The 56,211-nt window shown below is 60.3% G+C and carries 51 protein-coding genes, 2 tRNA genes and 1 riboswitch (2 of these 54 only partly in view); of the genes, 23 read left to right on the top strand and 30 right to left on the bottom strand.

Annotated features, from left to right (window positions below):
* Positions 1-346, top strand: partial view of a DUF3617 domain-containing protein gene (locus FF098_RS03055; RefSeq protein WP_155137194.1) — the 3' portion only. It extends 131 nt beyond the left edge of the window; 346 of the gene's 477 nt are visible here — the last part of the coding sequence; its start codon lies beyond the left edge, outside the window; the stop codon is at positions 344-346.
* A gap of 6 nt (positions 347-352) precedes the next feature.
* Here the strand turns inward: FF098_RS03055 and FF098_RS03050 are convergent, their stop codons facing one another.
* The 4 genes from FF098_RS03050 to FF098_RS03035 all read right to left on the bottom strand — a co-directional run bounded on the left by FF098_RS03050 (position 353) and on the right by FF098_RS03035 (position 3,885).
* Positions 353-943 (bottom strand): hypothetical protein, encoded by a 591-nt coding sequence (locus FF098_RS03050; protein ID WP_155137192.1) that lies wholly within the window; start codon positions 941-943, stop codon positions 353-355.
* 86 nt (positions 944-1,029) lie between these two features.
* Complete coding sequence (locus FF098_RS03045) at positions 1,030-1,581, bottom strand: hypothetical protein (RefSeq protein ID WP_155137189.1); 552 nt, start codon at positions 1,579-1,581, stop codon at positions 1,030-1,032.
* A gap of 510 nt (positions 1,582-2,091) precedes the next feature.
* Complete coding sequence (locus FF098_RS03040) at positions 2,092-2,577, bottom strand: DUF4262 domain-containing protein (RefSeq protein ID WP_155137186.1); 486 nt, start codon at positions 2,575-2,577, stop codon at positions 2,092-2,094.
* Between the two features lie 1,059 nt (positions 2,578-3,636).
* Positions 3,637-3,885, bottom strand: coding sequence for a hypothetical protein (locus FF098_RS03035; RefSeq protein WP_155137183.1), 249 nt, complete (start codon positions 3,883-3,885; stop codon positions 3,637-3,639).
* Positions 3,886-4,249: 364 nt separating this feature from the next.
* Here FF098_RS03035 and FF098_RS03030 point away from each other — a divergent pair, with 364 nt between their 5' ends.
* Positions 4,250-5,749 carry an ApeA N-terminal domain 1-containing protein gene (locus FF098_RS03030; RefSeq protein WP_155137180.1) on the top strand — a complete coding sequence of 500 codons (1,500 nt, stop codon included), beginning with the start codon at positions 4,250-4,252 and terminating at the stop codon, positions 5,747-5,749.
* A 5-nt stretch (positions 5,750-5,754) separates the two neighbouring features.
* Here the strand turns inward: FF098_RS03030 and thiC are convergent, their stop codons facing one another.
* The 3 genes from thiC to FF098_RS03015 form a co-directional block, all read right to left on the bottom strand.
* Positions 5,755-7,659: a phosphomethylpyrimidine synthase ThiC gene (gene thiC, locus FF098_RS03025; RefSeq protein ID WP_155137177.1), complete on the bottom strand. Its 1,905-nt coding sequence runs from the start codon at positions 7,657-7,659 to the stop codon at positions 5,755-5,757.
* A 27-nt stretch (positions 7,660-7,686) separates the two neighbouring features.
* On the bottom strand, positions 7,687-8,097 hold the full coding sequence (locus tag FF098_RS03020) for a DUF2065 domain-containing protein (protein WP_155137174.1): 411 nt from the start codon (positions 8,095-8,097) through the stop codon (positions 7,687-7,689).
* Positions 8,092-8,216: riboswitch (TPP riboswitch) on the bottom strand. Its footprint overlaps the gene before it by 6 nt.
* Positions 8,217-8,286: 70 nt before the next feature.
* Complete coding sequence (locus tag FF098_RS03015) at positions 8,287-9,186, bottom strand: MBL fold metallo-hydrolase (RefSeq protein ID WP_155137172.1); 900 nt, start codon at positions 9,184-9,186, stop codon at positions 8,287-8,289.
* 137 nt (positions 9,187-9,323) lie between these two features.
* Between FF098_RS03015 and FF098_RS03010 the strand changes: the two genes are divergently transcribed.
* From FF098_RS03010 to FF098_RS02990, 5 genes are all read left to right on the top strand, one after another.
* Positions 9,324-10,451: a patatin-like phospholipase family protein gene (locus FF098_RS03010; protein ID WP_166426292.1), complete on the top strand. Its 1,128-nt coding sequence runs from the start codon at positions 9,324-9,326 to the stop codon at positions 10,449-10,451.
* A gap of 85 nt (positions 10,452-10,536) precedes the next feature.
* The gene (locus tag FF098_RS03005; protein ID WP_155137166.1) at positions 10,537-10,809 is read left to right on the top strand and encodes a hypothetical protein; all 273 of its coding nucleotides are present in this window, start codon (positions 10,537-10,539) and stop codon (positions 10,807-10,809) included.
* A gap of 121 nt (positions 10,810-10,930) precedes the next feature.
* The gene (locus FF098_RS03000; protein WP_155137163.1) at positions 10,931-11,881 is read left to right on the top strand and encodes an SMP-30/gluconolactonase/LRE family protein; all 951 of its coding nucleotides are present in this window, start codon (positions 10,931-10,933) and stop codon (positions 11,879-11,881) included.
* 98 nt (positions 11,882-11,979) lie between these two features.
* The gene (locus FF098_RS02995) at positions 11,980-13,236 is read left to right on the top strand and encodes a DUF418 domain-containing protein (protein WP_155137160.1); all 1,257 of its coding nucleotides are present in this window, start codon (positions 11,980-11,982) and stop codon (positions 13,234-13,236) included.
* A gap of 115 nt (positions 13,237-13,351) precedes the next feature.
* A complete protein-coding gene (locus FF098_RS02990; protein ID WP_155137157.1) occupies positions 13,352-13,729 on the top strand; it encodes a hypothetical protein in 378 nt (125 codons plus the stop codon).
* A gap of 83 nt (positions 13,730-13,812) precedes the next feature.
* Here FF098_RS02990 and FF098_RS02985 read toward each other — a convergent pair whose 3' ends face one another.
* Both FF098_RS02985 and FF098_RS02980 read right to left on the bottom strand, forming a co-directional pair.
* Positions 13,813-14,151, bottom strand: a complete 339-nt coding sequence (locus FF098_RS02985; RefSeq protein ID WP_155137154.1) for an ArsC/Spx/MgsR family protein — start codon at positions 14,149-14,151, stop codon at positions 13,813-13,815.
* A 14-nt stretch (positions 14,152-14,165) separates the two neighbouring features.
* Positions 14,166-15,461, bottom strand: coding sequence for an adenylosuccinate synthase (locus FF098_RS02980; protein ID WP_155137151.1), 1,296 nt, complete (start codon positions 15,459-15,461; stop codon positions 14,166-14,168).
* Positions 15,462-15,667: 206 nt separating this feature from the next.
* Here FF098_RS02980 and FF098_RS02975 point away from each other — a divergent pair, with 206 nt between their 5' ends.
* Complete coding sequence (locus tag FF098_RS02975; RefSeq protein ID WP_155137148.1) at positions 15,668-16,237, top strand: hypothetical protein; 570 nt, start codon at positions 15,668-15,670, stop codon at positions 16,235-16,237.
* Between the two features lie 81 nt (positions 16,238-16,318).
* On the opposite strand, the gene serA is transcribed toward FF098_RS02975, so the two are convergent.
* The 3 genes from serA to FF098_RS02960 all read right to left on the bottom strand — a co-directional run bounded on the left by serA (position 16,319) and on the right by FF098_RS02960 (position 19,917).
* The gene (serA, locus tag FF098_RS02970) at positions 16,319-17,899 is read right to left on the bottom strand and encodes a phosphoglycerate dehydrogenase (protein ID WP_155137146.1); all 1,581 of its coding nucleotides are present in this window, start codon (positions 17,897-17,899) and stop codon (positions 16,319-16,321) included.
* Between the two features lie 203 nt (positions 17,900-18,102).
* The gene (locus FF098_RS02965) at positions 18,103-18,678 is read right to left on the bottom strand and encodes an acyloxyacyl hydrolase (protein ID WP_155137143.1); all 576 of its coding nucleotides are present in this window, start codon (positions 18,676-18,678) and stop codon (positions 18,103-18,105) included.
* Positions 18,679-18,756: 78 nt separating this feature from the next.
* A complete protein-coding gene (locus tag FF098_RS02960; protein WP_155137140.1) occupies positions 18,757-19,917 on the bottom strand; it encodes a phosphoserine transaminase in 1,161 nt (386 codons plus the stop codon).
* A 418-nt stretch (positions 19,918-20,335) separates the two neighbouring features.
* Here FF098_RS02960 and FF098_RS02955 point away from each other — a divergent pair, with 418 nt between their 5' ends.
* Positions 20,336-22,348 (top strand): hybrid sensor histidine kinase/response regulator, encoded by a 2,013-nt coding sequence (locus FF098_RS02955; protein ID WP_155137137.1) that lies wholly within the window; start codon positions 20,336-20,338, stop codon positions 22,346-22,348.
* On the opposite strand, the gene FF098_RS02950 is transcribed toward FF098_RS02955, so the two are convergent.
* On the bottom strand, positions 22,345-23,223 hold the full coding sequence (locus tag FF098_RS02950) for a hypothetical protein (protein ID WP_155137134.1): 879 nt from the start codon (positions 23,221-23,223) through the stop codon (positions 22,345-22,347). The two genes, FF098_RS02955 and FF098_RS02950, sit on opposite strands and share 4 nt — an antisense overlap.
* Positions 23,224-23,225: 2 nt before the next feature.
* Positions 23,226-23,762 (bottom strand): PadR family transcriptional regulator, encoded by a 537-nt coding sequence (locus FF098_RS02945; protein WP_166426291.1) that lies wholly within the window; start codon positions 23,760-23,762, stop codon positions 23,226-23,228.
* Positions 23,763-23,872: 110 nt separating this feature from the next.
* Between FF098_RS02945 and FF098_RS02940 the strand changes: the two genes are divergently transcribed.
* A complete protein-coding gene (locus FF098_RS02940; protein ID WP_155137128.1) occupies positions 23,873-24,877 on the top strand; it encodes a DMT family transporter in 1,005 nt (334 codons plus the stop codon).
* Here the strand turns inward: FF098_RS02940 and FF098_RS02935 are convergent.
* Entirely contained in the window at positions 24,850-25,665 is an 816-nt protein-coding gene (locus FF098_RS02935; RefSeq protein WP_155137125.1) for a PhzF family phenazine biosynthesis protein, read from the bottom strand. The genes FF098_RS02940 and FF098_RS02935 overlap by 28 nt on opposite strands.
* A 178-nt stretch (positions 25,666-25,843) precedes the next feature.
* Here FF098_RS02935 and FF098_RS02930 point away from each other — a divergent pair, with 178 nt between their 5' ends.
* The gene (locus tag FF098_RS02930) at positions 25,844-26,578 is read left to right on the top strand and encodes a TVP38/TMEM64 family protein (protein ID WP_155137123.1); all 735 of its coding nucleotides are present in this window, start codon (positions 25,844-25,846) and stop codon (positions 26,576-26,578) included.
* Between the two features lie 181 nt (positions 26,579-26,759).
* The gene (locus tag FF098_RS02925; protein WP_155137120.1) at positions 26,760-27,425 is read left to right on the top strand and encodes a hypothetical protein; all 666 of its coding nucleotides are present in this window, start codon (positions 26,760-26,762) and stop codon (positions 27,423-27,425) included.
* Between the two features lie 33 nt (positions 27,426-27,458).
* On the opposite strand, the gene FF098_RS02920 is transcribed toward FF098_RS02925, so the two are convergent.
* Complete coding sequence (locus FF098_RS02920) at positions 27,459-27,989, bottom strand: hypothetical protein (protein ID WP_155137116.1); 531 nt, start codon at positions 27,987-27,989, stop codon at positions 27,459-27,461.
* Positions 27,990-28,108: 119 nt separating this feature from the next.
* Positions 28,109-28,193, bottom strand: a tRNA-Leu gene (locus FF098_RS02915).
* A 132-nt stretch (positions 28,194-28,325) separates the two neighbouring features.
* On the opposite strand from FF098_RS02915, the gene FF098_RS02910 reads away from it, so the two are divergent.
* The 5 genes from FF098_RS02910 to FF098_RS02890 all read left to right on the top strand — a co-directional run bounded on the left by FF098_RS02910 (position 28,326) and on the right by FF098_RS02890 (position 32,751).
* Positions 28,326-29,045 carry an exopolysaccharide biosynthesis protein gene (locus tag FF098_RS02910; RefSeq protein WP_205967351.1) on the top strand — a complete coding sequence of 240 codons (720 nt, stop codon included), beginning with the start codon at positions 28,326-28,328 and terminating at the stop codon, positions 29,043-29,045.
* 65 nt (positions 29,046-29,110) lie between these two features.
* Positions 29,111-29,668, top strand: a complete 558-nt coding sequence (locus tag FF098_RS02905) for a disulfide bond formation protein B (RefSeq protein WP_155137113.1) — start codon at positions 29,111-29,113, stop codon at positions 29,666-29,668.
* Between the two features lie 5 nt (positions 29,669-29,673).
* Complete coding sequence (locus FF098_RS02900) at positions 29,674-30,264, top strand: demethoxyubiquinone hydroxylase family protein (protein ID WP_155137110.1); 591 nt, start codon at positions 29,674-29,676, stop codon at positions 30,262-30,264.
* Between the two features lie 138 nt (positions 30,265-30,402).
* A complete protein-coding gene (locus FF098_RS02895; protein ID WP_155137107.1) occupies positions 30,403-32,274 on the top strand; it encodes a M2 family metallopeptidase in 1,872 nt (623 codons plus the stop codon).
* A gap of 114 nt (positions 32,275-32,388) precedes the next feature.
* Positions 32,389-32,751 carry a hypothetical protein gene (locus FF098_RS02890; RefSeq protein WP_188544051.1) on the top strand — a complete coding sequence of 121 codons (363 nt, stop codon included), beginning with the start codon at positions 32,389-32,391 and terminating at the stop codon, positions 32,749-32,751.
* On the opposite strand, the gene FF098_RS02885 is transcribed toward FF098_RS02890, so the two are convergent.
* The 6 genes from FF098_RS02885 to FF098_RS02860 all read right to left on the bottom strand — a co-directional run bounded on the left by FF098_RS02885 (position 32,724) and on the right by FF098_RS02860 (position 44,625).
* Complete coding sequence (locus FF098_RS02885; protein WP_155137104.1) at positions 32,724-33,290, bottom strand: HNH endonuclease; 567 nt, start codon at positions 33,288-33,290, stop codon at positions 32,724-32,726. The genes FF098_RS02890 and FF098_RS02885 overlap by 28 nt on opposite strands.
* 349 nt (positions 33,291-33,639) lie before the next feature.
* Entirely contained in the window at positions 33,640-33,843 is a 204-nt protein-coding gene (locus FF098_RS02880; RefSeq protein WP_155137101.1) for a cold-shock protein, read from the bottom strand.
* Positions 33,844-34,067: 224 nt separating this feature from the next.
* On the bottom strand, positions 34,068-36,272 hold the full coding sequence (locus tag FF098_RS02875; RefSeq protein WP_155137098.1) for a hypothetical protein: 2,205 nt from the start codon (positions 36,270-36,272) through the stop codon (positions 34,068-34,070).
* A gap of 81 nt (positions 36,273-36,353) precedes the next feature.
* A complete protein-coding gene (locus FF098_RS02870; protein ID WP_155137095.1) occupies positions 36,354-37,034 on the bottom strand; it encodes a DsbA family oxidoreductase in 681 nt (226 codons plus the stop codon).
* Between the two features lie 267 nt (positions 37,035-37,301).
* Positions 37,302-39,089: a sulfite reductase subunit alpha gene (locus FF098_RS02865; protein ID WP_155137092.1), complete on the bottom strand. Its 1,788-nt coding sequence runs from the start codon at positions 39,087-39,089 to the stop codon at positions 37,302-37,304.
* 10 nt (positions 39,090-39,099) lie between these two features.
* Positions 39,100-44,625: a glutamate synthase-related protein gene (locus FF098_RS02860; RefSeq protein WP_166426289.1), complete on the bottom strand. Its 5,526-nt coding sequence runs from the start codon at positions 44,623-44,625 to the stop codon at positions 39,100-39,102.
* 419 nt (positions 44,626-45,044) lie between these two features.
* Here FF098_RS02860 and FF098_RS02855 point away from each other — a divergent pair, with 419 nt between their 5' ends.
* Positions 45,045-45,467, top strand: a complete 423-nt coding sequence (locus FF098_RS02855; RefSeq protein ID WP_155137089.1) for a Fur family transcriptional regulator — start codon at positions 45,045-45,047, stop codon at positions 45,465-45,467.
* Positions 45,468-45,469: 2 nt separating this feature from the next.
* Here FF098_RS02855 and FF098_RS02850 read toward each other — a convergent pair whose 3' ends face one another.
* A complete protein-coding gene (locus FF098_RS02850; RefSeq protein ID WP_155137086.1) occupies positions 45,470-46,135 on the bottom strand; it encodes a glutathione S-transferase family protein in 666 nt (221 codons plus the stop codon).
* Entirely contained in the window at positions 46,128-46,865 is a 738-nt protein-coding gene (locus FF098_RS02845; protein WP_155137085.1) for a type 1 glutamine amidotransferase, read from the bottom strand. Before FF098_RS02845 ends, FF098_RS02850 begins: the two co-directional genes overlap by 8 nt.
* 117 nt (positions 46,866-46,982) lie before the next feature.
* Here FF098_RS02845 and FF098_RS02840 point away from each other — a divergent pair, with 117 nt between their 5' ends.
* Positions 46,983-47,756 (top strand): enoyl-CoA hydratase, encoded by a 774-nt coding sequence (locus FF098_RS02840; RefSeq protein WP_166426288.1) that lies wholly within the window; start codon positions 46,983-46,985, stop codon positions 47,754-47,756.
* A gap of 174 nt (positions 47,757-47,930) precedes the next feature.
* Entirely contained in the window at positions 47,931-48,590 is a 660-nt protein-coding gene (locus tag FF098_RS02835; RefSeq protein ID WP_155137080.1) for a hypothetical protein, read from the top strand.
* A gap of 69 nt (positions 48,591-48,659) precedes the next feature.
* Here FF098_RS02835 and FF098_RS02830 read toward each other — a convergent pair whose 3' ends face one another.
* Entirely contained in the window at positions 48,660-50,852 is a 2,193-nt protein-coding gene (locus FF098_RS02830) for a 3-hydroxyacyl-CoA dehydrogenase NAD-binding domain-containing protein (RefSeq protein ID WP_155137077.1), read from the bottom strand.
* A gap of 21 nt (positions 50,853-50,873) precedes the next feature.
* Positions 50,874-52,082: an acetyl-CoA C-acetyltransferase gene (locus FF098_RS02825; protein ID WP_155137074.1), complete on the bottom strand. Its 1,209-nt coding sequence runs from the start codon at positions 52,080-52,082 to the stop codon at positions 50,874-50,876.
* 265 nt (positions 52,083-52,347) lie between these two features.
* Between FF098_RS02825 and FF098_RS02820 the strand changes: the two genes are divergently transcribed.
* Both FF098_RS02820 and FF098_RS02815 read left to right on the top strand, forming a co-directional pair.
* Positions 52,348-53,133: a BON domain-containing protein gene (locus tag FF098_RS02820; protein WP_155137071.1), complete on the top strand. Its 786-nt coding sequence runs from the start codon at positions 52,348-52,350 to the stop codon at positions 53,131-53,133.
* Entirely contained in the window at positions 53,130-53,630 is a 501-nt protein-coding gene (locus FF098_RS02815) for a hypothetical protein (RefSeq protein WP_155137068.1), read from the top strand. The genes FF098_RS02820 and FF098_RS02815 overlap by 4 nt, the downstream gene beginning before the upstream one ends.
* Positions 53,631-53,703: 73 nt before the next feature.
* Here the strand turns inward: FF098_RS02815 and FF098_RS02810 are convergent, their stop codons facing one another.
* Together FF098_RS02810 and FF098_RS02805 are read right to left on the bottom strand one after the other, a co-directional pair.
* The gene (locus FF098_RS02810; RefSeq protein ID WP_166426287.1) at positions 53,704-54,921 is read right to left on the bottom strand and encodes an RtcB family protein; all 1,218 of its coding nucleotides are present in this window, start codon (positions 54,919-54,921) and stop codon (positions 53,704-53,706) included.
* 137 nt (positions 54,922-55,058) lie between these two features.
* Entirely contained in the window at positions 55,059-55,217 is a 159-nt protein-coding gene (locus FF098_RS02805) for a hypothetical protein (protein ID WP_155137065.1), read from the bottom strand.
* 346 nt (positions 55,218-55,563) lie between these two features.
* On the opposite strand from FF098_RS02805, the gene FF098_RS02800 reads away from it, so the two are divergent.
* Positions 55,564-55,640, top strand: a tRNA-Ile gene (locus tag FF098_RS02800).
* Positions 55,641-55,809: 169 nt separating this feature from the next.
* Here the strand turns inward: FF098_RS02800 and FF098_RS02795 are convergent.
* Positions 55,810-56,211: the 3' portion of a TetR/AcrR family transcriptional regulator gene (locus FF098_RS02795; RefSeq protein ID WP_166426286.1), read on the bottom strand. It continues 189 nt past the right edge of the window; 402 of the gene's 591 nt are visible here — the last part of the coding sequence; its start codon lies beyond the right edge, outside the window — the gene reads right to left on this strand; its stop codon occupies positions 55,810-55,812.

Raw genomic sequence — 56,211 nt, 5'->3', positions numbered from 1 at the left:
GAGCACCATGACCCAGTCCTCCACCACGGGCCAGACCACCACGAACCTGCCGGAACAGGTCAACACGACGACCCAGTGCGTCAAGAAGGATAACGCCGTGCTCTATCCGGAATTCTTCCTGCCGATGGGCTGTTCCTTCACCGGTGCCACCTATACGGACAATTCCATGAACGTGTCCGCCTCTTGCGGCTCTGCCGGGGTGACGATGACAGGCTCCGTCAGCGCGTCGATCAGGGATGACGGCAATACGATCACATCCTTCACTTTCCTCAGTGGCGCCATCAACGACAATAATGCTGCGTCGATGTCGGTGAGCTCTACGGCGACCTTCAAGGGCAGCTGCTAAGCCCCCCTAATCCGCTGGCAGATAGACGAAGGTGCTATCGCACACAGCGGCGAGGAGCCCGGCTGTGTGGCTACCCTCCTCCGGGGTGGCGAAATCGAACGTGTCGACCGGCACGTTGAAATCCCCCGGCCAGGAATAGACGGCGCGGCCCTCGGTATCGTTGCGGGCAAAGCGGGTCAGCCCGTGCTGGGCAAGCTCGCGCGTGGCGCAGTCGACGAGATAGCCGCCCTGCTGGGAGCGATAGACCGCCTCGCCATCGATATCGTCGGCAAAGCCTGCGGGGGTGGTCTGGTCGCGCAGGAACTCGAGCCGGATCCAGGCGATTTTCACGCTGTCGGGCGCTTCGGTAAAATTGAACGGTTCGTCGACGGAGTCGAGATAGCCGATCACACCGGTGGCGATCTCCTCGGCAAAGCCCGCCTCGCTGACCGTGAGGGCGTAGACGGACTGTTCGCTATCGTCGGCAGAGGCGGTCATGATGGCCTCGAGGGCGGCAAAATCCTGCGGCGTCCAGTCTGCTGCGTCTTCTGCGGCCGCGCCGGTAGTCGCGAGAATGGATGCGGCCAGCCCGGCGAGCGCGGTGCGCGTGTGTGTCATGATTGTCCCCCTGATGATCGTTTTCGACCAGGCGAGACTAGCACGCGCCGGTGCCAGCGCTATCCCCCATTCCGGTGAAGGGCCGCTTACGGCCCGCAGGTCCAGTCGCCGGACCAGGTGCGCTCCGCGCCATCGCCACGCATGGCGGTCAGCGTCGCGTCCTGCAACAGGCCTTCATGATCGGCGCGGTCCTCGCCGGTGGGCGAAATCTCGATCGTCATGCCGCGGCCGGAAAAGCGCCCGCCATCCTCCATGCCGCCGAAGCCATCCGCCGTCTGGCTCGTCACGCGCTCGACCGTGCTGGCGATCTTGATCAGGCCATAGGCGGGCTCGTCGACGCCGGCATAGCCCGCGCCGATGAACAGCGGCGCGTCATCGCCCGCCAGGGTGAAGGCGCAGCCAAGCTCGCCATCGAGCTGGTTGGCCCGCCGGTCCGCCGCCGTGAGGGGCGAGAGCACCAGCGCGGAGCCGTCGCCGCCCTGCGTCTGCGAAGCGGGCGCGGCATCGTCGGCGGCGCGTTCGGAGATTTCCTCCGGGTCGGCCTGCGGGGCGCGTGGATCGGGAGCGTCTTCCGGCTCGCCGGAACAGGCGGCGATAAGGGCGATGGCGGCACTGGCGGCGAGCAATATGCGGGTCATGATGTTTCCTACTGGTGATCAGGCAGGAAACAGGTGGGCGGGACGATGGTTCGGTGCGGGGGTAGCATGCACGAAAAGCGCCGCCGGGTTTCCCCGCGAGCGTATGGGAATGATCCGTCTTCGCCCTTTGGGCTTCGACGCGATAAAGGGGGCTCGTGGAAGCGGGGCAGTGCCCTTCAATGTGTCTAGTGGTATGGGCAAGGCGTTCGACGGGCAAACGATTCACTGGATCGTTTGCTTTTCCGTCTCACTCCCACGGCGGTGATCTGGTGCGGGGCCGATACCCAGCTCTCCCGTCCGCACTGTCAAGGTACGGAACACCGCCCGGATCGACGATGCGAGACTTGCGCACACCCTCTCATGCAATCCGGAACCTGATGCGCCCCGCCCTCGCCCGCAGGTTACGGGAGGATGGAGCACCGCCGCCGGGTCCTCACCCGGCCTGGGGGTGGTTATAGCGGGGGTCGGGGGCGCGGGGATAAGATTGGGTGGGGACACAGGCAGGATCGCTCAATGCAGGTCCTTGTGCGGCAGGTCGAGGCGGGGTTGCGCGGCGATGACATCCTCGTGGCACCCCTCCTCCCATGGCAGCAGCTTCTCGCCGACGCCGGGCCAGAACAGCTGGAACGCGCTATAGGGGTCGGTCCGCTCCAGATAGCGCTCGTGATACCATAATCCGTAGCCGAAATAATCGGAGACCAGATTGGTCCGGTGGACGGCCCGCAGTTCGCACTTATAGCCCTCCAGCGGCTCCGGCCAGACCGACCGGTCTTCAAGGGTGCGGCCTGCCTTGAGGGCGTCGAAGACCTGCCAGAGCATGCCGTGCATGACATTTGTCCGAAGCCCGAAGATGATGACGTTTGGCAGGCCGAGGCTGGTCTCGAAGCCGATGGAATAGCAAAAGGCCGGCCCATCGTCCGGCTCGTCGGCACGGGAAGCCACGGACATGCCTTGCCAGCCATGCTTGTCGATGGCGTCGATCAGCCTCTGGTCCATGTCATCGCGGATTTTCCCCACGGTGGTGCCTTTCGTTGCGGTTATGGTGAGAGTACAGGCACCGGGACGTTGCAGCGAGTCTTTGTTGTCGGGACGCGGCGGAGTGGAAGAGATTCGAACCCGCTGGTCGTGTGGAGGGCTAGAGGAAATTAGTCAGCCGAGGCCTGTAAGGCATGGAATGCCTTTACAGGCACGGCGGCCAATTGTGAGCCGGGTTGGGTTAGTCAAGGACGGCCCGGAGGGCCGCCGGCGGAGCCGGGCATTCGGCAAATCATTGGGGTCCCATCCCCAATAATTTGCCTCATCCTTGACAAACCCGGCCCGGTGAAACACCGCAAAGTATAAAACTAACCTTCGTATTTTGGTTTGAGTCGATGATGAAGATAAGATTCTAAAAGAGATAGGGTAGTATTACAGTAGATATTCTCAAATATGATATTGCATCGAGAAACGTTCTGGAAAATCCACGCGCTGATGTTTTGTTCATGCAAATGTTGGCCTGATACCATTTCCACATCCTTTAACAAGCTTTTGGCCAAATTACTCCGCGCACTATTAGGTTGATAATGTTGAGAGGAATATCGTGGTCCAGAGTTTGGCCCGACCTTGCCTATCTTTAGCCATTCGCTTTTGAAGTTGAAGCCATACACAGCTGAGCTCCCTTTCGATAACCTTGGGCGCTGATGTGGGGCTTCCAATAACTCCAGCTCCCACTTACACGGTTGATAGTCTCCACAAGCAACAAGCACTTTAGGAAAGTCACCCATAGCTGAAATGATCTCTTCGCGCCAACCGCACATAGCCATCCCCATGTAACTTATGATGCAGTGTGAGGAGTCTAGGCCCAAAAAGCTAGTCAGCCGAGGCCTGTAAGGCAGATTTTGCCTTACAGGCACGGCGAGCAATTGTGAGCCGGGCCGGGTTAATCAAGGACGGCCCGAAGGGCCGCCAGCGAAGCTGGGCTACGCTCCTTGACAAACCCGTCCCGGTGAAACACCGCTCATCTCGTTTCAGAAAATCGTAGGGTGCATGAAGCCTAGGTGCAAAGAGCTATTGCGGTTATTCCCTTGGGAGAGATTGATATTGTTCGACGAAAGCAGAAAGTTTCTTAAGTTCGGCAAAGGGCACTTTGATACGCTCCATCAATAATTTCCCATTTGCCTTTTTCCGAATAAAGATTGAGCAGTATCCAGAGACGTCATTCAACTCAATCACATCGTATTGCGGTTCGATTTCCAGAAATACTTCTTCGCCGTCCCCAGTATCCATGTTTTGAGTCCGTCCATCAATTTCGATACGAATTTTCACCGCTGTCCCCTATTCTCAGTAGTCGTGACACTTCAGAGTATAATATAGATTTTTTATAGGTTTTATAAGCGCAAGACGGGCGCGGACAAACTTGGCGCTGACCAACCCGCCCCGGTGAAACACCGCTCATTTCGCTTCAGGAAATTGTAGGGTACATGGAGCCGAAGGCTTAATGCACCAAGCATTGTCAGATCAGAGTGGTGCATTGCGCTATCGCTCCATGCACCCTACGGCGCAATGCGCCATTGCTAAGTTGCAGAGCGCCACAGCAGTAGATTACAAAACTTCGTGAAATAAGATATGCTTAACTCAGAAACGACTACATGCCTGAAACGCTAATGAATTGTGTCCCGAGGGGAATAAAATGGATTTTGACTATCTTAAAAGCGGCGAATTCACCATAAAGGAAAATAAGACAGTCCAAGGCGAACTCATTGTCGACGGAAAAAACACAGAACTTTTCCTTAAAGACAAAGACTTTTTCATGCTAGAGAACGATAATTCGGACTATATCCATGGCATATTAGCAAGCCAAAAGAAAGTATCCTTGTTTCAATGCTTAGCAATAGCTAATGCAGGATCTTTATATAATGGAGACACATCAGTAACATTTGCTAGAATTTTCCCGCATTTCGTTATAACCGGCAATAAACATCTGTATCCAAATGATAAATCAATTAAGTCTATTACATTTCAATTGGACGATTTTCAATCTGTATTTTACGACTTTGACGCATTCGGTACGGCACTCTCTGGAAGAAAGGAAATTCTAGAATTAATAAATAGAAAGGGTTTCTACGTACGGGAATTGGATATTGGCCCCTACCCGGAAATAATGTTTTACACGGGCAAAGAATATATCTTTAAAACCGAGACAAAACTGGGTAATTTGATTATTTTTCATGCTCGAACGAGCCGTCATGGAGGCCCCACTGGTGTTGGCATCACGAGCAAACCTGCAGCGACTCTTGAATTCCACAAAAGAGTCGATTTTGAACACGCATTAAAATCTGTACACGACTTGAAATTATTTTTTGAACTTATCCTTGGGAGAGAACAGAACTTAGAAAAATTGTATATAGACGTATCACCCCCAAAGAAATTGGAGGACCAAGATGATAATTATTCTATTTTAGACGTCAAAATATCATTGCAAAAAGAAGTTTTGCGAGAAAAGGATGAACGGTCGCCCCACCCTACCGACATTTTAATACAAGCTTGCGAATACCCAGATACGTATGAAACAGTGCTGAAAAATTGGATAATGAGACAGGAAGAAAGAAGGCGGGCTAGAGAAGATATTATTTTGTCATTTAACAAAAAAATATATACGAAAGATCGTACGGTCAGTGCAGCAAATATGTTTGACCATCTTCCAGACCAAGATGTCCCAAAGAAAAAGCGACTTAGTCGAGAAGTCTCTAATATAAGAAGCCGATTCAAGGAAGAATTGAAGCAGCTTGAAGAGTCGCCTGAGCGATCCTCATTACTCAACGCCTTGGGACGCTTAGGCGCGCCAAGTCTAAAGGATCGAATATGTCACCGGGCAAATATAGTAACCACAGCGCAACCTAAGCGATTTAAAGACTTAGACGTTGTCTGCAGGCATGCCGCTGATTACAGAAATTACTTGGTTCACAATTCAAAAACGAAATTCGAATACGAACAACACTTTTTTATTCAAGCGTTCCTAACGGATACATTAGAGTTTGTATTCTGTGCATCTGAGTTAATCGAATGCGGTTGGAATTTCGATGAATGGCTGAGTAATGGATCCTCTTTGTCGCATAGATTTGCTACTTATGTGTACAATTACGAAAGCGGACTGGAAGAATTTCATTCATTTTTGAATAAATACAAATAAGTCCCTCACAAGCCCCTGTTCGCCTTTTTCACAGCGTCTTCTTCCAGATACAGCTCGCCGCCCATTTCCTCGTATTTTTTCGACATCTGCTCCATGCCTTCGCGGGCTTCTGCCGTGGCGGCCTCTAAATCCGCTTTCTCGTTGTCGCTGAGGCCGTCGGCGTAGTCGCGGACGTCCTGGGTGATCTTCATGGAGCAGAATTTCGGGCCGCACATACTGCAGAAATGGGCGACCTTGTGGGCTTCCTTGGGCAGGGTCTGGTCGTGGAAGTCGCGCGCCGTTTCCGGGTCCAGCGCCAGGTTGAACTGGTCCTCCCATCGGAACTCGAACCGGGCGCGGGACAGGGCGTCGTCGCGCAAATGCGCTGCCGGGTGGCCCTTGGCGAGGTCCGCCGCATGGGCCGCCAGCTTGTATGTGATGACCCCGACCTTGACGTCGTCGCGGTTGGGCAGGCCCAGATGCTCCTTGGGCGTCACATAGCACAGCATCGCCGTGCCGAACCAGCCGATCATCGCCGCGCCGATGCCGGAAGTGATGTGGTCATAGCCCGGCGCGATATCGGTCGTCAGCGGCCCGAGGGTGTAGAACGGCGCCTCGCCGCATTCGCGCAGCTGCTTGTCCATGTTGATCTTGATCTTGTGCATGGGCACATGGCCCGGCCCCTCGATCATCACCTGGCAGCCATGGCCCCAGGCGACTTTCGTCAGCTCACCGAGGGTTTCAAGCTCAGCGAACTGGGCGCGGTCATTCGCATCCGCCGTCGAGCCGGGGCGCATGCCGTCGCCGAGCGAGAAGGTGACGTCATACTGGCGCATGATCTCGCAGATCTCGGCGAACTTCGTATAGAGGAAACTCTCGCGGTGATGGGCGAGGCACCATTTCGCCATGATCGAGCCGCCGCGCGAGACGATGCCGGTGACCCGATCCGCGGTCAGATGAATGTAGGGCAGGCGCACACCGGCATGGATGGTGAAATAGTCGACCCCCTGCTCGCACTGCTCGATCAGCGTGTCGCGATAGACCTCCCAGGTCAGGTCCTCGGCGACGCCGCCGACCTTTTCCAGCGCCTGATAGATCGGCACGGTGCCGATGGGCACGGGGGAATTGCGGATGATCCATTCGCGGGTGTTGTGGATGTTGCGGCCCGTCGACAGGTCCATGACATTGTCCGCACCCCAGCGGGTCGCCCAGACCATCTTGTCGACCTCTTCCTCTACGCTCGAGGTGACGGCGGAGTTGCCGATATTGGCGTTGATCTTCACGAGGAAGTTGCGGCCGATGATCTGCGGCTCCAGCTCCGGGTGGTTGATGTTGGACGGGATGACGGCGCGGCCGCGGGCGACCTCATCGCGCACGAACTCCGCCGTGATGAAGGGCGGGATGTCGGCGCCGAAGGACTCGCCCTGCGCGATCGTCTTCTCCGCGTCTTCCAGCGCCTGTTTGCGGCCGAGGTTTTCGCGGATGGCGATGTATTCCATCTCTTTGGTGATGATGCCGGCGCGGGCGAATTCCAGCTGGGTGACAGGCCCGGTGCCGGTGCCGCGCAGGGGGCGGTTGCGGACGGGAAACTCGCGGGCGAGATACTTTCCTTGAGCGCCGCCATTATCCTCCGGCTTGACCTCCCGGCCCTCATATTCCTCGACGTTTCCACGCTCGAGCACCCAGGCGGTGCGATGGCGGGCGAGGCCTTTTTCGACGTCGATGGTGACCGCCGGGTCCGTATACGGACCGGTCGTGTCATAGACCGGCACGTTCGGCTCGTTCGCCGACGGGTGCAGCTCGATCTCGCGGATCGGCACGCGCACATCGTCGAACCGGTCTGACTGGACGTAGACCTTTTTCGAGGCCGGCAGCGGCCCGGTGGTGACCTGCGGGGTCTGGAATTCGGACTGGTCGATGTGCTTGTTCATGGAAGGTCCCCTTTCAAGGAAAATAGTTTACAGCCCTGCCCGGCCGATGAGGCCACCCAGCAGCAGGAAGGCGCCGATCAGGATCGTCACGACGGCGAAGATCTTCGAGATGCCCGGGCGCACGAGGGACGTGCCGATGCGCACCAGCGGGTCCGGGAAAGCGATGAGGATCAGGCCTTCGATCAGTGCGGCCCAGCCGACCAGCGTCACGATGATCGCGAGCGGCGAGGACCAGATATTGTGGGCGATGATGATGGCGGTGCCGATGGCGAAGGCGACGACGCCTGTGACATAGGTCAGCGCGCTTTCCGGGCCGAAATCCATCATCCAGCGCTGCCAGCGGCCATGGGAGATGAGACCCGACAGGCCGGCAGCGACCATGTAGAGGCCAAGCGCTTTCGCCAGATGCAGGGTGAGGACGGTGGTGGTCTCGAACATATATGGCTCCTTCCCTACGCCGGCCTCTTCACGCCCTCTTTGAGGGTCAGAAGTTTCCCGGATCAGGTTCAAAGGGTACGATCTCAGCCTTCGACATGAAGGCGCCCCTAGGCACTAAACTGAGTCATAAAGGATGTGCCCCCTTCCGTCAAAGGCCCGGTCAAAGAGAGACGGGGCCGCAGGAGCCGATCAGTCTTCCATGTTCTTGTAGATGATGCGCTGCTCGCCGGGGTCGGAGAACCAGTCCATGGTGTCGGCATCGAGAGAGGATGAGCCCATTACGGGGACATGGATGCCGATGAGCTGGTCGGCGTTCAGCAGCTCGGCAAGACCCGGCTCGTCCAGCAGCCAGAAGGGCACGAGGGCGACATCGGTCCGGTGCTCGGCAAAGGCGGCGCGATGGGGCTCGAGGTCTTCCGGATAATCATCCGTGTCGCCGAGATGCAGGATGGTGAGATCCTGCTCGGAGATGCCCGCCCCCGCCGCCTCGGCGACCGACCGTTCGAAAGGCGGCAGGGCGAACCAGTAGACGACATGCTGGCGGCCGCCGTGGGGAACCTGAAAGAAGCGCCATGTGAAGTTGGCGCCGTGGTTCAGCGGCGAAGCAATGCCGTCGCGCCCGGCCAGCGGCACGACCTGTTTCAGCACCGGCTGGGCCGGCGTCTCCCGCCCCTCGCCCTCGACCTTCAGGTCTGCGGGCACAAGCGCGTAAACGTCCGGATGGGCGGTGAGGTAGTCGGTTATCGCGGCAGGCCCGTAATGGTCCTTGTGGGCGTGGGTGACGAAGACGTCCGTGATGCCATCAAAGGGGTCATCGCCCGCGACCATCGCAGCGTGGATGGCCGCGGGCGTCTCGACATAGTCGCCGAGGCCGTCATCATAGAGAGCATCCACGGCGATCTTGGCAGGGCCGTATTCGATCACCACGCCCTCATTGCCGACATAGGTGATGACACCGCCAAGGGGCAAGGCGTCCGACGGCAGGGAAGCGGGCGGCAGGGAACCGGCAATCTCTTCGTCCTGCGCGAAAGCCGGCCGGAGGATTGCCGACACGGCGACCACGCATGCGATCATCGAAACTGTTTTCATCGAGGCACTCCCCCTTTTCGGCCCATACTAAACCACGGGCGTTGCAGGGCGGCAAACAATTCGATGCCGCCGCGGCATTACCGGGACTGGAAAGCGCCTGGCAATCAGGGCATTACTTGCCGAAAAAGACAGGGCCCATGGAACAAGAGACAGACAAGACAGCGCTTATCCTGACCGGCGGTGGTGCGCGTGGCGCATACCAGGTCGGGGTGCTGTGCGCGCTGGGCGAGGCGCTGGGCGCGAAGGAGCGGCCGTTCGATGTAATCACCGGGGTTTCCGTTGGCGCGATCAACGCCGCCTGCCTGACGGCTGACGCCGACAATATCGGCCTCGCAATCCGCAAGCTTGGCGCGTTGTGGGCAGGGCTTCATACCGACAGCATCTATCGCGCCGATGTGGCGACCATGGCCAGGACGATCCTGTCCTATGGTGCAGCGGCAACGTTCGGATGGGCCGGGGCGCGACCGCCGAAGTCGATCCTCGACAACCAGCCGCTGCGCGAGCTGCTGCGGCGCGAGGTTGATTTCGACCGGCTGGCTGAGATGGTCGAGGGGCCAACGCTGGATGCGCTGGCGATTACCGCATCTTCCTATGAGGACGGCACCTCCGTATCCTTCTATCATGGATCGACCCCGGCGCGGCCCTGGCAGCGTTCCCGCCGGATCGGCACGACGGGCAGGATCACGGCAGAACACATCATGGCGTCTGCCGCGCTGCCCTTCGTCTTTCCGTCGGTGAAGATAGATGATGAGTATTACGGCGATGGTGCCCTGCGCCAGATTGCGCCGCTGTCGCCAGCGATCCATCTGGGCTGCAACAGGCTGTTCCTGATCGGTGCACGGGATGCGGAAATCGGCGGCGAGCCGGAAAACGCCCCTGCCTATCCCTCCCCCGGTGTCATCGCCGGCCAGTTGCTGGACATCGTGTTCAACGACAATCTGGAGGCAGACGTCGAAAGGCTGAAGCGGATCAACTCGACGCTCGACTCCATGATGCCGGAACGGCGCGCCCTGACGGACCTGCACCATGTCGATGTCATGATGCTGCAACCATCCGAAGATGTTCGGAAAATCGCGGCGCGGCATGTCGCGGAGCTGCCATGGTCGGTCAAGGCCTTGCTGCGGGCACTCGGTGCCTGGAAAGCGCCGTGGGTGCTGCCATCATACCTGATGTTCGAGCCCGGCTATATCCGTGCCCTGATGGATCTCGGTCGCAAGGATGCGCTGGAGCGTATCGACGAGATCAGGGACTTCCTGCGTTGCTGATTCCCGCTTTGCCGGAACCCCGCCCGGGAACCAACCCGCAAGAATTATGGTTAATCCTTCATCGGCAATGAACGAGGAGATGACCATGACCCGATATTCCCTGATCGCAGTTCTGTGCGCTTTCGGCCTTGCGGCTGCCGGGTGCGAAACGATGGAACGCAATGAATCCGACGCCGAGAAACGCCAGGATGTCTATGACGAAATTGGCGAAGCGGCAGAAGAGCTTGGCGACGCCATGACCAGCGAAGAAGAAGACTTCGGCGATGAATGGAATGAGGCCGGAGACGAGATTGGCGATGAAGTCGAGGACTTTGACGATGATGACGACATCATCGACACCGATGACGACGGCAACTGATAGCCCCTGAACAGATATGATGAAAGCTGCAGGCCGCTCGACTGGTGGCGGCCTGCACATACCGGGATTGCGCTTGTTCGCCTGTCCGGATTACCTTTCCTCAGAAAAGAGGAGAGGAAACATGATGATGAAAACCCTGGGCATGTTGCTGCTGACAAGCGCCATGACCGCCGGCCTTGCTGCCTGCGGCGAGCAAGCCAAAACCGACAACGACACAACATCCGGCGCAGCGACCCAAGACAGTTCGGTTGCCGAGCAATCAGACCAGACCGCCTCTGACAGCACCAGTGCCTCAATCCCCTCCCTGACGGAACTCTGGGTAACCGACGGCTTCGCCGCGCCGGAAGGCGTGACCCTGTCGGCCGATGGCGGCTTCTACTATGTCTCCAATGTCAATGGCGGCGGCAGCGATGTCGACAATAACGGATTCATCTCCAAGATGAGCCTCGACGGTGACATTTCCGATCTCGACTGGATTACCGGGCTGAATGCCCCCAAGGGCATGGCCCTTCATGATGGCAAGCTGTACGTGTCGGACATCGTATCGCTCGTCGTGATCGACGCCGAACGCGGCGCGGTTATCGACACGATACCGATGCAGGATTCTTCATTCCTGAACGATGTGACCTATGTGCCTGGCCATGGCATTCTCGTATCGGACTCCGGCACCGCCACGATTTATCAGTATAATGATGGTGTTCCGTCGGTCTGGATGCAGGATGAGCGCCTGGCCCGCGTCAATGGCCTGCTTGCCCATGATGGTGCCCTGCTGGTCGCGGCGATGGAGGCCGGTGAGCTCCTGTCTGTCGACCTGCAGACAAAGGAGATTACGCTCATTGCGGGCGGCATGGAAAATGCCGACATGATGGCACCGCTGGACAATGGCGGTTATCTCGTCTCCTCCTGGCCTGGGATCATCCATTATGTCAGCCCGGAAGGCGAACGAATGACCGTTCAGGACACGGTCGACCTGCCGGTCAACATGAACGACTTCACCATGAATGGCGACGTGCTGGTGACGCCGAACTGGCGACCGGGAACCGTGCGCGCCTATCGCGTGGACATGCCCTGACTGGTTTCCCGGCGAGGCCATCGCGCTTGCACCCTCCTGCAATATCACGGAGAATGCGCGACTGAGGGCCAGCAAGAGAAAATCAGGGGAACAGGATCATGGCAACGGCAGATACACCGGTTCGCGAGGGCGACCGTCTCGATTACCTCGATGTGCTGAGGGGCTTTGCCGTTCTTGCCATCTTTGCGGTGAACATAAAAGGCATGGCTGCGCCATTTGCCTATTACATGAACGCCAGCCTGTGGCCGGGCGAATACGACCTGCTGGTCGCGGAAATCCAGGCCTTCATCATCGACAACAAATGGCGCACGAACTTTACGGCGCTGTTCGGGGCCGGACTGGTGCTGATCAGCATGAAAGCGGACGCCGCCGGTGCGAAGGGCACCGGGCGCATCCTCTTGCGCAATAGCTGGCTGCTGCTGTTCGGGGTCATCCACCTGTTGCTGATCTGGATGGGTGACATACTGACGGTCTATGCGCTGACCGGGTTTGTCGCGATCTGGTTCCGCAACCTGTCCGGCCGCACGCTCGGCTGGTGCACACTCGGCATCATGATCGTTGCGCTGGCCTGGACCAGCATGTTCGGCGTCGGCCCTGCCTTTGTGCCGGAACTGGGGGCAGAGGTCTCGGCCATCATGTGGGGGTCTGACCCTGCTGTTCTGGATGCCGAAACGGCAACCTATCTCGGCGGTGTCGGCGGGCATATCCAGAACAGGCTGCACTCTGCTTTCGATTATCTCGTCATGTATGGCCTTGTCGGCGGGCAGTTCCTGCTGACGCTGTCGATCATGCTGGCCGGCATGTGGCTGTTCAAGATCGGCTTCTACAAGGGCGCGTGGTCCGGCGGGAACTATCTGTTGCTGGCGATCATCGGCCTTGCGCTGGCCTGGGGGCTGGAGGCACTGCATGCCAATGCCATGGCAAGCTCCGGCTGGTCGTTCGAGACATTCAGCATCTACACGCCGGTCGCGACCATCGCAGGCCTGGTCGGCGCCTTCGGCTATGCCGCGCTGGTCGGATTCCTGCTGAAAATCGGGCTGAAGCTGCGCCCGGTGGCCGCAGCCGGCAGGATGGCATTTACCAACTACATCTCCTGTTCATTGATCGGCACGACGATCTTCTATGGCCATGCAGGTGGGCTGTTTGGCCAGGTGACGAACCTGCAGCTGATGGGCATCGTCGGGGTAACCTGGCTGGCGATCCTGATCTGGTCGCCGATCTGGCTGAAACATTTCCATTTCGGCCCGCTGGAATGGCTTTGGCGGTCCCTCACCTATTGGCAGGTCCAGCCGTTCCGCCGGAAGGCTCGCGACGAAGCGCCGCCCGAGCGCACCGAGAGTGCCGAAACGGCCTGATATTCTTCACGCGTTAATGGTCGACCTCAATTCCTGCTCACGCCGATGTCAGGGAACGAGACGGCGGTTGCGCCCGTTTTCCCCCTGCATTCGCAAATTGCAAGGAGGAAAGACCATGAAGTTTTTTGCAGCAGCCAGCGCCGCCGCCATTGCCCTGTCGGGCGCCGCAATTGCCGGTGATTATGGCGACAAGGAAATGAGCGTCGAAGACAAGTTCGCCAAGATGGACACAGATTCCAATGGCATCGTGACCGAGGCCGAATTCCTCGCGTCTTTCGAGGAGAAAGTCGCCATGAAGCAGGAGGAAGGCAAATGGACCGACTGGACCGATGAGGACATCGTCGCGAAGTCGACTGAATCCTTCAACAAGATGGGGGGCGAAGATGGTGCCCTGACCCTCGAAGAGGCGGAAGAATATTACGCCATGAAGAAAGAGAAAATGGACGACAAGGATTGGGGTGACAAAAAAGATAAAGAAGACAAGGACTGGTAGGGTCCGTACCCGTCACATATGACTCTCTGAAAACTGCCACCTGCGATTTTAGCGGGTGGCTTTTTTATGGCCGAAAGTGAAGGCTAGAGCAGCCCCTGTTTCGAGGTCGGGGTCCAGCCGACGAAGACCTCGTCACCGGTCTCCACCACCGGGCGCTTGATCAGTGTCGGATGCTCGGCGAGCAGGCTGGCGGCGTCTTTCCCCATGGCCTGATCTTTCTGTTCTTCAGTAAGGCCGCGCCATGTGGTCGAGCGGCGATTGACCAGCGCCTCGGCGCCAACGGCCTTGAGCCAACGCGTGATGCGGGCCTTCGTCACCTCCCCACCGCGCATATCGATCAGCTCGAGCTCACGGCCTGAGGCGGCAAGCTCCTTCATCGCCTTTCGGCAGGTGTCGCAGTTTTTCAGGCCGTAAACTTTCATTGGAGAAGTCTCCTTTACTCATCCTTATACGGATCGCGCATGAGTATGACGTCTTCGCGTTCCGGCGAGGTGGAAACGAGAGCGACCGGCGTATCGATCAGCTCCTCGATCCGGCGAACATATTTGACCGCCTCTGCCGGCAGGTCGGCCCAGGACCGTGCCCCGGCGGTCGAGCCGTGCCAGCCTTCCATGTCTTCATAGATCGGCTTGACAGTGCGCTGGGCGTCCATGCCGGCAGGAAGGTAATCGACACGCTCGCCATCGACCTCATAGCCGATGCAGACCTTCAGCGTGTCAAAACCATCGAGCACGTCGAGCTTGGTCAGGGCGATGCCGTGGACGCCGGAGAGTTTCAGCGTCTGCTTGACGAGTGCCGCATCGAACCAGCCGCACCGGCGCTGGCGACCGGTATTGGTGCCGAACTCATGGCCACGCTCGCCAAGGCGCTGACCAACGGGGCCGGTATCTTCCGTCGGGAACGGCCCCTCACCCACGCGGGTCGTATAGGCCTTCACGATGCCGAGCACATAGCCAACGGCGGACGGGCCGATGCCCGCGCCAGCCGCTGCCTGCCCGGCGACGGTGTTGGAGGACGTGACGAACGGATAGGTGCCGTGATCGACATCGAGCAGGATACCCTGGGCACCCTCGAACAAGACGCGTTTGCCGGCCTCGCGCTGCTCATGCAGGATCTTCCAGGCTGGCCCGGCAAAAGGCAGGATCTTCGGCGCGATCTCCTTCAGTTGGGCGACGAGGTCATCCGGAGCGATCTCCGCCTCGCCGAGGCCGCGGCGGATGGCATTGTGGTGGGTCAAGAGGCGCTCGACCTTTTCGGCCAGCGTGTCTGGATGGGCGAGATCGACGACGCGGATGGCGCGGCGGCCGACTTTATCTTCGTAGGCCGGGCCGATGCCGCGCTTGGTCGTACCGATCTTGCCGTCGCCCGCCGCATTCTCGCGCAGGGCATCAAGCTCGCCATGGAGCGGCAGGATGAGGCAGGCATTCTCTGCGATGACGAGGTTTTCCGGGCTGATGGCGACGCCCTGCCCGCGCAGGCGCTCCATCTCGTCGGCCAGCGCCCACGGATCGACGACAACGCCATTGCCGATCATCGACAGCTTGCCCGGGCGCACAATGCCGGAAGGCAAGAGCGCCAGCTTGTAGACCTTGCCGTCGATGACGAGGGTGTGCCCGGCATTATGACCGCCCTGGAAACGCACCACCACGTCGGCGCGCGCAGACAGCCAGTCCACCAGCTTGCCCTTGCCCTCATCGCCCCACTGGGCGCCGATTACCGCAACATCTGCCATGTCAATTTTCCTGTCACAGGCTTGTCAAAAACCGCGCGGACAATGGACGCTAACGGGACGAAGGGCAAGCGCAACGGGCCGCTTTGACGGGGTATTTTTCCCCGGTACAGTATTGCCGGGAATTAACGCTGGTAAGCGTTGCCTGTGCCACGAATCCGGCACATTCGGGCAGCATCCATGGAGGCGGCAGAAACCGGAGCAGAGCCATGAAAAAAGATCGACCGACCAAGCCATTCACCGCCACCGCGCTTGTTGCTGGCGCCCTCGGGCTGTTCAGCCTTGGCGCCTGCAAGCTGCAGGGCAGTGCCGCCGAAGGCCCGCCTGCCGACGCGGCCGTGAGCGAAGCACAGACGGTTTCGAGCTATTTCTCGATCTATGCCTATGGCCCGACAAAGGTGATGTATCCGGTCGAGGGGCAGAAAGCCGCCCTGCTGCTGGAATTTCCAAACGAGAGCAAATCGATCTCCGCGAGCGGCAAGCTGTTCGTCTTTGCCGAAGATGCAAGCGAGGACATGATCCAGGTCTGGTGGAACAACCAGTATTCGGACGCCCTCTTCCCCAACGTGGCAAAACCGGTGGAGACCATAACCCTCGGCAACAGGCTGGAAATCGTCTCAGCCGAGATGACCGGCACGGAACGCCCGCGCGAGGACCAGTCCTATGACGTGATGGCCGTGACCTATCGCATCGCCAATGTGCCGACCGAACGCTTCACGCTCGAAGGGTTCGAAGGCGAGACCACCGTATACGTCATGATGGAAGGCAAGCGGCCTTGAGGTAATCAACGACAGAATAAAAAAGGCGGCTCGGTTGAGCCGCCTTTTTTCTGATAATGGGTGTCGCGATAAGTGCCGCCCTTAAAAACTGAGCGCCTTGGCCTTCTTTACATGCTTGATGGCGCGGACAGCTTCCAGCACTTCCGGCGTAACCTCCGAGTCCACGGCGAGCAGCGCGATGGCATCGCCGCCTGCCGTGCCGCGGCCGAGATTGAAGGTCGCGATGTTGATGCCATGCTCGCCCAACGTCGAGCCGAGGGCACCGATGAAGCCCGGCTTGTCCTCGTTCGTGACGTAGAGCATGTGCTCGGAGAAGGTCGCCTCCATCTCCACGCCCTTGATCTCGACAAGGCGCGGAATGCCGCCGAAGATCGTGCCGGTGACGGTGCGGGTGAACCGCTCCGTCGTCACCTTCAGCTGCATCGTGGAATTGAAGTTGCGCGCCTTCTCGGTCACCGTCTCGGTGATCTCGATGCCCCGGTCGGATGCGATCGAGGGTGCGTTGACGATGTTCACGCCCTGCAGCATTGGCTTGAGGATCGCGGCGATGGCGGCCTGTGTCAGCGGCTTGCGGTTCAACTTGGAGACAGACCCGGCATAGGTGATCTCGATCGCCTTAACACCCGTCTCTGTCAGCTGCCCGGCGAAGGAGCCAAGGTCTTCGGCAAGCGCCAGATAGGGCCGCAGTTTCGGTGCTTCCTCGGCGGTCACCGACGGCATGTTCAGCGCATTGGTGATGGCGCCGGTCAGCAGGTAATCGGCCATCTGCTCGGCGACCTGCAGGGCGACGTTTTCCTGCGCCTCGGTCGTCGCCGCGCCAAGATGGGGTGTACAGACGACACTCTTGTGGCCGAACAGCGGATGCTCTGTCGCCGGCTCGGTCGCGAACACATCGAGCGCCGCCGCCGCGACATGGCCGGAATCGAGCGCCTCCTTCAGCGCTTCTTCGTCGACGAGACCGCCGCGGGCGCAGTTGACGATGCGCACGCCCTTCTTGGTCTTGGCGAGGCTTTCCTTCGACAGGATGTTCTTCGTCTGCTCGGTCAGGGGCGTATGAATGGTGATGAAGTCGGCACGGGCGAGAAGCTCGTCCAGTTCGACTTTCTCAACGCCCAGTTCAACCGCGCGGTCTGGTGTCAGATACGGGTCAAAGGCAGCGACTTTCATCTTCAGGCCGAGGGCGCGGGAGGCGACGATGGACCCGATATTGCCGCAACCGATGAGGCCGAGGGTCTTTCCGTATACTTCCGTTCCCATGAAGGCCGATTTCTCCCACTTGCCCTGATGAGTGGAGGCATTGGCCTGGGGGATCTGGCGGGCGATGGCGAACATCATGGCGATGGCGTGTTCCGCCGTCGTGATCGCATTGCCGAACGGTGTGTTCATGACGACAACACCGGCATTCGTTGCGGCCTCGAGATCGATATTGTCGACGCCGATACCGGCGCGGCCGATCACCTTCAGGTTTGGCGCAGCAGCGATGACATCAGCCGTCGCCTTGGTGGCGGAACGCACGGCGAGGCCATCGGCATCGGCGATGGCTTCGAGCAGGGCCGCCTTGTCCTTGCCGAGGTCGGGTTCATAGACGACATCTAGGCCGCGATCCTTGAAGATCTGCACGGCGGTCGGTGACAGCTTGTCGGAAATGAGAATTTTAGGCATGGGGTAGTACTCCTTGTCAGGATAAATTTAGCAAACTTGTGAGAGATAATTCGGCTTATACGCGCCCGTGCCTCGTCCTTCGTGGGCCGGCAAGCCGGCCACCTCAGGATGAAGCACTCCTTGAGTTACAGATACGCCCTCATCCTGAGGCACCCGCGCAGCGGGCCTCGAAGGATCAGGCCGAAATGCAAAGAGGCAAAAGCCTAGTTGAACTTGTAGCCGAACTTGACGCCGATATTCTCGACACCCTCGTTCTTGTCGGAATCGCCCAGTATCTGGCCGTGCGACAGGTGCTCGAAGAACAGTTGCACATCCCAGTCCTCGGTCACCGCCATCCCCAGACCGGAGACGAAGTGGAACTGGGTTTCCGACCCGAAGGTGATCTCCGTGTCGAGCACGCGCTGGCGCTCTTCCGGCTGGTTGGGCGGCGGCAGCTCCGTGCGCCCGTCCTGATAGACGATGCCCGTATCGATCTCCCAGAAGTATGCGGAGCCCCCGAAATTCTTCTTCCACAGGATGCCACCGCCGAAGAAGTTCGTTTCCTGGTCTGAGTTGATCGACGCGATCACATAGGGTTGCGGGCTGGCGAGGATGCGCAGAAAGTCCGGCGAGTTCCAGACATATTGCGGCTGGAAGTTGACCCCGCTCTCGCGCCGGTCGTCCATGTTGATCTCGAAGTCGTGCATGGCGATACCGAGCCGCAGCTCGCCGGCCGAGGCAGTGCCGCACAACGCGATTGCCGCTGCTGCGCCAGCCAATGAAAGTATCAGCTTCTTCATGGGTGTCCCCTCCGGTCAGTCCCTCATGCTTCTTGTTAACGATTTTCGGGCGGGGCGGCAACGCGATTCGCGTTGCCACTAGGCCACCTCTGCGAGAGCCTGAGAAAAAGCCCAGTCGAGCCAGGGGGTTAGCGCTTCGACGTCGCCTGCGTCGACAGTCGCGCCACACCAGATGCGAAGGCCTGCCGGGGCGTCGCGATAGCCATTGATGTCATAGGCAGCGCCCTCGGCATCCAGCAGCTGGTCCATCTTCTTGGTGAAGGCCCGCTGGGCATCGTCATCAAGCGCGGTGACGGCCGGATCGACGATCTTCAGCGTGACGGAGGTGTTGGAGCGGGTGGCCTCGTCTTCGCAAAGGAAATCGACCCAGTCGGTCTTCGCGACCCATTTCGTCAGTGCAGCAAGGTTATCGTCGGCACGTTGCTTGAGCGCAGACAATCCACCCAAGCTCTCGGCCCAGTCGAGCGCGTCGATATAGTCTTCAACGCAGAGCATGGAGGGCGTGTTGATCGTCTCGCCGACAAAGATGCCCTCGATCAGCTTGCCGCCCTTGGTCAGGCGGAAGATCTTCGGCATCGGCCAAGCGGGGGTATGGCTTTCCAGCCGCTCGACGGCGCGAGGGCTGAGGATAAGCATGCCATGGGCCGCCTCGCCGCCCATCACCTTCTGCCAGGAGTAAGTGACGACATCGAGCTTGTCCCAGGAGAGGTCCTGCGCGAACACGGCGGAGGTCGCGTCGCAGATGGTCAGACCTTCGCGCGCGGCGCTGATCCAGTCGCCATTCGGCACGCGAACGCCGGAGGTGGTGCCGTTCCAGGTGAAGACGATGTCATGGGTCTGGTCGACCTTGGACAGGTCCGGGATATCGCCGTAATCGGCGGTCATCACGGTCGGCTCGATCTTGAGCTGCTTGACCGCGTCGGTGACCCAGCCCTGGCCAAAGCTTTCCCAGGCGAGAACGGTGACGGGTTTCGGCCCGAGCAGCGACCACATGGCCATCTCGACCGCGCCGGTGTCGGACGCCGGCACGATGCCGATGCGATAATCGTCCGGCACGCCGAGCAGCGCGCGCGTCTTGTCGATCGCCGCCTTCAGCCGGGCCTTGCCGGGCTTGGAGCGGTGCGAGCGGCCGAGCAGCGCGCCTTGCAAATTGTCGAGGGAATAGCCCGGACGCTTTGCGCAGGGACCGGAAGAGAAATAAGGGCGCGACGGTTTGGTCGCGGGTAGTTGGTCTGTCATGTTGTACTCCTATCCTTACAGACAGGACGCGCCGCGTTGGGACGGCGTGGCCCGCGCGGAACATGACAGGTGTCACGACAGAGTCAAATGAAGTTTCTGCCTATCAGCAGATTATTTCCTGACCGAATGTTTCAAGCGAGCCCCGGCTCCCAAATGCAGTGATACACGCATTCCGGGTTTGAAATTCTTTAAAGTTTTTGGATCAAGGTCAGCGCAGTTTTCGGGAATTATTTGCGTGCCTTTCAATAACAAAAACAGTCACATCTCTTCCGGAGGAGTCCTGAACGGTCACTCGGAGAAATATGACCCCCTGTCAGGCCGGTCCGACCTATCCTGTAAGGGGACCCAGAAGGCCTTCTTTGTGCTTTCATGCCTGTTTGCGCTGACCATCGCGGGATATGGCATAGCAGCCCTGATAATGTTCCCGACCGTTCGAGCCGGGGTTTACGTTGCATTTGCGATCAGTGCGATCTTTGGCGTCCTTGCGGTGACCTCGCGAGGGGCCGAAACAATCAAGCCGCACGCGCTTATCTTCATCATCGCTGCAATCATCGGTGCCAGTTTCGGCGCCTATATCAATGGCGGCATCGATGGCTATATCGCGCCCTTGTTGATCATTGCGCCTATAGCCGCAGGATATTTCGTCGGCCTGCGGGCAACAATCGTCTGTGGCCTGGTTTCAATCCTTCTCGCCGTTGGGCTGATCCTGCTCGACCTGAATGGGCTGGTAGTCGAGTCTCCTTACAATGACCGTATGCTGACAATCGCATCGGGCATTATCGTGATCAGTACGATCATACTCGGCATGGCCTGTATCGTGTCCTTTGCCGTTCATGTTCGGGAAGATGCGGCCGCCTTGCGCGAAGGCAGTGCCAAGTTGACAGCCTTTGCGCGCAGTGCGCCGATCGCCATCGCCATGTTCGACCGCGACTTGCGCTATCTCGAAGTCAGTGAGCGCTGGCTGAGTGAATACGGGCTGCAGCGGGAGAAGATCATCGGCCGCGGCCACTACGAAATATTCCCCGAGATCCCGCAGAGCTGGAAAGATGTACACGCACGTTGCCTCGCCGGCGCTACAGAACGCTCCGATGCCGACCGGTTCGAGCGGGCTGACGGCACGATCCACTGGATGATGTGGGAGGTAAAGCCCTGGCATGACCTCGACGGCAATGTCGCCGGCCTCGTCATGATCACGCGGGATATATCCGCGCGGATGGAAGAGCAGGCAGAGCTGGAAGCCGCCCGCGAAAGCGCCAGCAGGGTTTCCGCCATGAAGTCCGCCTTCCTCGCCAACCTGTCCCATGAGATCCGTACACCGCTCAACGGCATGATGGGCCTTGCCCAGTCGATGATGGACGATGACCTGACCGATGAGCAGAAACAGAAAGCCAGTACCATACATGATACCGGATCGATGATGCTGACCCTGCTAAACGACGTGCTGGACATGTCCAAGCTCGAAGCGGAGAAGATGGAGCTGAACCCCACCAGCAACGATCTCAAATCCGTTATCGGAAAGACACTTGATCTCTTCCGTCCGTCAGCATCGGAAAAGGGACTTGCCCTGAAAGCCTTCTATGACGAAGGACTTCCGGCGGCATTGCTGTTCGACAGCACCCGGGTGGGCCAGTGCCTGAACAATCTGTTGTCCAATGCGGTGAAGTTCACCGAGGCCGGAAGCATCGAGATCAAGGCAGGGTATGAACAGAATGAAGACGGCAGCGGCGGGATGATCGTCATCGATGTCAGCGACACCGGTATTGGCGTCGATCCGCAAAACCGGAACTCGCTGTTTACAGACTATACCCAGGCCGATTCCAGCATTGCCGCGACCTATGGCGGGACAGGGCTTGGCCTGTCACTCAGCCGTCGCCTGGCGCGCCTGATGGATGGCGATCTGAGCCTTCTCAAAACCACCCGCGAGGGGTCAACCTTCCGGCTGACATTCATTGCCCATATTGGCGATAGCCCGGCAGCATCAAGCGAAGTGGCGATCGATACTGCTTCATTGTCCTGCCTGAAAGGGTCCCGCGTCCTGATTGCCGATGATGTGCAGACGAACAGGATGGTGGCTGGTCTTTTCCTTGAACCACACGGCGCCACGATCCTGCATGCCGCCAACGGACAGGAAGTACTGGACATTCTGGAGACCGAGGAAGTGGACCTCGTGCTGCTGGACCTGCAGATGCCGGTTCTCGATGGCACCGAGACGATAAACCGTATCAGGGCCAACACACGCCGCTGGGCAAGCCTGCCTGTCATCGCCCTGACCGGCGAAGCGGACGTGCAGGATCGTCCGACCTATCTGCGCATGGGACTGACCGATGTCATCGTCAAACCGATAGAGAAAAACCGGTTCCTGATGACGGTCAGCGAACACCTTCAGCAGGTCAACAGGATCCGGAACCTTCCCCGCCTCGGCTCGCGCTAACCATTCTCACGCCGGGATTTCTGACGCAGCAGAAAATGTGCAAGTGCTGCCATCAGTACGGCAGTAATGGCAAGCTCGATGAAATGCAGCACACGTACCACGTCCGGCATGAAACCGTTTGGCACGACCAGCGGCATGGCGTGATAGGAGAAGTATAAAGCGAAGATGGTCAGGCTGAGCTGTAGCCGCAGACCGCGGCCATGGCGATAGACCAGCATGGCCACGGCAGCCCAGAACAAGCCGCGGACCAGCTGGACTGCGATGACCCAGCCGCTGGTCGCAGCGACATCGGCGATGTGGGTGAAGAACGGCAACAGCTCCCCACCATCGTAGTAAGCGCGGGCATCGTCATTCACCCAGACGACGACATAACCGACGGTGTAATAGACGGCGATGTGGATGACCGCGACGAGCAGGACCGGCAGGAGCATGCCCTTGAGCGAGGCCAGCTGCGACTCTCCCTCCCCCATGCGCGGGAAAAGAAGGCATGCCCAGAGCGCACCGGAAAGGCCGCTGAGCGCGGTGACGGCAACGATGCGCCAGCCGAGCTCGGACCGGAACCAGTCGAAATAAACAAAGGAATCGATCTGTGTCAGAACCGTTCCGACCATGATGGCTATGGCGGCAGCAAGGCTGAACGCCTGCCAGCGACCGAGGCTCAGGTGCCGAAAGAGTAGCATCAGCGCGATACCCTGTGAGACGGTCATGAGCAGCATGCCGCCAAGCGGGCCGCCGGGATCAACCGCCGCGCCCGTCGTCGGCAGGTCGCCAGCGACCTCGGCCATCAGAATCCCACCAAGCACCATGACGGCGATTGACTGCAGCAGCACAAAGCCGAGCAGGCGCAGGCCGGAAAACAGGACAGTCCGTAGCATGATCATTTTCCTTTTGAAAGTTCCCGTCTGGCGAGAGCGCACCAGTCCGCCGCCGCGCGGTATTGCAGAAGCCCGGCCTCGACGGCGAGGATATCGTGGGTGCCCAGATTTGACCGGATCCGGTCACGGCTCGCCGCCAGCGAACTGATGGCGCTGTCGATGGCTTTTTCCAGCCGGTCGATAAAGGACAGTTGCTGGCGCTTCGTCAGCATGTCTCCGGTGAAGGTGAATTTCAGCATCTGTCCTGGCAGGTCCACACCGGCACCCTCGACTGGAGCCTCAAGAAGCCACGCCTTCAGCATAGCCTTGCCTTCTGCGGTCACAGCAAGCGTGTCGCCGCGCCCGCTGGCACCATTGCCGGAAACGGTAAGGAGACCAGCGTGCCGCAGCTTCTTCAGCGCAGGATAGATCGCACCAGGGCTCGATGAATAACCACCAAGGGGCGTCGTCTGAAACACCTGCATTACCTCATAGCCCGTCAACGGCGCACGGTTGAGCAGTCCTAACAGGGCGTAGTTCAACGGAGTGAGCGTCTTCATATTACGCATCGTATTACATATTACGATTCGTAACAAGCGCTTTGGCAATCTTCGCTTGTCCACACGTCTGGCATATTGCCAAAAAGCGTAGAAGAGCCTACGGGCGAACCATGACCGATAGCCTCGAAAAAACAGAGCAACCAGCAACAGCAACAGCCCGTCCGGCGGAGCCGTCGCTGCGGGACTGGCTGCTGCTCGGGCTGTTGACGCTGATCGGCGGGGCGTCCTTTGCCGGGATCAAGCTGGCGGTTGCCACCGCCCTGCCCGGCACCGTCTCCGCCGGGCGGTTGTGGGCGGCGGCGGCCTTCCTGCTAATCTATGCCTATGCCACCGGACGGCACCTGCCCGCCTTTTTGCGGCGGGAAGAAGGAAAAGGCTGGACCGTCTCGACGGAGTGGCGGTTCATGATGGCGGGTGGCGTGATCGGCTATGCCATCCCCTTCACCCTGTTCCCCTTTGCCCAGCAGACGGTCTCGTCCATGCTCGCCGGCATCTACATGGCGTTCATGCCGCTGGTCACGATCATCCTTGCCCGGATCTTCGCCGATGAGGAACTGACCGTGCGCAAGGTGACAGGTTTCATGCTGGGAACCACTGGCGTCATCTTCCTGATCGGGCCTGCGGCCATCGCCAATATTCTCTCCGCTGACGTGATCGCACAGGGCGCGATGATCCTCGCCGTCATCTGCTATGCGATCTATGCCGTTCTGACGCGGCGGGCGCCGGAGATGCAGGCGCGCAGCTTCGCCGCCGGGGTCATGCTGTCCTCTGCCGTTGCGGCATCGCCCTTCGCTCTTGTCTCGGGACAGGACTGGGGCGCTGTCAGCGCCGTATCATGGCTGTCCATCCTGTTCCTCGGCCTGTTCCCGTCTGCGATCGCGGCGATCCTGATCATCACGCTGATCCGCAAGGCGGGCGCAGGCTTCATGGCATTGACCAATTATGCAACGCCGGTCGTCGCCATCATTATCGGGATGAGCGCCTTCGGCGAGCCGCTGAAGCCGACCTTCATCGCGGGGCTGGTGGCGATCCTCATCGGCCTCGCCATCTCACGGACGAAACAGATTTCCTTTGGCGCACGGGGCCTTCAAAGGCTGATCCGCCCGCGCAGGTAGGTCACGGCATCGCCTGAGAGAATGACACGGTCATCCGCGACCCGGCAGTTGACGATGCCGCCGCGCGGCGACGCCTGGAAGGCCCTCAGTTCATCGCGCCCAAGCTTGCCTGCCCAGTAAGGCGCGCTGAGGCAATGGGCCGAACCGGTTACCGGGTCCTCATTGATGCCAACGCCGGGCGCGAAGAAGCGCGAGACAAAATCGAAGCCCTGATCGCCGGGTGCGGTGACGCAGACGCAGTTCTCCGCCGCGCCGTGGCCGCGTGCCGTGCGCACCTTGTCGAGCAGCAGCATGTTGGGTTTCAGGCCCCGCACCGTCTCTGCGTCTTCATAGACAACGAGGATGTATTGCCCGGCGAGGATTTCTGCCGGGTCATCGCCCAGCGCCTCGATCAGGAAACTGGGGACATTCTTCAGCGGCCTCGCCTGATCGCCCGGGAAGTCCATGGCGTATCCATTGCCCTGGCGACTGACAATCAAGGGCCCGCTCATCGTGTCAAAGGTGATCGTCTCTGCCGCCTCGCCCAGCTCCGTATAAAGAATATGGGCCGTCGCCAGTGTCGCATGGCCGCATAGCGGCACTTCGGCACCGGGCGTGAACCAGCGCAGATCGTACTGACCATTGCCCTTGGCGATCATGTACGCCGTCTCGGCGAGATTGTTTTCCATGGCGATGGCCTGCAGCGTCTCGTCCGGCAGCCATTCGCTCAGCGGCATCACTCCCGCCGGATTGCCGGCAAAGACTTTGTCCGTGAACGCATCAACCTGATAGAGATCATACTCGGCCATTTTGGTACTCCCATCGTTTCGCGGGCCTTTTACACCCTGATCGCGGGTTTGTGTAGGCCAATCAGGCTTTCCCGCCATGATCACGCTGCGTTTCACGCGAATGCGATTGTCGCGGCCCATCTCACACATGATAGAGCGAGGTAGACATTAGGACTCGCAGTGCAGGAAGACCGCCCTTATGACTGACATGGACATGACATCGACGCGAGACAATGACGCTGGCCAGAGCGGTTCGGCGAAATGGCTTAAAGTCGCTGGCGGCCTCCTGGTCGTGGCTGCACTCGTTGCTGCGTGGGCACTGCTGCCGCTGGGCGAGTGGCTGGAAGCGCTGCGCGCCTGGGTCGATGGCCTCGGCATCTGGGGCTATGTCGCCTTTGCGCTGATCTATGCGATTGCGACGATCCTGCTCGCACCCGGCTCCCCCCTGACGATAGCCGCCGGCATCGCCTTCGGGCTGAGCGGGTTCTTCCCGGTGATGGTCGGCGCGACGCTGGGCGCGTGCGGTGGCTTCCTCGTCTCACGCTATATCGCCCGCGGCTGGGTGGAAAAGCGCACTGCCAACAGCAGGCTGTTTGCTGCAATCGACCGGGCGATCAAGGCAGAAGGCTGGAAGATCGTCGGCCTGATGCGCCTGTCGCCGCTCGTTCCATTCAACCTGCAGAACTACTTCTTCGGCGTGACGCAGGTAAAGTTTACTTCCTACGCCCTCGCTACTTTCTTCGGGATCATGCCCGGCGTGCTGCTTTACGTGTGGATCGCGTCAGTCGGTGCTGCGGCGGGCAGCGGCGAGGAAACCGGCCCGGCGAAATGGGGGCTTCTGGGTGTTGGCCTCGTCGCCACGCTGGCGGTGACGATTATCGTCTCGCGCAAGGCCCAGAAAGAGCTGACCCGCACCGGGCTCGATACGGACTAGAGCGTAACCGGATTACCGCGAATATATCATCAACCGGATTTCAAAGTCTTCGGAAGAGGCGTAATTTCACGGCTAATGCACGGTCCCGAGTGGACGGGGCCTTTCTGAAGGGACATATATGCGCATCCGGTTGGCCTCAATGGTTTTGCTAACAGTTTATGCCGCGCTGGGATCGGCTGCGATGGCCCAGACGACCGGCGGCGTCTTCGGGCCGGTGGTCAATGAGGGGCACAAATCGGCGCAGTACCGGTTCGGTCTGGCGCCAGATGCAAACGGCAGCGACGATGCCATCGCCCACCGCCTTCACTATCAGCAATCTATCGACGGCTCCAAGATGTGGCGTATCGTGGCGCAGGCCAATGACCGGCCCGGCAGCGGTCTCGATTTCGATTACCTGCAGGGCCAGCTTTTCTGGCAGGTGACGCCCGATGAACGCAGATGGCAGAGCGGCTTCCGCTTCGATGCCCGCTGGCGCGACGATGACCGGCCGGGGCAGATCGGCGCGAACTGGGCCAACCAGGTCAAGCTGTCCGACCGCTGGTCGACGCGGTTTCTGGTCATGAGCGCCATCGATATCGGCGACAATGCCAGCGACGGGATCTACCTGCAGACCCGCGCCAATCTCGCCCGGAAGCTCAAGGGCGGCGCACAGGCCGGCGTGGAGATGTTCAACAATTATGGGAACACGGAGGATCTGGGCGGCTTCGATGACCAGAGCCACCAGATAGGCCCGTTTGCGTCGCTACCTGTGACCGAAAACTGGTCCGTGGTCGGCAGCGTGCTGGTCGGCATGTCCAATGCTGCGAGCGATACGGATTTGCGGCTGTGGGTGGGCCGGGAGTTTTAGGCACAACCTGAATGCCTACAAGGTAGAGACGTCCTATGGTTGACGGTAAACATACCTGTACAGAGTAGATGAATATTCATCACCGAAGGTGACCTGAACGATTTCATCGAATGTCCATGTTATTGGCTCCGCCAATATGTTCCCGCCAGCGTCGACACCGGACATGACCAATCCACCACTGCTCACCGATGAAATCCTGCCGACTTCCGCCGCATCACCATCGTACAGGAAAACATAGAGTGGCTGGAGGGATAGAGACCTGAACAGGGCTTCGTCGTTTTCAAAGACGGGCCAGTCGGGCACATCATCCGGCTTACCGCAATTCCAGTCCACGATACGGGACTGTTCATCAAGCAATTTACTGCCATCACAGCTGACGACAGAAGGAATGCGGAATATCGACAAGCCATCATGATGCCATTCGGAGACCATGCCCAGAACGATGAAGTTCGGGTCAACATGCTGGACGTACCCGGTATAGCTGGCGTCGCCATCGCTCTCCCTGATCGTCACGGAGACAAGCGTACCGGACTTTTCAAACTGTTTGAGACGTATCCAGTTCATGGTGAGGAAGGGTCCTGATCCAATGGCCCAAAATCAGCGAAGGCGCCCCTGCCGGGGCATTCAAACCTTCAAACGATTCACTGGATCGTTTGATCGGCCTGCGGCCGACCGGTTTTGAATGGTGCCCCTGGCCCGACTCGAACGGGCACTTCCGAAGAAACGAGATTTTGAGTCACGCGCGTCTACCAATTCCGCCACAGGGGCCAGCCAATAGCGAACCCGTTTTCTGGCGGGTTCAGGAGCAAACGTCAAGCAGCCGCTTTGCAGTGGAAACGGATTGCTTTATGAACAGCGCTCCACCAGCCACGAGGACAGGCCGTAAGGCCACACCCTGCCATGACCGACCATCAAGCCACCACCAGCCATGTCGGCGCTACCCAGCGCCTGAAGGCGATCCTCGACTTGCTGGCCAGCGAGGCAATGGCAGCAGCCCCTGCCCGTCCGTCGATCGATGAAGTGACAGTCGGCGAAGAGATCCAGGGAGGCGACAGCGACAAGCCCAAGGGCCCGAAGGCGACATTGGGCCAGCTGATCGATGCGCTGGACGAGCGCGCCTATGGCCTGATGCTTCTCCTGCTGGCGATCCCCTGCTGCCTGCCCTTCGTCTATATCCTGCCGCAGATCGTCGCCCTGCCTATGCTGGCCCTGTCGGCCCAGCTGGCGCTGGGACGTGAGGCGCCATGGCTGCCGCGCAGGCTCGCCGACAGGCAATTCGAGATCGTCAGTATGCGGGGCACGGTGGAGCGTGCCGAGCGCTATCTCGGCTGGATCGAGCGCCTCTCTCATTCGCGTTTCCGGGCGATCTCCGATGGTATCGGCGGGCGGATCGTAGGGGCGCTTTTGCTGATTCCCTGTGCCTCGATCCTCGTGCCCCTGCCGCTGACCAATACGACGCCCGGCATCGGCGTTGCCGTGACGGCGCTCGGCCTGATCGAGCGCGATGGGCTGCTGATCATTCTCGGGCTCGCCATCGGGATCATCTGGGTTTTCCTGCTGGTCTTCCTTGGCGCCGAGGCGATCAGCTTTGCAAAGGACTGGCTGCTCGGCTTGTTCTAGAAAGCACGGTCTGCCTGTGACGAAAGGTTCCTAGGCATCCCCGGAAATTCGGCTAGACTGCCACCATGGATGAGCGTTTGAACAAATTGCTGACGCCTTATGGCGCCGCTGGCGTCGCCGCGACAGGCAGCCTGTTGCTGCTGGCCGGCGCCCATGCGTTCGAACGCTTCGGCAAGCTCGCCCCCTGCATGCTCTGCCTCGACCAGCGCGAGGCGCATTGGACGGCGCTGGCCGCCGCGCTGATCACGCTCGCGATCTGGCGCTTTTTCAAGGCCAGCCGCGCGGTCGCCGCCAGCCTCGGCGTCACCTCTCTCATCTACCTCTTCAGCGCCGTGCTCGCCGCCTATCACGCAGGGGTGGAATGGAAATTCTGGCCGGGGCCTGCGACCTGTTCCGGCGGGGCGATGATCAATTCGCCTGAGGAATTGTTTGCCCAGCTGGAAAGCGGCGCGCCGATGGTGTCCTGCTCCGATGCGGCATGGCGGTTCCTCGGCATTTCCATGGCGGGGTATAACGCCCTCTTCTCCCTCGCGCTCGCCGGGCTGACAGCATGGGCAACGGTGCGCATGGTCCGCGCCCTGCGCGATGACCGGTTTGCGCTGACGCCATCAGCGACTAGATAAGTATCATGAGTGACGAACAGATCATTGACGAAACACCGCCCGCGAACAGCCCGCACCTGAACCGCCCGGGGCCACGTGCCGCGCGCATTCGCGAGATGCTGCGCGTCGACCATGCCGGTGAATATGGCGCGGTGCAGATCTATAGAGGCCAGCGCGCCGTGTTCGACAAGCTGCCGCACAAGGCGCGGATCGCCGGGCTGCTGAAGGAAATGGAAGAAGGCGAATACGAGCACCTGCACGCCTTCGATGACCTGCTCATGGAGCACAAATCACGCCCGACAGTTTTTGCGCCGATCTGGAATGTCGCCGGGTTTGCGCTGGGCGCAGGCACCGCGCTGATGGGCGAGAAGGCCGCCATGGCCTGCACCAGCGCCGTGGAAGAAGTGATCGAGCAGCACTACAAGGCGCAGGCCGAAGAGGTTGGTGACACCGACCCGGAGATGCGCGACCGCTTCCTGAAATTCCGCGCCGATGAGATCGGCCACAAGGATACCGCCCTTTCCGAAGGCGCGGAGGAGACGCCGGGCTATGGCCTGCTGAAAGGCGTCATCCAGGCCGGGTGCCATCTGGCGATCCGGGTTTCCGAAAAGCTCTGATCGTCTGAATCTTCCCTGCTTTTTGCTATGTTGTAGCGTTAACCGGTTTTGCCTGTCCTGACCGATCGTGCTAGCGTTGCGCCAGATTCTGCGGTCCGGCATTCCGCCACCGTCGAGACGACATTCAGAGGACATTCCATGCTTACAGGAAACAAGATACTCTATAAGGCCTTGGCCGGTGCCTCGGTATTGGCGCTGATCGCCTGTTCCGAACCCGCGGTCGAGGACGATACGACCGTTGATACCGATATGGCTGAAACGGCTGGTGATACTTCTGGCGAGCCGACCGTCGAGGAGGCCGAAGCTTTCGTCGCCGACGCCGAGCGACAGCTCGCCGAGATATCGGAACGCGCCTCGCAGATCGCCTGGACCTATTCGACCGACATCACGCCGGAGCATGAACAGGCCTATGCTGACATTGACGCTGAATCGACCAAGCTGTCGGTTGATCTCGCCAATGGCACCAAGCGGTTCCAGGACCTCGACCTGCCGGCGGTCCTGCAGCGCAAGATGAATATCCTGCGCGGCGGCATCACCATCCCCGCCCCGTCGCGCGATGGCGCAGCGCAGGAGCTGGCGCAGCTGAACACCGCCCTCTCCTCTGCCTATTCGACCGGCAAGATCCAGTTCGAGGGCGAGGAAGTCAGCCAAGCCGAGACCGAAGTGCTGATGCGCAATGTGAAGGACCCGGCCAAGCTGGAAGAGATCTGGACCAAGTGGCGCGAGCAGGCGAAGCCCTCGCGCGATGAATATGCGCAGATGGTCGAACTGGCCAATGCCGGTGCGCGCGAGCTCGGCTTTGACGATGTCGGCCAGATGTGGCGCTCGGGCTATGACATGGACGCCGATGCGTTCGCCGCCGAAGTCGACCGCCTGTGGGGCCAGGTCCGCCCGCTCTACGAGAACCTGCAATGCCATGTGAAATACAAGCTGAACGAGGAATATGGCGACGAGGTCGTGCCGCTCGACCAGCCGATCCGGGCCGACCTGCTCGGCAATATGTGGGCCCAGCAATGGGGTTCCACCTATGATCGCGTCAAGCCGGAGACGCCGGAGAACATGACGTCGATCGATCTTGACGCCCTGCTGGTCGACGCCGATTACACGCCTGTCTCCATGACCGAGACGGCAGAGGAATTCTTCACCTCGCTCGGCTTCGCGCCGCTGCCCGACACGTTCTGGGACCGTTCGCAATTCGTCCAGCCCGAAGGCAAGGAAGTGGTCTGCCACGCCTCCGCTTGGGACCTCGACAACAAAGAAGATTTGCGCATCAAGATGTGCATGACCGTGGGCGCGGAAGATTTCCGTACGGTCCATCACGAGCTGGGACACAATTTCTACCAGCGCGCCTATATGGACCAGCCGCACCTGTTCAAGAACGGCGCCAATGACGGCTTCCACGAAGCGATCGGCGACATGATCGCCCTGTCGATCACGCCGGAATACATGCAGCAGATCGGCCTGCTCGACGACGTTCCGGGCACGGAGGGTGACCTGGAGCTGCTGATGCAGCAGGCACTGGAAAAAGTCGCGTTCCTGCCCTTCGGCCTGCTGGTCGACAAATGGCGCTGGGAAGTGTTCTCCGGCGAGCTGACACCGGAAACCTATAACCAGGGCTGGTGGGACCTGCGCCAGGAGTATCAGGGCATCCGTCCGCCGAACGAGCGCCCGGCCGATGCGTTCGACCCCGGCTCGAAATATCACGTGCCGAACAACGTGCCCTATATGCGCTATTTCCTGGCGCACATCCTGCAGTTCCAGTTCTACAAGGCCGCCTGCGACCAGGTCGGCTGGGAAGGCCCGCTGCACCGCTGTTCGTTCTATGGCTCTGAAGAAGTAGGCGAGCGCTTCAACGCGATGATGGAAATGGGCCAGTCACAACCGTGGCCGGACACGCTGGAAATGTTCACCGGCACGCGCGAGATGGATGGCTCCGCCGTCATCGCCTATTTCGCGCCGCTGAACGAATGGCTGGAAGAGCAGAACGCCGATCGCAATTGCGGCTGGTAATCCTGCTTTAAACCGGATGAAAAGACAAAGCCCCGCCAGACGGCGGGGCTTTTTTCATGAACCGCTTTTTTTATCTGGTGTTCGTTGGCAGTCTGCAATTACGGGATCACCGCCATGGAAAGCCTGCTTGAATGGAGCGCGACACTTACCGGCATTTTTGCCGCTGTCACCGTGTCGTTGAATCTCGGTGCACGGATTACCGGCCTCGGCTTTATCGTGTTCACCGTGTCATCGATCTGTTGGGTCGCCGTCGCCCTCCTGTCGAGCGAAACGCCGCTGGCAATCCAGAACGGCGTGCTGTTCGTCATCAACTGTGTCGGGATCTATCGCTACCTGATCTTCAAGCCCGCCGGGGAAGACGAAAGCGATAACGGGCGTGAGGTCCAGCACGGACATGTCGCGACCATGGCTGCCGTTGATGGGGCGGCAACTGGCGAAGCGGACGCGGCCTATGGCTCCAGCTCGACATCCCAGTAGAGATAGTCCTGCCAGCTTTCGTGCAGGTAGTTTGGCGGGAAGGCACGGCCCTTTTCGTTCAGCTCATACATGCTCGGCTGCCGGGGCGCATGATAGGGGTGCATTTTCGCCATGGCCGGCATGCGTCCCCCCTTCCTGAGATTGCAGGGCGAACAGGCCGCGACGATGTTGCCCCAGGTCGTCTTGCCGCCGCGCGAGCGCGGGATGACATGATCGAAGGTCAGCAGGTCACGATTGGTATCGCCGCAATACTGGCAGGAGAATGAGTCACGCAGGAACACGTTGAACCTGGTAAAGGCCGGCGAGCGAGCGTGGTTGACATATTGCCTGAGCGCGATGACCGAGGGCAGCTTCATCTCGAAATTGGGCGAGCGCACCGTCGTCTCGTATTCGGCAACGACATCGACCCGATCGAGGAAAACCGCTTTCAGGGAATCCTGCCATGACCATAGCGACAGCGGGAAATAGCTCAGGGGTCTGAAATCAGCGTTCAGGACCAGAGCGGGACAGCCATCGGGTGCATGCCGGATCACCTGCATCTCAGCGTCTCCCCACCCTTTGAATTTCCGGGAAGGGTCGACCGCTCAGTCCCCGGCTGGATCCCTCGCAAGGGGGCCGGACAGATTGGCGGCGACGCAAACTGGTGTCAGTTGAATAGCTGAACCCGAGCACTCCTCTGATATAGAGGTGTAAATCTACCCCTCTAACCCTGTGACATCAACCTAGCTGATTCTATGCGACAGAATTCTGACAAGGTGAGTAAAAAGATGGGCTTATGCAATTTTGCCACAGCCGCGCGAGGTGCGCCGGTTTTCAGTGAGCAGGCAAAACAAAAGCGCGGAAGAAACCTCCCGCGCTTTGCTGCGTTTCGTCTATGAGACGGTCGGCTTAGTCGGCAATCAGATTACCAGCAGCTTGACGGCCACGGTTTTCAACCAGGTCGTAGGACAGCTTTTGGCCCTCTTTCAGGGTCTGCATGCCGGCTTGCTGAACAGCAGAGATGTGGACGAATACGTCCTTGCCACCATCAGACGGTTCGATGAAGCCGAAGCCTTTTTCGGTGTTAAACCATTTTACGGTTCCAGATGCCATTTGAAGTCTCCTCAAGACTGGGGCGGCGAGCCCGATTTAAAGTCGCAAAATTGTCTTGGGTCGTCTTCAAGTCTGGCCGTTAGAACTGGTCTTCTTGGCAGGCGTGGCCAAAACAACACGGGGGCTTATTCCCGCTTTGCCCTTCCCCTATGACTGAAAAGACGGATCGTCGCAAGGGGTTTCTTGTAAAGCTTGTGTGTCAGGCGGGCCCGATACCGTTAGCATTACCGGGAGTTAACCCTGTTTTCCGTATCCGGATAAGTAATCAGGAATTGCGGCTGGGTATAGATGCCGGCGGCATTCGACGGGTCGAACAGGCGGCTGTCGGCTTGCGTGACGGCCAGCGCCTCAGCCGCGTCGAGGCTGGCGCGGGAGCCGGTGACGGCATGAGTCATGGCAAGCGCCGCATACGCACTAACCACGTAACCAGTGCCATCATCGGGGAAATTGTTCAGGTAGGCAGGGTCGGTGTTTGTAAGCGCCATCGCGCGCGCCCATGACCCCACAGGCTCCTGCGTGCCCGGCTCGTTCAGCATGTGGGCGTATGCTGCCCCTACCGATGGCGAGGAACCGGTCGCGAGGAAACGCCCGACCTGATAATTCTCCGCCCACTGAACGAGGGCGGCCGCATCGCGCGAGCCGCGCAGCGCTTCATGAGCAAGTACCATGACCATGAAATCGTTCTGCCATGGCGGCACGGCCCCGGCGATAGAATAGGACATATCCTCGAACCAGCCTTCGGTTTCCCCGGCGGCATCGAGGAAGCCGTGGTCGATATATTTGCGCTTCACGTGGGCGAGCGAAATATCGCGGGCCGTGCGGAAATAGCCCTTCAGCGGATCGGTGTCAGGCAACAGAAACGCGGCGGCGGATACATCGCGCAGGGCCCAGGCGCGGCCACGCAATTGCAGCTCCTCGCCCACCAGCGGGTCACCGGGATTGTTGACATTGCGCAGGTCAGGCCAGATCGCGGCGATGACCCATGCCGCCTCGTGCGACAGCTCGCGGGCGAAGTAAGCGTCGCCCGTAGAAAGATACGCCGTGTAGGTCATCAGCGGCTTGTGCGCGGTGTCGAGGGACCAACCGCCATCCGAGCCCATGAAATAGGCCGGCGGGATCCGGTCATTGCCGCGCCATTCCTCCGTGCCCCGATCCTCGGCCCAGAACCATGGGCGGCCCTCGACCCGCACGGGCAAACCTGTCGTGTCTTCCTCGTAATGCCAGGGTACCGCCCCTGCCCGGTTTGCCATCGCCAGAATCAGCCGTTCGGCATTGGCGCTCTGGCTCTTCAGCCACATCACGTCCCATGCCGGCAGCGGGCCGATATCGGCGCGCCCGCCGGTCGAGGGAAAATACGGTGTCAGTAAGCCGGGCGTGAGCACGCCCTTTTCCTGCGCGAGGGCGGCGAGGTTTGCTTCTATCTTGGTCTCGGCAACGCCATAGCCGAGATCGAAAGGCATGACCGCGCCCGCCGCGATGAGATAGGCCGGGTCCTGCTCCACCCGCCAGCCGGAGCGCGCGGTCGTCTCGACCACCGTCGACCAGTTCGACCCGCGATAGTGCTCGATATCGTCATATTGCGCGATGACCTCGTCGCCATCATGGACAATGACCGTATACGTCATGTCACGCATGCCGGGGGCAAAGGTCTTGTGGTTCTCGAAACTCAGCCGCGTGCGCGCTGCGCCACCGGCATAGACACGATGATCAGCACGGACGGTGAGAAGTGGTCCGATATCCTTCTCGTAACTGCGCTCCCGCGCGAAAGGCCCGTCGAGCCATGGCGTGCCGCGCTGGGCGGACAGGGAAAGGAGATCGACCTGCCCGGCGAACTCGCTGCGGTCGGCCCGGCGACCGACAATGCTGACGGTGATCTGGCTGCGGTCCATGGTATTATGCGGTGCGCTTGGACCGGCTGGCACGCGCACCAGCATCGCCTTGTGGCGGCCACGGTCGAGGCCGGTGAGATCGGCAGTGAGGACGGCGTGACGGACCGAGCCGTCACCATGGGTCGCCTTCACATCCGCCTGCACCGGGAAGAGCTGGTTGCCGACGCGGATGGCCAGATGGTCGCCCCGCGCGAAATCGCCTGCCGTGAAGGCCTGCCCGAAAGTCAGGTAAGGAAGGTCGGCATTACGGGCCGTGCGGTCGAGATTGAGACCGGTGATCTCCCCTCCCCGATGGGGCATGAGGAAATCCGGTGTCGTCAGGATGCGACCGGCGGAGGGTACGGCCTCAACCGGTTGGGGCCGCAAGGGCTGGACGCCGTCGACCTGTTGCAGCTCGACGCCCTGCGCCTGCATGCGCTCGACGGCGCGGCGCTGTTCAGGGGTGAGACCGGAGAGATCCTGGGCGAGAGCAGGCACGGCGAGAAGCCCTGTCAGGAACAGGCAGATCCCGAAAAGTCCAGCCAGCCAGTTGCGTGTCATGCCCGCGTCTCCGATCGAGGAAAAATCCCATGGTCAGTGCAGCGCTGCAAGCCTCGTGCCGTCTGTACCGGATGATGAGGGTTAACCCTCATCCTGAAATTCCGGGGGCTCCGTCTCCGCCGCGACCTGGCGGATAGTTTCCAAGAGCTGGTCCGGTGGCAGGGCCCCGGCAAAGCCGGCCTGCTCGTTGATGATGAAGGTGGGCACACCATTGACGCCCCCGGCGCGGAAGGCCTGCGCCTCTTCCTTCACATCGTTTACATCCTCGACCGAGCCAAGACGGGCGAGCACATCCGCCTTTTCCATGCCGGCCTCAGCTGCGACCGTGGCGAGCACATCATGGCTGCCGAGATCGAGCCCGTGCTTCCAATAGGCATCGAACAGCGCCTCGACCACCTCGCGCTGGAGATTGTCCTCATGGGCCCAGCGGATGACCCGGTGGGCGTCGAGCGTGTTCGGCGCGATTTCCGGTAGCGACGGGTCGAGGTCAAGGCCCGCCACACGGGCGGCCTCGAGCAGGGCGCCGTTCATCTGGTCGAGCTGTTCGGCGGAGAATTTCGACGCGAGGTATTCCTTGCGGTTCCGCCCCTCTTTAGGCGCATCGGGCGCCAACTGATAGGGCCGGTAACGGACCATCAGGTCATTGGAAAATGAAAGCGCCATCAGCGCGCGATCGAGCGAGCGCTTGCCGACATAGCACCACGGGCAGACAGGGTCGGAGACCATGTCGAGAATGAGAAGCGGTTTGGATGTATCTGACATGGCAGCGGTCTAGCGCGATATGGCTCGCTGGCAAAATGAAAAGCGCGGGAGGAAAGCAGCCGTAAAAAGGTAAGCCGCGGCTCCATGGGACAGAGCCACACCTTCTTTAATTGGCAAGCAAGGCCTGTAAGGCACTTTATGCCTTACAGGCCTTGGCTGATGATGATTTCAGGGGACTGTTGCTGTCAAGGCTGCAACCGCTTCGCGGCGCGCCTCCGGCGCGGCCTTGACAGCAACAGTCCCCTGAAATACCGCGAAAGAAAAAGATCAGTAGACGTCACGCAGGTAGCGCTTGTCCTTCTTCATCTTGCCGACATAGTCCCAAGCGGCATCGTCATTGATGCCCGCTTCCTTCTCGATGATCTTCAGGAGCGCGGCATCGACATCTTTCGCCATGCGGGTAGCGTCACCGCAGACATAGAAATAGGCGCCCTCTTCCAGCCATTTGAACAGCTCTGCGCCGTTCTCCTTCATGCGCTGCTGGACGTAGATCTTCTCTTCCTGGTCGCGGGAGAAGGCGAGATCGAGCTTGGTCAGCACGCCCTTGTCGTGCCAGTCGAGCATTTCCTGTTCGTAGATGAAGTCGGACTTGCGCTTCTGGTCGCCGAAGAACAGCCAGTTCTTGCCTTTCGCGCCTGCGGCTTCACGGTCCTGCAGGAAGGCACGGAACGGCGCGATGCCGGTGCCGGGGCCGACCATGATGACTGGCGCGTCCAGATCGGACGGCAGGCGGAAAGCCTTGTTCGGCGACAGGAAGATACCCGCCGTCCCTTGATCGCCGACGCGGTCGGCCATGAAGGTCGAGCAGACACCGCCATGCTGGCGGCCATGGCTGTCATAGCGCACAGAGGCGACCGTCAGGTGGATATGATCCGGGTCGGCCTTGGGCGAGGACGAGATCGAATAGGCCCGGTGTTGCAGGGGCTTCAGCAAGTCCAGATATTGCTCAAGGTCCCAGGTCACGACCGGATACAGATTGAGCAGGTCGAGCTGGTCCTTCGACCACAGATAATCGTCGATCGCTTCCTTGTCGTTATTGTCGACGATGTGCGACAGGCGGCTATCTTCGGCCTGTGCCGCGACGGCGGTGAGATAGTCGCGCGACGGCATGGAGATTTCATAATCCGTTGTCAGCGCCTCGCGCAGCGACTTGCCATCGCCTGCATCGGCGTCGGGGTTGTAGCCCAGCCGCTTGATCGTCGCCTCGACCAGTTCCGGATCGTTCACCGGCATGACGCCGAGGGCGTCGCCCGCCTCATACTCGATCTCGCTGTCGCCGAGGGCAAATTCGAAGTGCCGGATTTCCTTGGCCGAACCCTCTGCCGACAGGAGTCGGTTGGTGGCCAGTACTGATGTGTACGGATTTTTCCGGTTCCACTTGGCGCGCTTTGATTTCGCCTCTCCGACCGGCACGTCCTTGGAGGCTTCCGGAACACCGGCGGTTGGCGCATCCTTGCCGAATTTGGAGATTTCCGGCAGGGCACTGCCGAGCCACTCGGCAGCCTTGTCCTCGTAATCGACATCGCAGTCGACACGGTCGGCGATGCGATAGGCGCCGAGCTGTTCAAGACGCAGGTCGATCAGCTTGCCCGCCTGGCAGAACTCGTCATAGCTGGTATCGCCAAGTGCGAGCACGGCATAATGGGTCTTTTCCAGACGCGGCGCAGTCTGGGACAGGATCGCATCCCAGAACAGCTGGGCGTTATCGGGCATCTCGCCTTCGCCATAGGTGGAGACGCAGATCAGTACCCGTTCCATCTTCTTCAGGTCGGCGATTTCGATATCATCAAGCGCCATGACGTGCGGCGCGAGGCCGAACTGGCTGGCGTTCTCGGCGACTTCCTCGGCGACACTTTCGGCATTGCCGGTCTGACTGCCATAGAGGATGTGGACAGGCTTCAGCGCCTGTGTCGGTGCTGCGTCCTCGATCTGCGCAAGGCGCGAATTAAGGCCTGCGAAATAGCCGTTCAGCCATGCCTTCTGGTCCGGGGAGAACGGTGCCTCCTCCGGGAAGAACAGCGTGTTGGCGAAAAGCTTGTGGTTCTGTTCACCCATGACCGGCTCCCTAACTCGCCGCCCGGGCGATATCGACACTCGCCTCGCGCGCAAACAATTCCTCAAAGCCAGGCAGCGGCGACAGGCGCTCGCGGTTCTCCCGGTCCTTCAGCATGATCCAGCCATAGGTGCCGTGGGCATACATGGACAAGACGTTCCGCCGGCTGAGGGCTTCCTTGTAATCCTTCAGGCGCTTGTCGGAGACGAGCACACCCAGCTGTTCGTCGGAATAATTGCCGAGCGCCGAGCGGGCATATTTCATCAGCTGTTGCATCAGCGCGAAGTCTTCCGTCAGGATCAGCTTCTTCATCGCCTTCTGCACTTCCGGGTCCTGCGGCGCTGGCTGGCCCGGCAGGCGGGTCATGGCAAGACGCGTCGCCATGTGCATGACCGTATACGAATTGAGCAGCACATAGGTCTCGTTCGCCTCGGCAGAGCCGAAGGCAGGCGTGAAACCGGACATGACGTTCTGGCCGTCGCGCCAGGCGATCTTGAACTTCCGCAGCTGGTATTTGCACAGCGCCGTTGCCATTTCCTCGATCATCTGCTTGCGCGAGTGGTGGCGCAGGATGTCATAGGTGTTCTGGCTGCCGGCAAGGGCGCGCGGCAGAAGGTAGCGGAAATTGCGCGCCTCTGTGTCCCAGTTCTTCAGGATACGCTTAGCGCGGGACGAGTTCGTCAGCTTCACATGCTCTTCAAGCAGCATGACGACGCTCTCGCGCATGATGGCGGCTTCTTCCGTCGCATCGCCCAAGTTCAGCAGCAAGACGGAGTCGGCGCTGTAGCTGTGTTCCAGCAGGCCTTCTGGGTCATACTGGAAGGCGAAACCGCCGGACATGCCGTTGCACATGCCCTTGCCGAAATGGCTGAGGTTTATGACAGCGCCATTGGTCATGTATTCGCAGGCGAAATCGCCGACGCCTTCGACGACCGCAACAGCGCCGGAGTTGCGCACGGCAAAGCGGTCGCCCGCCTCTCCGTTCACGAACAGCTTGCCGCCGGTTGCGCCGAACAGGGCGAAGTTACCGATGAGGACGTTGCCGCCCTGCTCTTCCCAATTGCCGCCGCCGGGCGAGGACATGGCGAGCGTCCCGCCGGAAAGGCCCTTGCCGACGCCGTCATTGGCCGTGCCGGTATGGATCATCAGGACACCGTCATTGACGAAAGCGCCATAGGACTGGCCGGCAGACCCGGTCGTCTCGATACGGATCGTATCCGGCTCGAGGAAGCGACGGCCCCGGTCGTCGGTTTTCACCGCTAGCAGCCTGTCGGCAGTTTCCTGGTCCATCTGGTGCTGCAGGATGCGTTCGAGATCGATAGACATCTGCCCGCCGACCGTCTTGTTCGGGTTGGACAGGACGAATTCCGGCCCCTTCAGCGTGATGTGCTCCTCTCCATCCTTGAACAGGGCCTGCTCGATCCGTTCGATCATCATGTCGTCGACATCGAAATTGGCCTCCAGATAGACCGGCTTTTCGACGCGCACTTCCTCGACTGGATGCAGCATGGCCTTCAGGTCCAGCTGGCCGACCGTGGACGGATGATCGAGCAGATGCAGGAGGTCGGAGCGGCCACGGGATTCGCGCAGCGAGCGCAGGCCGAGGCGGCCGAGATGCTCACGCACCTCGTGGGCGATGTTGATGAGGTACTGCGCCAGCGCACGCGGGTCGCCATCGAACACTTCCGGGTTCGTGGTCAGGCCCGCCGGGCATTTGACGTTGCAATTTTTGGCCATGACGCATTTCAGCATCATCAGCGCCGTCGTGCCGAACTCGAACGAGTCTGCACCAAGCAGTGATGACTTGACGACATCCGAGCCGGTCTGGTGGGCGCCGGAAGCACGCAGGATCACCTTCTGGCGGATGCCGTTGACGCATAGCGCCTGATGGACTTCAGCAATGCCGATCTCCGCCGCGCGACCCGTGTTCTTCAGCGATGTCACGGCGGCAGCGCCCGTGCCGCCGGTATTGCCGGCGACGTTGATGACGTCAGCACCTGCCTTGGCGACGCCGACGGCGATGGTGCCAATACCCTCTGACGAGACAAGCTTGACGATGACGCGCACGCGGGCGGCCTTGGCATCGTGGATCAGCTGGGCGAGGTCCTCGATGGAATAAGTGTCGTGGTGCGGCGGCGGCGAGACGAGCTCGACGCCCGGTGTGCCGCCACGGGCAGCCGCGATCTCGACGGTCACTTTCTGGGCAGGCAGCTGGCCGCCCTCGCCCGGCTTGGCCCCCTGGGCGATCTTGATTTCCAGCTCTTTCAGGTTCGGGTCGGCAAGGTAACCGGCCCAGACGCCGAAGCGGCCAGAGGCAAGCTGCTTGATCGCGCTGGCGCGGATCGTTCCGTAGCGGGAGAAGTGTTCACCGCCCTCGCCCGAGTTCGACAACCCGCCGGCGATGTTTGTGCCGTGGGCGACAGCCTCGTGGGCCGTGGCCACGAGCGCACCGTGGCTCATCGCGCCAGAGGCGAGTGTCTTGGTGATTTCTGACGCAGGCTGCACCTCGTCCAACGGGACGGTGCCGGGCGCGGAATAGAGATGGGTGAAGTAATAGAGCGCCGCGCCTTCGGCCTGCAGCTCGACATAATCGTCGACATGCTTGGCATAGACGATATCATCGCCGAAGCGGTTGCGGATCGCGTGGGCGAGCACTGTCAGGCGGGCATAGTCGGTCGCCAGCTGGCCGGTCAGTTTCAGCTCGAAGATGCCGTCATTTTCCGGGCGGCAGTCGAGGCCGCGTACGAGGAAGCTTTCATTGCCGTAGACATCGTGCTTGGAGAGCTCGTCCTCGAACTCTTCTTCCGTTGTGCAGAAGCGCATGTCTGCCGGGAAGCCGAGAACGTCGCGCAGCGCAGCCGGGCGCTTGTTGCGCTCTTCTGTCAGGATGCGGATGAACTCGCGATAGCGCGGCGTGATTTCCTGGGAGTCGATCTCTTCCGGCGTGCGGCGACCGAAGCCGGCAAACTTGTAGGTGTCAGCGTCCATGCCGAAGGAATCGTTCAGACCCTGCAGCGTAAGCAGCCGCATGGAGTCTGCATCCTCGTCATTGGCTGGCTCCAGCTCGCCATCCTTTGGCTCACGGATAGCCGGGATGGCAATTTCTTCTTCGGTCATCTCGACGAAGCCGCGCACAGCCGTCGTGCCGTATGAGTGTCCTGCTCCCTCAGCGCGTTCCTTGAACAGGCCGAGGAGCGGGATCTCGTCCTCATTGCGCACGCGGCGGGCCCGTTCATGCCAGTCGGCAGACGAGCGCACGATCGTCTCGAACCCGACCCCGCCCACAGGCGAGACCATGTTCGGGAAGAATTCCTTCAGCACCGGATCGCTGGTATCGAGGAAGTTCGGCTCGAAGAATTCCCCGCCGATATAGCTTTCCGCCGTACACAGACCGACCTTGCCCATCGTCTTCATCAGCGCCTTGTTGGCGGCCTTGACGAAACGGTTGATCGCGCCCTCGACATCATCGGGGAATTTCTGCTGTGCCCGCCAGAAGACGGAGACCGGGCAGATCGCCGACGCGCCGAAACCGAGGGCCACCGCGACGTGGTGGGACGACGCGAACTGGCCGGATTCCAGCACGATGGAAGCAGAGAAGCGCAAGCCCTTCTGGATCAAACGCTGGTTCGCCCCGGCGACAGCCAGAAGCCCCGGCAGGGGCGCCTTCGACGCATTCATGCCGAGATCGCTGAGCACGATGATACCCGCCCCGGCGCGGACTTTCTCCTCGACCTGGTCGAAGACCCTTTCCATGGCCTCGAGAATGGCAGCGGCGTTCTTCGTCGTGTCGCCATAGACCGGCTCATAGCAAGTCTCGATTTCCTCAACCTTCACATCTTTCTGCATGCGGATCTTGGCAAGGTCGCCCGCTTTCAGGATCGGCGTTTCGACGACTATCTGCTTGGTGTCAAAGACGTTGAAAGACGGCTTTGGCCCCAGTGCGACGCGCAGGGTCATGCCGTCGGCCTCGCGCATGGAGTCGAGCGGCGGGTTCGTCACCTGCGCAAAACGCTGGGAGATATATTTCGCAACCCCGCCTTCCTGATCGGAGAGCGCGTTGATCGCCGCGCCATAGCCCATGGCGGAGACTTTTTCCGAGCCCGATTGCAGCATCGGGTCGAGCATGAACTTGAAGCTCTCCTGGTTCAGGGCGCAGGAGACGAAGCGCTGGGCGATGGTGAAGTCCGGATCGTCCGTATAGGCCTCATCGGGTGCCGGCGGCAGGTCGATGAGGTTCGTACGGCTCTTGCCCAGCAGCTCTGCATAGTTCTCGCGGCTCGCCAGCATTTCCAGCGTTTCCAGCGAGTTGTAGGCTTTTTTCTCACCGTGACTGTACCAAAGCATGCCGCCGGATTCGATGCGGCCGCGGCGGATGACATCCTTGGGCGGGAAATCGATCTGGCCTGCCTCTGAGGTGACACAGAGATATTCTTCGGTCTCGACCGAGCGCAGCGGACGCAGGCCAAGACGGTCGAGACGCGCCCCGACAACCTTGCCATTGCCGAAGATAAGCGCGGCGGGGCCGTCATTCTTCTCCTCATAGAGGGAGAAATACTCCAGCATCGCCCGCACTTCCGGCGAATAGCGCGAATCGTTTTCCCAGGCCGGCGGCATCATCGCGACGACGGCGGTGACGAGGTCGAGACCGTCCTCGATCGTGCGGCGATAGAGTGTCTGGTCGAGCCGGGCAGAGTCCGACTGGCCTTTCGGCGAGATGATCCGGCGGCCCTTCATGCGGGCGATGGCATCCTCAGACAAGCGGTTCTTCTTGTCGGTGTTCAGCTCGCCATTATGGGCCATCAGCCGGAAGGGTTGGGCCATGATGGGGTGCGGCGCGGTGTTGGTCGAAAACCGCGTATGGAAGAAGATCGTGTTGATCTCATGATCGCTGTCGGCAAGATCATCGAAATACGGAATGATCTCGTGCGAGTTAAAACGGCCTTTCAGCACCTGTGTGCGGGCGCTCATCGACAGCGGGTAAAGCCCGGCAAAACGCGTATCGGTATAGGCGACCTGTTCGATCTCCAGCAGCGCCTGATAGATCAGCGTGTCAAAGGCGTGCCCATCCTCGTCCTTCGCCGCGTCAGGACAACGGAAGATCCACTGGCGGATATTGAGCTGGTGGTGACGCGCGGCTGGACGCAACGCCGCCATATTCACCGGCAGGTCGCGGATGGTGATGACCTCGATATTCTGGCGAGCAAGCGCCTCGTCGATCAGGGCAGCCGCCTCCTCATGCATGGTGCGGTCATCGGGCATGAAGAAGTTGCCGACGCCAAAATCACCCAGGCACATCTCCGGCTCGCCGGCGATCTTGCGGAAGAATTTCTCCGACAGGTCGATGGACACCCCGGCCCCGTCACCGACGCCTTCGGAGCTCATGCCGCCACGGTGGGGAATCGAACACAGGGCCTGATGCGCCTTGACGAGAACGTCATTGCTCTGAACGCTGTCCTTGCGGGTCAGGAAGCCGACGCCACAGGCGCTATGGTCCGCATCCGCATCATAAAGTCCGATAAAATTCCGTCTGTCAGTCACGTATTACTCTATCCCAGTTAGGCCGGCATTCGGGTCGTTACATGTTTTTTGTGGCGCAAAAAACCGCCAGAAGCGCGCCAGCACACAATCTGTTTGTGTGAGACGGTCATCCTGCGGTGTACTGATGTCGCCTGTTTTCGTTACGGCAGCCATAGCCTTCGGGCCAGCAAGGGGAGCCAGTCAGGCTGAACATACCGCCGTTGTTGGCCTCTAGTTATAGATTATGCCAAAATCCGTCAAGAAAAATGCATGTTATCGCTGGTCAGAATGGTCGCAGGGCGACGCTCGGCCAAAAGCCACGGAAAAGAAGTTTTCCCCAAAAGCGGGATTTTTGCCCCTTGCCCCTCTTAAAACGCGCGCCAAGCCATGATATAACATTGATATAACACGGGGAAACAAACGCGGGAAACGTTTACAACATGGCACACGATCACCACGACGATGATTTCATGGGCACGCTCACAAAGAATGAGGCCCTTGTCTATAGCGCCCTGAAGTCGGCCGGGCAGCCGCTCAAGGCCTATGACCTTCTGGACATCCTGAAAACCAAGGGCGTACGCGCGCCGATGACGATCTACCGCGCGCTTGAGGGGCTCGAGGGCAAGGGCCTTGTCCACAAGCTCGACGCGCTGAACGCTTATGTGCTGTGCAATCACGACGAGCCGCACCAGATCCAGTCATTCCTGGTCTGCGAGAGCTGTTCCAACGTGGAAGAAATCGACACTGGCGTCTCCGCCACCCCGTCGGTCGAATCGAACATCAAGGCCGTGGTCGCCGAAAAAGGCTTTCGCATGGAAGCGGCACGGCTGGAAATAAAAGGCCGCTGCTCGCGCTGCGCGTGATCTTAGCCGCGATACCAGCCGGCATCGGCTTCCTTCCGGGCGCCCTCGCCCCATTCCTGCATCGCCGGCAGCGTCCACATCGCCTCAAGATACTCGGCGATCGGCTCTGACACCCTGAGCGGTCCATAGGTGCGGAAGCGCGAGACCACCGGTGCATACATCGCGTCCGCGATAGAGAACCGCCCGAACAGGAACGGGCCGCCAAGCGACGCGCCGTAACGCTCCAGCGCATCCTCCCACAGGGTGATGATGCGGGTAACGTCCTTCCGCACGCCCGGGCCGCCCCACAGGCCCTTGCCTTCCTTGACGAAATCCATCGGCCAAGTGCCGCGCAAGCTTGAAAAGCCGGAATGCATTTCAGATGCCATGCAGCGGGCGAGAGCACGCGCCTTCTGCCCGCGCGGCCAGAGATGCTGGTCGGGATAAAGCTCAGCCAGATATTCGGCGATGGCGAGGGAATCCCAGATGTGGGTGTCGTCATGAATGAGACAGGGTACGAGGCCGGAGGGCGAGACATCCTTGATCGTCGCGCGCGTGTCCGGTTGGTCGAGGCGAATCATCTTTTCGGCGAAGGGGATCTCAAAGTGCTTCATCAGCACCCATGGCCGCAGCGACCAGGACGACAGGTTCTTGTTGCCGATGATGAGGGTGAAGTCCGTGTCAGCCATGGTCAGGCTCCCTGCTCAAGTAAGTGGGTTTAAAAAAGCTGGCGATCCAGCGGGCGATGGTTTCCCGGTCCGAGCCGTGGGCAAGGCCCGGGCGGGCCAGCGCGCGGACATCGTCGGGGATGCGGTCGGAGCGTAGCTCCATCAGCGCCAGCGCAAACTCATGGGTGAATTCAGGATGCATCTGGAAGGACAGCCCCTTGCCACCTGCATAAGAAAGAATGCCGTTGGGGCAGAAGGGCGAGCCGCCAAGACGCACAGAATCAGCCGGCGCCTCGATCACCTGGTCCTGGTGGGAGACCGCGCAGGCGATTCGCGGCAGTGCCTCGCCGGTCATGAACGGGGCCGTATCGATCATCTCATAGGTGTGGATGCCTGCGCCCCAGCCCTTGTCGGACTTGCGCACCGTGCCGCCCAGCGCATGGGCCATGATCTGGTGACCGAAGCAGATGCCCGCGACGGGCTTTTCCGCCGCGATTGTGTCCCGAATGAAGGTCGCGAGCGGTTCGATCCAGTCATGATCCTCATACACTCCGGCGGGCGAGCCGGTGATGAGGAAGCCTTCTGCAGCATCCAGCGCTGGCAGGTCTGCCCCTTCGTAAACCGGATGATCCGTCGTCTCAAGATCGGGGAAATACGGGGCGAGCATGGCACGGAACATGTCCGGATAAGTGCCATGGGCCCTGTCGAGGCCCTCAGGCGGAATGCCCGTCTCGATGATCGCGATCTTCATGCGCCGCCCTCTCCCGTCTCGTGACGCGCCAACTGTCACAAAGCCTTGCCTCCACCTGCCCGCCTGCGTCAAGTAGGGATGAGAGAGACGCGACCTGAAGGAGACCGGGACATCGCCATGACCGAGCAGATCGACATCACGAGCCAGGACGGCATTCTGCGGATCGCCTTCAACCGACCGGAAAAGAAGAACGCGATCCTGCCGGACATGTACCGGGCACTGGCCGATGCCTTCGAGCGGTTCGAGAAGGACAACCGCCTGCGCGTCCTGCTGCTGGAAGGGCGCGGCGACACGTTTACGGCCGGAAACGACATGGCATCGTTCTTCGCGCCGGAACCGGACGATCTCGATTCCTTTCCGACATTCCGGTTGATGATGGCGGCGGCCCGCTGCGACAAGCCGCTTGTTGCCGCGGTCAATGGCCCGGCGGTCGGGATCGGCGTGACGCTGCTGTTGCATTTCGATTTCATTCTCGCTGCGGAGGGCGCAACCTTCCAGACACCGTTCGTCAATCTCGGCGCTGTGCCGGAGGCCGGATCCTCCCAGCTTTTCCCCGCAGCGATCGGCTGGCGCGGCGCGGCTGAATTCCTCATCGCAGGTGACCGGATGACGGCGGCACGGGCCGAACAGCTGGGGCTGATAAACCGTGTGGTCTCCCCCGGCGCCCTCACCGACCAGGCGCTCGCCATCGCCAGGCGCATCTCCGAGCGCCCGCCGGAAGCCGTGCGGCAGACCAAGCGCCTGATGAAGGGCGACCACATGCCGGGCATGGAAGCGCTGATGCGCGAGGAAATGATGAAGTTCGGCGAGCGGATCAAGTCTGCCGAAATGCAGGAAGCCGTATCCGCCTTCCTGCAGAAGCGAAAGCCTGACTTTTCCAAACTCGGCTGACGCAAAAGTTCCTTTCTTGCCGCTTTTTAACTGGCCCTGAAATGCCCCTTATTGGGCAGCAATTCCCCCGTATCGGCACATTCCTGCCTTAGTTGGCTCCAATCTCCTTTTGATCGGAACAAACGCCGTGTTGGTATGTTTGCTCTGTATTCTGATTAGACAGGAGATGATCCAATGACTAATTTTATGAAATATGCTACCGCACTGACATCGGCCTCTATTTTGAGCCTCGGCGCTGCCATGGCTCAGGATGTAGAAAGCGATGTCGAGCTGACGACAGAGACAGAAGCTGTCGAGGCACAGATCGATACTGACACCACGGCTGAAGTTGAAGTCGACGGCCTGACTCAGGACGAACTGACCGAGCTGACGGAGAACCAGTTTGCCGCGGCTGACGAAAATGCCGACGAGCTGCTCGACGAGGCAGAATTCGAAGCGTTCACGCGTGGTGTTTCCAACACGATGGTCGATGACTATGCCGTCAACCTCGACATGTCGATTGCCTCGGCCGGTACGCGCATGGGTGTTGATATTTCGTCTTCTGGCGCCATCGCCGACATGATGGAGCGTGACACCAGCGAATTTTATGAAGGCGCGAAGAGCGAAGACAAGGTTGCCGCCGCTGCCAGCGCCCGCTTTGCCGAACTGAATGTTGACGGCGCCGTTGATGCGACGATCCTCGTTTCGGAAGGCACCAGCGCATTCCTCGACGCTGACGCCGACGGTGACGAGTTGCTGATCGATAGCGAGCTTGACGCCTTCGCCCAGAGCTTTACCGGCCTTGAAGTTTCCGCTGAACAGGAAACCGAGACTGACATGGATGCCGCAGGTTAAGGCTTAGATCTCGACAAAAAAGGCCCCGCCAGACCGGCGGGGCTTTTCTTATGTCCTGAGGCTGATCATTTAGGCAGCAGCGTAGAACTTGCCGCCCTCTTCCGCCTTCTTGCGGAATGACGCCGGTGGTGCATAGCGCTCTCCATGCTGCTGGGCCAGCGCATCTGCGCGGCGCACATAGTCCTCGACACCGATCGTGTCGATATAGCTCATCGGCCCGCCGGTCCAGGGTGCAAAGCCCCAGCCGAAAATGGCGCCGAGATCGGCAGACTGCGGATCATGAACGACATCGTCGCTGTAGCATTTGGCGACGGCGGCGAGCTGGATAAACAGCAGGCGCTCTTCGACTTCCTCAGCACTCGGCTGGTTGTCGGCGAGCGGGAAGTGATCCTTCAGGCCCGGCCAGATATATTTCTTGCCGCCGTCTTCCGGATATTCATAGAAGCCACCCCCGGACTTGCGGCCCTTGCGGCCAAGCTCGACGACGAACTTTTCAAGCAGGTCATCGACACCGGTTGGCTGATATGCATCGCCCATCTCCTCGCGCGCCGACATCATGATCTTGTAGCCAAGCTCCTGGCTCGTCTCGTCCATCAGGGCGAGCGGGCCGACCGGCATGCCGAGATTGCGGGCGCAATTATCGATGAGGGCCGGGTTGATCCCCTCCTTCACCATGCGCGCCGCCTCGTTCAGATAGGGAACAACAACGGAGTTGCAGTAGAAGCCGCGCGTGTCGGAAACGACGATCGGTGTCTTCTTGATCGCCTTGACGTAGTCGAGGGCTGCCGCCAGCGGCAGGTCGCCGGACGCGTCGCCCGGAATGATCTCAACGAGCGGCATCTTGTCGACCGGCGAGAAGAAGTGAATGCCGATGAACTGGTCAGGACGCTCTGAATTCTTCGCCAGCGACGTGATCGGGATGGTCGAGGTGTTCGACGCGAAGACGACATCCTTGCCGATGACGGCTTCGGTCTTCCTGATCACGTCTGCCTTGACCTTCGGGTCCTCGAATACGGCCTCGATGATCAGGTCGACATCTTTCAGGTCATCATAGTCGGCTGTGGTCTTGATCCGGGCCAGCATTTCCTCGGACTTGCCCTTGGTCAGCTTGCCTTTCGAGATGCCCTTGTCGTTGAGCTTGCGGGAATAGTCCTTGCCCTTCTCCGCCGCATCGACATCGCGGTCGAGCAGCACGACCTCCATCCCGGAACGGGCGGTGACATAGGCGATGCCCGCCCCCATCATGCCGGCGCCGAGAACGCCGACCTTGGTCAGCTTGACCGGATCGACCGATTTCGGCCGGGCCATGCCCTTTTCCGCCGCCTGCTTGTTGATGAACAGGGTGCGGATCATGTTCTGGGTCTGGTCGGAGAGAAGGAGCGAGGTGAAATACTTGCTCTCGATACGCAGGGCGACATCGATCGGCACGATCGAGCCCTCGTAGATACAGGACAGGATCTTGTCGACCTGCGGCATGTTGTGGAAGGTCTGCTTCTGGGCCATCGCCGCGGAGCCGGCAAAGATCGGCACGACGCGCGGGTCCATCGCACCCTGCCCGCCGGGGAACTTGAACTTCGCCTCGTCCCAGGGCTGGCGCACTTTCGGGTTGGCCTTCACCCATTCCTTCGCTTTCGCGACCAAATCGTCATGGGGCACGATGTCGTGGATCAGGTTCTGCGATTTCGCCTGCTCCGCCTTCATCGAAGAGCCGGTCGTGCACATCTGCATGGCGTTCTGGATACCGGCAAGGCGCGGCACGCGCTGGGTGCCACCGGCACCCGGCAACAGGCCGACGAGCACTTCCGGCAGGCCGATCTGAACCTTCGGCGAGTCCGAGGCGACGCGGTAATGGGAGGCGAGGCAGACCTCCAGCCCGCCGCCGAGGGCGAGGCCGTTGATCGCCGCAGCGAACGGCTTGGTGTAAGCGCCCTTGGACAGGTCTTTCGAGGCCTTGCCTCCCGTCTCCATCTTGCGGAACAGCTTGTTGAGGCGCGTCGCACCCTCATACACTTCCTGCACGGACGGGTTCTCCGAAGAATCGCCGAGCATGCGCAGATCAGCACCGGCCATGAAGCCCGACTCCTTGCCGGACGCGATAACCGCGCCCTTGATGTCGTCATTGGACAGGACTTCGTCGACCGCCTTTTCGAAATCTTCGATCAGCTGCGCGTTCCAGACATTCATGGACTGGTCAGGCAGATCGATGGTGATCAGGGCGATGCCGTCGCTGTCGACGTCGAATTTGATGGTTTCATATGACATGATATATCTCCGTACCCTGAATTAAACGCGTTCAATGACGGTTGCCGTGCCCATGCCGCCGCCGATGCACAGCGTGACGAGCGCAGTTTCCTTGCCGGAGCGTTCCAGCTCGTCGAGCGCCGTCGACAGGATCATCGCGCCGGTCGCGCCCATCGGGTGGCCCATGGCGATGGCGCCGCCATTGACGTTGATCTCCGAATGGTCGAGGTCCATCGCCTGCATGTAGCGCAGGACGACCGAGGCAAACGCCTCGTTCAGCTCCCAAAGGTCGATGTCCTTCTTGTCCATGCCGGCACGTTTCAGCAGCTTTTGCGTGACGAATTCCGGCCCGGTCAGCATGATGGTCGGTTCCGACCCGACCGATGCCATGGCGCGGATCTTGGCACGCGGCTTCAGGCCCAGCTTCTCGCCGATTTCCTTCGAGCCGACGAGGATCGCCGCGGCACCGTCGACGATGCCGGATGAATTGCCCGCGTGGTGGACGTGGTTGATCTTTTCAAGCTCGGGATATTTCTGGATCGCGACATAGTCAAAGCCCGGCATCTCGCCCAGCATGGCGAAGGACGGGTTGAGCGAGCCCAGTTTCTGCATGTCCGTGTCCGGACGGACAGTCTCGTCATGATCCAGAACCGGCAGGCCGAGCACGTCCTTCACCGGCACGATGGAGCCCTTGAACCGGCCCTCTTCCCATGCCTTGGCGGCGCGCTTCTGGCTTTCCACCGCATAGGCGTCGGCATCGTCGCGGGAGATGCCGTATTTGGTCGCGATGATGTCGGCGGAGATACCCTGCGGCACGATGTAGTTCTTGATCGCCACTGCCGGGTCGGAAACCATCGCCCCACCATCGGAGCCCATGGGCACGCGGGACATCGATTCAACGCCACCGCCGATTGCCATATCGGCCTCGCCGGACATGACTTTGGCCGCGGCCATGTTGGTCGCTTCCAGCGCCGAGGCGCAGAAGCGGTTCACATGCACGCCGGCGGTCGTCTGGGCGTAGTCGGCCTGCAGCACGGCGGTGCGGGCGATGTTCGCGCCCTGCTCGCCCACCGGCATCACGCAGCCGAGGATGACGTCGTCGACATTTTCAGTGTCGAGATCGTTGCGGTCGCGCACAGCCTCGAGAACCTGGGCGGCGAGCTGGACCGGGGTGATTTCATGCAGGGCGCCATCGGGCTTGCCCTTGCCGCGCGGGGTGCGGACGGCGTCGTAAATATAAGCGTCTGCCATGACGGATATGTCCTTTCCTGGAGCTTGTCTGGACGTGGGGCGCGGATGCCTTGCGGCAAGCCCGTCCCGTCGTTGCCTGAAACCTAGGCAAGCCGGATTTGGCTTGCAATGCTGCGATGCAGTTGGCGCGCAGTCGAGATTTGCCCGTCCCCTCCCCGAACATGCCTTTAGATGCAGATACTTACAGGGACTTACGGGGCTTACGCCGTCAGCCCCGCTGTTGTATGTAAGGCGCCGCGCAACCCATGAAGGACATGACGGGCAGATGACGCTGAAAATTCTGGCAGGCACGGCGCTTTTCCTGCTGCTCGGCTATGGTGGCATCCACAGCCAGTGGCCAGCACGGGCCGGGTTGGAGAATATGGGCGTCGAGGCCGCCGAGCAGGCCTTGCGCGAGGCAGCACTTGCGAGCCTGACCGAAGCCGGGGTCGGCTGGGCGAATGTGACCATGAATGGCCAGAAAGCGGTCCTCTCCGGCACGGCACCGGATGCAGAAGCCGCAGAGGCTGCCGCCACCCTTGTACGCACCTCCGTCTGGGCGGGTGGCTATGTCGGGGGTGGCATTACCTCTGTCGATATTTCCCGCGTTCGCTTCGAGACCATGCTCGACGCCGCCCCGCCGGTCGCCGCGCCCTTCACCTGGTCGGCGAGCCTTGCCGATGGTGAGGGTGTGACGCTCGTCGGCTTCGTGCCGGATGACCGGGTGCGCCTCGCCCTTGTGGCAGAGGCCGAAAGCCTGTTCGAGGGACCTGTAGAAGACCTGATGCAGGTCGCCCGCGGCGCGCCGGAAGGCGACTGGACCCGGGCCGCCAGCCTGTCACTCGCCGCCCTCAGCCATCTGGAAACCGGACAGGTCGAGGCGCATGACGCCGAGTTCACCTTAAGCGGGCTTGCTGTTGACGTGGCCACCGCAGACCTTGCACGGGAACCTCTCGCCGCCTACCCCACCGGGTTGACTATCACCACCGCAATCAATCTCATGCCAGGAACGCTGGTTGAGGACGATAGCAGCGATGCAGAATTGGAAGAAGCAGGAGAACAGGAAGAATGATCTGGCTTGCCTGGCATATGTGGATCCTGCTCGCCCTCGCTTTCCTGCTCGGCCTGTTCATGGGCTGGTGGCTGTTCTGGAAGCGCGAGCATCACACCGAGGAAAAAGAATCCCATCCGAGCCGCATGGCGCCGGAACGCACCCTGCCAAAAACGGACGTGCCGCCACCCCCGGCGCCGACACCGGGCGCGATGAACCCGGTCATGCCCGTTCTCTATGACCAGCCCGACAAGGGCGACCCGGACAGCCTGCAACGGATCAGCGGCATCGGCCCGCGCTATGAAAAGCTGCTGAACGACCTCGGTGTTTATTACTACGCCCAGATCGCTCACTGGACGGAGCAGGAGATCGCCTGGCTCGACAACCGGCTCGGCTTCCCCGGCCGCATCACACGAGACAGGTGGCAGGAACAGGCCAGGCTCCTGCTGCTTGGCGCCAGTGTCGGACCGACGCGCAAAAAAACCGAGAGTAAAAGCAAGCCCGAAGAACCGGCTTAAAAAAAACTTTGGGGGCGGCGCTCTCATGCTTCGCCGCCCCCCGGACATGGGAAAGCGGCGAATTCCGCTGTCCCTATCCCTTTACACACACCACCTGCTTGAGCGTGTGGACGATCTCCACCAGGTCGGTCTGCGCGGCCATCACAGCGTCGATGTCCTTGTAGGCGCCGGGCGTCTCATCGATGACCCCCTTGTCCTTGCGGCATTCGACGCCTTCGGTTGCCCGTCGGTGATCGTCGAGCGTGAAGGCCTTTTTCGCTGCCGTACGGCTCATGCGCCGCCCGGCTCCGTGGGAACATGAGCAGAAGGACTGCTCATTCCCCTTTCCGCGGACGATGAAGGATTTCGCCCCCATCGACCCCGGAATGATGCCAAGCTCACCGTCTCCGGCGCGCACGGCGCCCTTGCGGGTCACCCAGACATCGGCGCCGAAATGCCGTTCGCGTGCCACGTAGTTGTGGTGGCAGTTGACGGCCGCCTTCTCGACGGTGAACGCCGGCAGGCGATGGCGCAGGCTCGACAGGATCCGCTCCATCATCACCTCGCGGTTGGCACGGGCGAAGTCCTGCGCCCACAGCACCGCTTCGGTGTAGTCGGCAAAGAGGTCTTCGCCTTCCTCGAACCAGGACAGGTCCTTGTCGGGGATGCCGTAGCCACGCTTGTTCAGCGCTTCACGGGCCCGCTCGATGAAATAGGTGCCGATACGGTTGCCCACCCCGCGCGATCCGGAATGCAACATCACCCAGACACGGTCTTCCTCGTCGAGACACAGCTCGATGAAGTGGTTACCGGTCCCGAGCGTGCCGAGATGGATCACGTGGTTCGCCCCGGCGATCTTCGGATGCCTGTCCTCGATCACCTTCAGGCGGTCGGCGAGACCGGACTCGACAAAGCGCGTGCCGACGGCATTGGGTACGCCGCGCGACCACCCGCCCTTCGCGCCGATCCCGCCATGGGGCACGGTGCGCTCCATGTCGTTCCGGATCAGCGCAAGGCTGTCCGGCAATTGATCAGCACCCAGACTGGTACGCATCGCCATCATGCCGCAGCCGATGTCGACACCGACCGCAGCCGGAATGATCGCGCCCTTGGTGGCGATGACAGACCCGACGGTCGCGCCGCGCCCGAAATGGACGTCGGGCATCGCCGCGACGTGGCTGTGGATGAAGGGCAGCCGCGCGACATTGCCAAGCTGCATCCGTGCTTCCTCTTCCACGGGCACGCCCTTGACCCATGCCTTCACCGGCACCCCGCCGGTTTCCATCACTTCGAAATTTTCAGTTTCCGCCATGATAATCTCTCCTCTTGTTGGCGGCTAAATGCTTGATTTCCTTCACTTTCCTGTGAAATTCAGGCAATAAAAAACCCTCCGAGGCATCGCCTGAAGGGTTCGGACATCCGCTTGCTTGCGGATATGGGCGGTACGGACTACCGCCTCATCACGAAACCCTCCTGTGGCCGCTCGCCCGCTGGGCGATACGCACACGAAGCGTCGAACAGGCTTGCGGGTTGGCCACCATTAAAGGTGCCAAGCGCCAGCGCTGCATCGCTCATCTCGTACTGGGCCAGTAGAACAGCCGGTTTCATGATCTTCTTCCTCTTCCCGCCCTGATGCGGGAGCCGGACACATACGCCTCAGCGATAATAAGTCAACAGGCGGATCAATATTTTTCTCCGGCAATACGCCAAAACAAAAACCTATGGGATTTCTGCAACAGTGATCTTGCGTGCCGCATGCTCTGCCTATGTTGCTCCTCGACGACGGCTCAATCGCCAGCGCCTCTTTCTGGCCGTCAAGGAGAGACGACCCTGGCCACCACCAACTGCCATCTCAATCGGGCTTTCAGGCTTCCAAGGGAGAAACGAAACTGCTATAGGGCAGAACTCTCCGGGACCGGCCGGGCGTAAGCCCTCTTCTACGGTCACGCATAGGGGGTCTGTAGCTCAATTGGTTAGAGCTGGCGGCTCATAACCGCTAGGTTGGGGGTTCGAGTCCCTCCGGACCCACCAGCCTTCGCTCTGACGAGCTACGGCTCGGCAGGCCAGCGAAGGCTGCCGCGCCGAAACGACGTGAAGGCGGGCGATGATCGATCCCGTGAATCGAATTTAAGCGAAGAATGCCCCGGCAGGGACTTTGCTCTGAGGAGTTACGGCTCTGCGGAGTAGCGGAGGCTTCGCTTTAATGTTCGCTGAGGATCTGTCCGATCACACCTTCGATGACCGGAACAACACTCCGGCGATCAAAATCCGGGTTGCGGATGGCACGAATGGCCAGACCACCAATGACCGAGAAAAGAACCTCTACGCGGGCTTCGGCATTACTAAGCCCCATGCGCTGGCCAATAATCTCGATGAAACCGTTGCGCATGGATGTATCCAGTTCCTGCACGATCCGGGCGATCTCGGGATTGCGTGCCGCCTCTGCCAGGATCTCCAGCATAAGGACCGAGTGGAACATGTCAGACAGATGACAGGCCGCCTCATCGATCTTGGTAATCAGCGCCTCGTGCAGTGCCTCCGCCGGCAGGCTGCGGAAATAGGCGAGCTTCTCATCTGCCTTGATTTCCTCCTCGCGCACGAT

This window comes from Aquisalinus luteolus, assembly GCF_009712425.2.
GTDB classification, from domain to species: Bacteria; Pseudomonadota; Alphaproteobacteria; order Caulobacterales; family Parvularculaceae; genus Aquisalinus; species Aquisalinus luteolus.
Note: the sequence above shows the minus strand (reverse complement) of the source record. Positions and strands in the feature narration are given on the sequence as shown.

Excerpts from the sequence above, each read along its gene's own strand:
- FF098_RS03050 (WP_155137192.1), bottom strand. The coding sequence starts at position 943 with ATGACACACACGCGCACCGCGCTCGCCGGGCTGGCCGCATCCATTCTC.
- FF098_RS03045 (WP_155137189.1), bottom strand. The coding sequence starts at position 1,581 with ATGACCCGCATATTGCTCGCCGCCAGTGCCGCCATCGCCCTTATCGCC.
- FF098_RS03040 (WP_155137186.1), bottom strand. The coding sequence starts at position 2,577 with ATGGACCAGAGGCTGATCGACGCCATCGACAAGCATGGCTGGCAAGGC.
- FF098_RS03030 (WP_155137180.1), top strand. The coding sequence starts at position 4,250 with ATGGATTTTGACTATCTTAAAAGCGGCGAATTCACCATAAAGGAAAAT.
- thiC (WP_155137177.1), bottom strand. The coding sequence starts at position 7,659 with ATGAACAAGCACATCGACCAGTCCGAATTCCAGACCCCGCAGGTCACC.
- FF098_RS03020 (WP_155137174.1), bottom strand. The coding sequence starts at position 8,097 with ATGTTCGAGACCACCACCGTCCTCACCCTGCATCTGGCGAAAGCGCTT.
- FF098_RS03015 (WP_155137172.1), bottom strand. The coding sequence starts at position 9,186 with ATGAAAACAGTTTCGATGATCGCATGCGTGGTCGCCGTGTCGGCAATC.
- FF098_RS03010 (WP_166426292.1), top strand. The coding sequence starts at position 9,324 with ATGGAACAAGAGACAGACAAGACAGCGCTTATCCTGACCGGCGGTGGT.
- FF098_RS03005 (WP_155137166.1), top strand. The coding sequence starts at position 10,537 with ATGACCCGATATTCCCTGATCGCAGTTCTGTGCGCTTTCGGCCTTGCG.
- FF098_RS03000 (WP_155137163.1), top strand. The coding sequence starts at position 10,931 with ATGATGATGAAAACCCTGGGCATGTTGCTGCTGACAAGCGCCATGACC.
- FF098_RS02995 (WP_155137160.1), top strand. The coding sequence starts at position 11,980 with ATGGCAACGGCAGATACACCGGTTCGCGAGGGCGACCGTCTCGATTAC.
- FF098_RS02990 (WP_155137157.1), top strand. The coding sequence starts at position 13,352 with ATGAAGTTTTTTGCAGCAGCCAGCGCCGCCGCCATTGCCCTGTCGGGC.
- FF098_RS02985 (WP_155137154.1), bottom strand. The coding sequence starts at position 14,151 with ATGAAAGTTTACGGCCTGAAAAACTGCGACACCTGCCGAAAGGCGATG.
- FF098_RS02980 (WP_155137151.1), bottom strand. The coding sequence starts at position 15,461 with ATGGCAGATGTTGCGGTAATCGGCGCCCAGTGGGGCGATGAGGGCAAG.
- FF098_RS02975 (WP_155137148.1), top strand. The coding sequence starts at position 15,668 with ATGAAAAAAGATCGACCGACCAAGCCATTCACCGCCACCGCGCTTGTT.
- serA (WP_155137146.1), bottom strand. The coding sequence starts at position 17,899 with ATGCCTAAAATTCTCATTTCCGACAAGCTGTCACCGACCGCCGTGCAG.
- FF098_RS02965 (WP_155137143.1), bottom strand. The coding sequence starts at position 18,678 with ATGAAGAAGCTGATACTTTCATTGGCTGGCGCAGCAGCGGCAATCGCG.
- FF098_RS02960 (WP_155137140.1), bottom strand. The coding sequence starts at position 19,917 with ATGACAGACCAACTACCCGCGACCAAACCGTCGCGCCCTTATTTCTCT.
- FF098_RS02955 (WP_155137137.1), top strand. The coding sequence starts at position 20,336 with ATGTTCCCGACCGTTCGAGCCGGGGTTTACGTTGCATTTGCGATCAGT.
- FF098_RS02950 (WP_155137134.1), bottom strand. The coding sequence starts at position 23,223 with ATGCTACGGACTGTCCTGTTTTCCGGCCTGCGCCTGCTCGGCTTTGTG.
- FF098_RS02945 (WP_166426291.1), bottom strand. The coding sequence starts at position 23,762 with ATGAAGACGCTCACTCCGTTGAACTACGCCCTGTTAGGACTGCTCAAC.
- FF098_RS02940 (WP_155137128.1), top strand. The coding sequence starts at position 23,873 with ATGACCGATAGCCTCGAAAAAACAGAGCAACCAGCAACAGCAACAGCC.
- FF098_RS02935 (WP_155137125.1), bottom strand. The coding sequence starts at position 25,665 with ATGGCCGAGTATGATCTCTATCAGGTTGATGCGTTCACGGACAAAGTC.
- FF098_RS02930 (WP_155137123.1), top strand. The coding sequence starts at position 25,844 with ATGACTGACATGGACATGACATCGACGCGAGACAATGACGCTGGCCAG.
- FF098_RS02925 (WP_155137120.1), top strand. The coding sequence starts at position 26,760 with ATGGCCCAGACGACCGGCGGCGTCTTCGGGCCGGTGGTCAATGAGGGG.
- FF098_RS02920 (WP_155137116.1), bottom strand. The coding sequence starts at position 27,989 with ATGAACTGGATACGTCTCAAACAGTTTGAAAAGTCCGGTACGCTTGTC.
- FF098_RS02910 (WP_205967351.1), top strand. The coding sequence starts at position 28,326 with ATGACCGACCATCAAGCCACCACCAGCCATGTCGGCGCTACCCAGCGC.
- FF098_RS02905 (WP_155137113.1), top strand. The coding sequence starts at position 29,111 with ATGGATGAGCGTTTGAACAAATTGCTGACGCCTTATGGCGCCGCTGGC.
- FF098_RS02900 (WP_155137110.1), top strand. The coding sequence starts at position 29,674 with ATGAGTGACGAACAGATCATTGACGAAACACCGCCCGCGAACAGCCCG.
- FF098_RS02895 (WP_155137107.1), top strand. The coding sequence starts at position 30,403 with ATGCTTACAGGAAACAAGATACTCTATAAGGCCTTGGCCGGTGCCTCG.
- FF098_RS02890 (WP_188544051.1), top strand. The coding sequence starts at position 32,389 with ATGGAAAGCCTGCTTGAATGGAGCGCGACACTTACCGGCATTTTTGCC.
- FF098_RS02885 (WP_155137104.1), bottom strand. The coding sequence starts at position 33,290 with ATGCAGGTGATCCGGCATGCACCCGATGGCTGTCCCGCTCTGGTCCTG.
- FF098_RS02880 (WP_155137101.1), bottom strand. The coding sequence starts at position 33,843 with ATGGCATCTGGAACCGTAAAATGGTTTAACACCGAAAAAGGCTTCGGC.
- FF098_RS02875 (WP_155137098.1), bottom strand. The coding sequence starts at position 36,272 with ATGACACGCAACTGGCTGGCTGGACTTTTCGGGATCTGCCTGTTCCTG.
- FF098_RS02870 (WP_155137095.1), bottom strand. The coding sequence starts at position 37,034 with ATGTCAGATACATCCAAACCGCTTCTCATTCTCGACATGGTCTCCGAC.
- FF098_RS02865 (WP_155137092.1), bottom strand. The coding sequence starts at position 39,089 with ATGGGTGAACAGAACCACAAGCTTTTCGCCAACACGCTGTTCTTCCCG.
- FF098_RS02855 (WP_155137089.1), top strand. The coding sequence starts at position 45,045 with ATGGCACACGATCACCACGACGATGATTTCATGGGCACGCTCACAAAG.
- FF098_RS02850 (WP_155137086.1), bottom strand. The coding sequence starts at position 46,135 with ATGGCTGACACGGACTTCACCCTCATCATCGGCAACAAGAACCTGTCG.
- FF098_RS02845 (WP_155137085.1), bottom strand. The coding sequence starts at position 46,865 with ATGAAGATCGCGATCATCGAGACGGGCATTCCGCCTGAGGGCCTCGAC.
- FF098_RS02840 (WP_166426288.1), top strand. The coding sequence starts at position 46,983 with ATGACCGAGCAGATCGACATCACGAGCCAGGACGGCATTCTGCGGATC.
- FF098_RS02835 (WP_155137080.1), top strand. The coding sequence starts at position 47,931 with ATGACTAATTTTATGAAATATGCTACCGCACTGACATCGGCCTCTATT.
- FF098_RS02830 (WP_155137077.1), bottom strand. The coding sequence starts at position 50,852 with ATGTCATATGAAACCATCAAATTCGACGTCGACAGCGACGGCATCGCC.
- FF098_RS02825 (WP_155137074.1), bottom strand. The coding sequence starts at position 52,082 with ATGGCAGACGCTTATATTTACGACGCCGTCCGCACCCCGCGCGGCAAG.
- FF098_RS02820 (WP_155137071.1), top strand. The coding sequence starts at position 52,348 with ATGACGCTGAAAATTCTGGCAGGCACGGCGCTTTTCCTGCTGCTCGGC.
- FF098_RS02815 (WP_155137068.1), top strand. The coding sequence starts at position 53,130 with ATGATCTGGCTTGCCTGGCATATGTGGATCCTGCTCGCCCTCGCTTTC.
- FF098_RS02810 (WP_166426287.1), bottom strand. The coding sequence starts at position 54,921 with ATGGCGGAAACTGAAAATTTCGAAGTGATGGAAACCGGCGGGGTGCCG.
- FF098_RS02805 (WP_155137065.1), bottom strand. The coding sequence starts at position 55,217 with ATGAAACCGGCTGTTCTACTGGCCCAGTACGAGATGAGCGATGCAGCG.